The following is a 56,664-nucleotide window of genomic DNA, read 5'->3' as shown; positions in this document are numbered from 1 at the left end:
TGCGCTGCGCCGACTGTCAGCGGGACGTCACCCGGGTACTGAACTCCCGCCGTTAATGATTGTTAGAGCTCCAACGCTGACGATCATCAACGGCGGGTGTTACAGGAAGGATCCGAGGTCGAGCCCGGTGCTGGCGAGGAAGCCGACCAGGAGCCCGGGGCGGTACTGCATGCGTCTGAGGCGGGTCTTCACCAGCGCGGTCAGCTCGGCGATGGTGTGCTTGGTCAGGTTGGCCAGCGACCGCTTCAGATGCGCCCAGACTCGCTCGACCGGGTTGAGCTCGGGGGCGTACGGCGGCAGTCGGAAGACCGTGAGCCACGGCCGGGCGGCGACCATCTGGACGATCGCGGCGGACACGTGCGTGTTCAGGTTGTCCCAGACGAGCACTATCGGCCCGCCCAGTTGCTGGTGGGCGGCGTCGATCAGGGCGGCGTAGTCGGCCTCGCTGAACCCCTTGCGCCGCCTGTCTCTGCGAGGTCGGAGCGTGCGGTAGATCAGCCGGGGCCGCTGTCTGGGCCCGATCGCCAGCAGCGCGGCCACCGACACTCGGGGGCTGATCGCCGCGGTCACCCGCACCACCGGCGTGCAACCCCGCCGGGCCCAGGTGCGACCCTTCGGCGGCCTCAGGCCCTGGCCGGATTCGTCCTCGAAGATCAGCCAGGCGCCCAGGTCCGCCGCGGCCTTTTTATCTGCGGCCAGGTCTCCTCTCGCCAGGCGGCGATCTGCTCCTCGTTCCGTTCTGCGGCGCGCCGAGCGGGCACCTGCACGCTCCAGCCGATCCGGTGCAGCAGCAGGTCGACCCCGGGCAGGGTGTAGTCCACGCCGAAGCGCTCGCGTACCACCGCGGCGATGCGGGCCAGCGTCCAGCACTGATCGGTCCACCCCCAGGCACCCGGGCCGGCCTCGAGAAGCGCCTGCAGCTCCTCAAGCTGAGCCGGGGTGAGCCGGCAGCGGGCCCCGCCCGGGCCCTTGGAGGCCAGCGCCGGGCGGCCGCCGTCGGCCAGCGCGCGGCGCCAGCGGTTGGCCGACATCCGGGTGACCCGGAAGCGGGCGGCCACCTCGGCGTCGGTGGCGCCCTCCTCGATCCACGCCGCGGCTTCCAGCCGTACCTGCTCTCGCCGGACGCAGTCCACGGCGGTCAGCCCGCCGCCCTGGGCGTACCTCATGGCTATGGCATAACGCGCGCCGCGCCGGCTGTCAGCAGGCCACGGAACTCCCGCCGTTAACGGTCTCTAGCTTCACACCGCGCTCCATCAGCGCGGTCGAACGAGCACGGATCTGCCAGCCGTGCGGCTCTGGACTCTCAACGCGAGGCTCTGGCTGGATGGGGGCATGACGGACCACTTCAGCGAGTCCACCACCCGCCAGATGCGAGCAATCGAGGAGAACTGGGATGCCCGGACACCGGTGCACCTCGCCAGTGACTTCTATGGGATCGGCAGCAAGGACGCGGATTGGTGGTTCGCCGAGTTCGAGTGGGGAGATCTGGGCGACCTGGCCGATCGCGACGTCCTGCACCTGCAGTGTCATCTGGGGAACGAGACCGCGGCCTTCGCCCAGCGCGGCGCTCGCGTGGTCGGCGTCGACTTGTCCGGCGAGGCGATCCGGCAGGCTCGCCGGATCGCCGAACTATCCGGGCACGACATCGAGTACGTGCACGCCAACGTCTACGACGCAGCAGACGCCCTCGCCGGCCGGCGGTTCGACGTGATCTACACCGGCAAGGGTGCCCTCCAGTACCTGCCAGACCTCGACCGCTGGGCCGCGGTGCTCACTCGGCTCCTCAAGCCCGGCGGACTGGTGTACATCATCGACTTTCACCCGGTGCACATGGCCCTCGGCCTGCTGCCGGTCGCTGACACCAGCACGGACCTGGTACTTCGCTTCGACTCCCTGCCCGGACGCGGCCCGCTAGAGCTGGACGAGGCCCACACCTACACGGACGGGCCGGCGCTGAGCGGGCCGACGGTCAGCTACGAGTGGCCACACGGCCTCGGCGAGCTGGTCACCGCTCTCGCCGGTGCCGGGCTCAACACCACCACGCTGCGGGAGATCGATCAGCTCCCGTGGCCACGCTGGAGTGCCATGGTGCCCACCGACCGAGGGTGGTGGCAGATGCCAGACGACATGCCGCGGACTCCGCTGATGTACGCGATTCGGGCGGTATCGCCCTGAGGCCTGTCGGGTCATCCCGACGAATGCCGACGCCTCCGTGTCGAAAAGCGGAGGCGACCGCGCGACCGGTCACCTTCGGCGGGCGAGGAGGAACAGCTGGGTCTCCGGTGCAACATCGGGGCTCGACGATCGGTAGGAGCGCACGTCTTCGATCTCGACGGTGAAACCGGCGTCGATGATGACGCGACGCAATTCCTCGCGCGGCCAGCCGGTCACTCGGACCGGCACGCCGAGGAAGGGCACCGGCTGGTCGTCGATGTCGCCTTCCACCATGCTCATGGCCACCCACCCCGCCGGCACCAGCACCTCACGGATCCGGGCCAGGACCTGGACGATCTCCTGCCGCGGCAACATCAGCAACGAGAAGAACGCCACGACCGCGTCACACGGGCCCCAGCGCGCGTCGATGTCCACAGCGTCCCGCTGCTCGAACGTCGCTTCCGGCACGTTACGGCGAGCAAGCTCGAGCATGCGCGATGAGATGTCGATGCCGGTCACTGCGCATCCCCCGTCCACCAGCTGGCGGGCGGTCGGCACACCTGTGCCGCAGCCGACGTCGAGGACCCGGGCACCGGTGGGCAGTCGGTCGAGAAGCAGCTCACCGGCTCGGATCTGGCCGTCCTTGTGGGGGAACAGCTCGTCATAGCGAGCGCCGACCGCATCGAATCCGGCCGCCTGCTCCCGCTGACGATGCGCCCAATCACTGAGCGGCTCTGGCTGCTCACTCATCAGTCCAGTATGGCCGAGTCCCGCGCTCCTCGGATGCGACCGTTCGCACTCCACCCACTCAAGTCATCGCCGTATCGCTGCGGCCGACGCCTCACCACCGGGATGGCACGACTGCACCGCAGCCCGAGCTAATGCTGCCTTGCAGTGCTCTCTGATGTCATGGCCGACATGGCGGTCCTAGCTGTCGTGACCAGACAGGTTGTTCACGCGGCGAGGCGGCTGACCGGCGGTTGACCTCCGAGGGCGGAGTGGCTGCGGGCAGTGTTGTAGTGCTCCAGCCAGCTGTCTAGGGCGGCGGTGCGCTCGTCATTGCTGGTCCAGGCGGTGGCGTAGGCCCACTCCGTCTGCAGGGTGCGGTTGAACCGCTCTTCTGGCTGGAGAGCCTGGTGTCGACCACAACGAGCCAGCCCATCAACAGCACATCGGCAACTGACCCACAAGACTACGGCCGGGGGATTGCCCAGTATCGACACCAGCTAGTGCGGTGGCCGTCGTCCCTGGGCGGGGGACTGCTGCTGTTCCACCGCCGCTGAGCACGTGCGGCGCGGACGCGATCATGAGCGAGCACGCCCGGATGGTGACCGAGCTCGGCGACCGTTGCCCCTACTACGTCCTCGTCTTGAGCGGTTCAACGGGGTTTCGGTACATCGTCAGGGCCGATACCGTGCGTCGGGCCGCCGCGCTAGGGATGGCGAGGGCGCCAGCCTTGGTGATGGGGGACGCATGGCCGCCACCGGTGACGACTCGTGCGGGAGCTGAGCCGCCGGGCACTGCTCGGCTGGATGGGGGCGTCCGCGCTCGCCGCCACCGGCTGCAGTGCCGCAGCCCGCTCGTTCACGGCCTCGGTGTCGGCGTCGACGACGTCCCCGCCCGCCACCCCATCGACCATCCCGCCTCCTGACCCCGCGCCGGTCCCAACACCCGATGTGCGGCTGATCGGCGACGGGTCCACGGCCGACACCGGCCCGCAGCCTCACCAGCCGGTTCCGCGGCGGCTGGTGCCCGGCGAGCGTCCGCCCCAGTTCGTGGTCTTCTCCTGGGACGGTGCGGCCAACCTGTCCACTGGCCTGTTCCCCCGGTTCCGGACGCTGGCGCGGGAGCTCGGCGCGTCGATGACCTTCTTCCTCAGCGGTGTGTACGCGCTGCCGGCCGACCAGCGGATGCAGTACGCCCCGCCGCGACATCCGGTGGGCTCCTCCGACATCGGCTTCCTGTCGACCCAGGAGGTGCTGGACACCATGGGGGAGGTCCGCTTGGCCTGGTTGGACGGGCACGAGATCGGCACCCACTTCAACGGTCACTTCTGCGGTGAGTCCGGCGTCCGGCTCTGGTCCCCGGAGGACTGGGCCAGCGAGATCGCCCAGGCGAAGCGGTTCGTGCAGACGTGGAAGACCACCACCGGCCGAGGCGACCTGTCGCCGCTGCCCTTCGACTACGACGTCGAGTTGATCGGGGGCCGCACCCCGTGCCTGGAAGGCCAGGACGGGTTGCTGCCGACCGCGGCCGCGCTGGGGTGGAAGTACGACGCCAGTTCACCCGGGGGGCGGCAGGTGTGGCCCGGGAAGAAGCTCGGCCTGTGGGACTTCCCGCTGCCGTCGGTGCCCTTCCCGACGTCCGACCCGGGCGTGAGCGCCAGCGCGCTCGCCATGGACTACAACTTCATGTATCGGCAAACCCAGGGAAACGTGACCGGCGACCCGGCGATGTACGCCACCTGGCGCCAGCAGGCCCGCGACGCCTATCTGGCCGGCTTCGAGCGGGCCTACGCCACCAACCGTGCGCCGTTCTTCGTCGGCAACCACTTCGAACAGTGGAACGGCGGGATCTACATGGACGCGGTGGAGGACGCGCTGCGGGCCATCGCCGGCCGGCCCGAGGTGCACCTGGTGTCCTTCCGTCAGCTGGTGGCCTGGTTGGACGCGCAGGACCCCGCCGTCCTCGACCGGCTCCAGACCCTGCCGGTGGGCACACCCCCGGCCACCGGCTGGGAGTCCTTCCTCGCCTGACCCCGTCCGATCTCGTGCGGAGCGGGCGAGGTATGCACGACGTTGTCGACCACCACCACCTGCCGGGGCCGCAGCGAGGGCAGCAGCACCTGCTGCAGATAGGCGGCGAACACCGCGGCGGTCGTGCCGCCTTCCACCGTCATCGCCGGGCTCATCCCCGACAGCGCCAGCCCGGTGATCAACGTGGTCACCGCACCGCGGTTACGCGGCACCGCGCCGCGAGCCCGAACCCCGCGCGCGGCCCTCGCGCGGCGGCGGGTCATCGAGGCGTGGGTGCTGCACTCATCGATGAACACCAGCCGGGCCGGGTCGGTGGTGGCCACCTCGCTGTGCCACTGGGCGCGCGCGGTCTCGTCGCGCTCGGTGGCGCTCAGGCTGTTGACTTCAGCGGCCGGCCCGGCCGCCGCCGCCGTCCGCGCGGCGTCAGCGCCTGATCGGGATCGTCGGCCGGCAGGACGGCGATCGCCCGCGACATCGTCGCCGCCGACACCACCAGAAGGATTCAAGATCGCGAGCTATCACACCTTATGCACTCCGGGTCTCCGAACTCGTGGTGACGAGTTGCTGCAGGGTCGTCTGCGGACTCTGTGCCATGGGAACGAGCGGAACCCCCGAGCACCAGGCCCGCCGCCGAGCTCGTGAGCAGCAACGGCGGCAGCACGTCGCCCAGACACCGACCGGGCCCACCGACGCAGACCGGGCCGGCGCTTCGGCGGCAGGGCGCGAACGGCGCACCGCCGCGACGACCTGCGGATGGTGTGCTGGGCCGATCACGCCGCGCGGCCGGGGACCGATCCCCAAGTGGTGCTCGGCCACCTGCCGGCACCGAGCCTGGGAGCAGACCCGCGCCGCGGCCTCCGGTCGAACCGCGGTGCAGGTGGTCGAACGGCGGATCGAGATCCGCGTCCCCCTGGAGCCGACCCGGCGGGACTGGCCGACGTTGCTCGGCGAGCTGACCCGGCAGCTGGACGACGGCCGCATCTACGACCGCGACCTGCCCGGCCTCAGTCGGGCACTGCAGCCTGTGCTGGAGGCCTACCGCTGGCGGGCCCGCCGGACCGGCGCCCGCGACGTACGTTGAGCCGCGAACCTCCAGTCCTCCTCCAGTACCAGGAGACGACGCGCTGGAGCACGGGCCCGGAGAGCCGGTGTACCGAGCCGCCGACCGATCGCACCGGCGTCGTCCGGGTCGTCGACGCACACCGACGTCACCCCAGCGCCTTCTCGCTCAACGAACCGCCCAGATCTGACGCGCTTCTCGTCACAACGGATTCGCTCGGCCTGGATGCACCAGGTGTGTCGGCTCGTGGTCTTGTTGCGCAGTTCGGCGGACGGGATCGGGAGGCAGCAGCACGAGGCTCAGCAGAAGCCCTCGCTCGGCTGGCGACCGTGGTGAGCGACGCGGCCCGGACAGCGAGTCAGCCTGCGGCGCTGCGGTCCCATCCAGGCGCCCGCACGGCCGCGCCCGTAGACGCCGGTCGCAGGCGAGGAGCCGAGCGACCGAGGCGAGGTGCCCCGTCATCGCCGGTGAGCGGGCACGACCTGCACGCGGTCTGGAGCGTCGATTCAGCTCCGCCCCTGCCGCAACTGGCTCAGGCGAAGCAGGCGGACCCGCTCCCCGAGCTCGTCCGGACGCTCGGCGACGGGTGTGTCCGCTGCCCAGGCCACCACGGTCTCGCCGGCAGGCTCGACCCCGTGCTGGAGATCAGCAGCCGATGGCGCCACGACCGCGCCCGAGCAGGCGCCGATCCTCCTGCCATGGACCGGGGTGACGTCCCACCGTCCTGCGGGGTGACACCGCTCGGTCACCTGTCACGCCACGTCACCCCAGGGCCGTCCCGCTGCCGTCGCCCACGTCGGCGGCCGCACGGAGCTCACAGCCCTTGGCGCAGGAGGAGAACCGGAGAAGTACAGGAGATTGCCGCGGCACTGTCACCAATCGGACCAAAACGGCGCCTTCTCCGGTAGGCGTGCCGCGCCGAACGACGGCGTGTCCGGACAGACGCCGCACCAGGAGGACGACATGGCAGACCCACAGCGCTTGCAGGACGGCCCGACCAGCGAGCCGTTGCTACTGACGCCAGAAGAGGCGGCGCAAGTGCTCCGCATCGGCCGCACCACGATCTACGCCCTGATGAAGGCTGGCGACCTGCGCCCGGTGCACATCGGCCGCAGCTGCCGGATCTCCCGGGCCGAGCTTGAGCGCTACGTCCGTCGGCTGAGAACTCCTCCCCCGAGTGTTCTGGCTCGACCGCGCCGACCCCGGCGAACCAGCACGAACCAACGCGGCTTGTTCGAGCTCACCTCCGATTCGGTGGAACGAGCCTGACCTGTGGATTCCCAGCACCTGAGATCAGCGCGCACCGCGACACTCGACGCCGATCTGGACCAGCGACGCAGGGAGCGATCGATGAGGGACGCCGAGGAACGAGACAGCACGACTCCGCGGCGTCGGACGGCAGGGAATAAGAAGCGCGCCAGCGGCGAGTCCTCCATCTACCGGGACGAGGACGGTCGGTGGCACGGCTTCGTGTCGATGGGCAAGAAGGAGAACGGGCGGCGCGATCGACGCCACGTCTCGGGCGCCAAGCGCGCCGATGTGGTGGCCAAGGTCCGCGCCATCGAGGCCAAACGGGACGCCGGTGTGGTCGACGCAGCCGGCCGTGCACCCACGGTTGGTGAGTGGTTGGACCACTGGCTGGACAACATCGCGGCCCGGAAGGTCCGCGCGCGGACTCTGGAGAGCTATCGCAGCACCGTGCGGCTGCACCTCCGCCCAGGCATCGGGCACCACCGGCTCGACCGGCTGCAACCGGAACACCTGGAACGCCTCTACGGCGCGCTCTCTGACAAGGGGTTGAGCCCGGCCTCGATCCTCCGCGCCCACCGGGTGCTCTCCCGCGCTCTACGCGTCGCCTCGCAGCGCGCCAAGGTCGCCCGCAACGTCGCCACCCTCGTCGATCCGCCCACGGTCAAGCGGCCGGAGACCGCCCTGCCGCTGAGCGCGCAGGAGGCCAGGAAGGTGATGGCCGCCGCGCAGACGCACCGCAACGCCGCCCGGTGGACCGTGGCGCTGGCCGTCGGGCTGCGTCAGTCCGAAGCGCTCGCCCTGCGGTGGAGCGACGTCGACCTGGACAACGGCACGCTCAGCGTTCGGCGCGGCCTGCACCGGGTCAGCGGGCAAGGCCTGGTCTATGAGGAGCCCAAGGCCGACCGCAGCCGCCGGAACCTGGCGCTGCCGGCACAACTCGTCGATGCGTTGAAGGCGCAGAGGGCGGCCCAGCTCGAGGAGCGCATCGCCGCCGGTCCCCTCTGGGAGGATCACGACCTGGTCTTCGCCCAGCCCAACGGCCGGCCGATCGAGCGCAAGTCGGACTGGCGTGCCTGGAAGGCCCTCCTGCGCCAGGCGGGCGTGCGCGAGGTCCGACTGCACGACGGGCGGCACACCGCAGCGACCCTGCTGCTGTCCGAGGGCGTGCACCCCCGAGTCGTCATGGAGGTGCTCGGCCACGCACAGATGCGAACCACCACGGACACCTACAGCCACGTAATGCCCGCCCTCGGCCGCGACGCGGCAGACCGCATGGGAAGCGCCCTGTGGGACTGATCTGGAACCGGAAGTGCTCCAGTGGCCACCACGCTGGCACCAGAGACGACTCAGGCCGCTCCCCCAAAGGGGGAACGGCCTGGTCACACGGGTGGAGCTGAGGGGACTCGAACCCCTGACCCCCACACTGCCAGTGTGGTGCGCTACCAGCTGCGCCACAGCCCCGTGCCTCGGCCCGGTCTCGCTCGAGCCAGGGAGAACTGTACATCGCCGGCCGGCCGCCACTGCGGCGGGGTGGCCGCGCGTCGCGCCGCCGGGGACCGTGCTCAGATCTCGACGCCGCGCTCGGCGAGCCAGTCCACCGGGTCGATCCGCTGGCCGTTCATCCCGCCCTGGTGCACCTCGAAGTGCAGGTGCGGACCGGTCGACTGCCCCCGGTTGCCCAGCAGCGCGATCGTCTCGCCGGCCTCCACGTACTGCCCCGGCTCCACCAGGATCTCGTCCATGTGGCCGTAGACGGTCACGTCGCCGTTCTCGTGGAGGACGTAGACGGCCAGGCCGAAGCCGCTGGCCGCACCCGCGCGAAGCACCACGCCGTCGGCCGCCGCCATCTCCGGCGTCCGCATGGGCGCAGCCAGGTCGATGCCGTAGTGGAACGTGCCCCACCGCCCGCCGAAGCCGCTGGTGAACCGGGCACCGTCGACGGGCAGGACCGTCTTGGGCCGCGCCGCCTCCGCGGCGGCCTCGGCGGCGGCGGCCTCCGCCGCGGCCCGCGCGGCGCGGGACGCGGCCACCTCCTGCAGGCGCGCCTGCGCCTCCGCCTCGGTGATGGAGGCCATCGGCATCACCTCGACGGCCTCGTCGTCGGTGAGCAGCTGGTCCTGGGAGGTCAGCGCCGAGGCGGGCTCCGCCGCGGCGTCCGGGGCGCCGTGCAGGCCGAAGGCGCCGGCGCCGAGGGCGCCGGCGACGAGCGCGGCGAGCAGCAGGTGCGGACGGCGGTCACGGGCACGTCCCCGACGGGCGGCGCGCGGAGCGGCCGTGCCGGCCTCGGCGGGGACGTCGGCCACCGCGCTCCGGGAGACCTCGACGTCGGCGACCTGGTCGACCGGCGCCTCGTCGACCGCCAGCTCGTCGACCGGCAGGACCGCGGTCGCCAGGGCGGCGACGGTGACAGGGGACGGGACGGCGACCCGGGACGGGACGGCGACCGGAGCCGGGACGCCGAAGTCCTCACGGGCCGCTCGCGGGGTGGGCAGGACGACGGACGGGCCGGCGAGGTCGGGGCGGACCGGGGGGAAGCCGCGCAGCGGGGAGACCCGGCGGGCGTCGGCGCGGCGGTGGGCGCCGGTCCGGGGACCGGGCACGGCCCCGTGCGATCCGCTCGCGGGCCGGACCAACAGGTCCGCGTCACTCCGGTGCACGCCCATGCATCAGCCCGTCTCGTGGGAAGCGGACTCAGGTGAGCCCCGATTCGGTCGCACGCATCCAAACATCCCGTAACGGCTTCGTGACCATCCGTGCGGCGTGTCGGAGGTGGACACGCCGCTGTGGCATCCCTCACGCCACGCCGGGGTGCGTTTGCCGCGATCACGGACGGGGCAGATCCGTTCTCCCGGCGTGAAAAAGCGCGCGCCGGTCCGACGAGCGCCACCGCGCGGCCTGGACGGCTGCGGGAACGGATCGCCGTCGGTCCGCCGCGGACGACCCGCCGGGGACGTCGCAGGTACACCGGCCGTTGCACCTCCCGGGTGCAGACGACGACACCGGCGTGGTCCCATGATCATCTCAGTGCGGCCCCGGGCGCGCCCCACCCCGTGGGAGCGGCGCACCCAGGCCGCACCGGCACGAGCACGGCCCGCGCAGGGCCCCGAGCAGGAAGGACCCGATGCCTCGATGGCACTGCCCGAGCGCCCCCCGCGGGACGACCCGCGGTCCGGCACGGTCGCTGCGGCACCGGCGGCGGCTCCCGTCGTCGGCATCCGGCCGCTGACGGCCGCGACGCTCGAGCAGCACGGGACCCGGCTCACCGTCCCCACCTACGACCGCTCGGCGCTCGTGCCGGCCGTCGTGCACCTGAGCGTCGGCGGCTTCTCGCGCGCCCACCAGCTCACCTACTTCGACGAGGTCGCCGAGCGGCGGATCTCCGACCAGTGGGGCGTCGTCGGCGTCGGCCTGCGGGCCCGTCTCATGCAGGAGGCGCTCGCGCCCCAGGACAACCTCTACACCGTCGTCGAGCGCAGCCCCGACGGCGAGCGCGCCCGCGTCGTCGGCGTCCTCACCGACTACCTGTTCGCGCCCGACGCCCCCGGCGCCGTCCTCGACCGGCTGGCCGACCCGCGCACCCGCATCGTGACGATGACCATCACCGGCGCGGGCTACCTGCTCGACCCCACCACCGGGGCCTTCACCCCCGACGACGACGTCGAGCACGACCTCGCCTCCCCCGGCGCCCCGCGCACCGTCTTCGGTCTCCTCGTCGAGGCGCTCGACCGCCGCCGGCGGGCGGGCACCGCCCCCTTCACGGTCCTGTCCTGCGACAACCTGCACCGCAACGGCGACGCCACCCGCACCGCCGTCGTGGGGTTCGCCGCCCTGCGCGACGAGGTGCTCGCCCGCTGGATCGCCGACCGGGTGGCCTTCCCGAGCAGCATGGTCGACCGGATCACGCCGCAGACCACGCCGGAGGAGCGGGCCGCCGTGGCCGCCCGGCACGGCATCGACGACCGCTGGCCGGTGATCACCGAGCCGTTCTCCCAGTGGGTGATCGAGGACGTCTTCTGCAACGGCCGGCCGCCGCTGGACCGGGTCGGCGTCCGGTTCGTCCGCGACGTCACCGAGCACGAGCTGATGAAGACCCGGCTGCTCAACGCCAGCCACTCGGCGCTGGGCTACCTCGGCGTCCTCGCCGGCTACGAGCGCATCGACGAGCTGATGGGCGACCCGGTCTTCGCGCGCTACGTCACCGCCCTCATGGACGACGAGGTCACCCCGCTGATCCCGTGCCCGGAGGGCGTCGACCTCGCCGAGTACAAGGCGGTGCTCTTGCAGCGCTTCGCCAACCCGGCCATCGCCGACCGGCTCTCCCGGCTCTGCCGCCGCGGCTCGACCAAGCTGCCGCACCACCTGCTGCCCTCGCTGCGCGAGGCGCTGGCACAGGGCCGCCCGCACGCGCTGCTCACCCTCGCCGTCGCCGGGTGGGTGCGCTGGCTGCAGCGGACCGACGACGCCGGCCACCCGCTGCCGGTGGAGGACGACTGCGGGCCGCACCTGCAGGCACTCGCACGTGCCGGCGGCACCGACCCGCGGCCGCTGCTGGCCGACGAGCCGGTGTTCGGCGACCTCGGCCGCGTGCCCGGCTTCGCCGACGAGCTCGCCGCCGTGCTGTGCCGGTTCGAGCGGGACGGCGTGCGGGCGACCGTCGCCTCCGCCACCTCCGCCACCTCCGCCGCCACCGCCGCGGACGCCCGGTGAGCGCTCTCCGCACGGCCGCGACGGCCCTCCCCCGGGACGTCGTCGCCGGCCTCACCACCCTGCTCTGCGACGCCGACGGCAACCTCTTCCCCTCCGAGGAGCCGGCCTTCGTCGCCTCCGCGGAGGTGACCAACCGCTTCCTCGGCGAGCTCGGCGACGAGCGCCGGTTCACCCCGGAGGAGCTGCGCCTGGCCACCACCGGCATGAACTTCCGGACGACGTCGCGGCGGCTGGCCGCCGAGGCGGGCCGGCCCGAGGTCGACGTCGAGCCGTGGGTGGCCGAGGAGCGCCGCGCGGTCACGGCGTACCTCGGGGAGCACCTGCGCCCGCACGAGCCGACGACGTCCGCCCTCACCGCGCTGGCTGCGCACCTCCGGCTGGCCGCGGTGAGCTCCAGCGCGCTGGGCCGCCTGGCCGCCTGCTTCACCGCCACCGGGCTCGACGAGCTCATCCCGCCGGCGGCCCGTTTCAGCGCCGAGGACTCCCTCCCGACGCCCACCAGCAAGCCCGACCCGGCCGTCTACCTGCACGCCTGCGCACAGCTGGGCATCGCCCCGGCGGCCGGCCTGGCGGTCGAGGACTCCGTGCCCGGTGCCCTGTCGGCGGTGCGGGCGGGCTGCCCTACGGTGGGCAACCTGCTCTTCGTCCAGCCGGCCGAGCGCGCCGACCGGGAGGCCGCACTGCGGGAGGCCGGCGTGCTGGTCGTCGTCACGTCCTGGCAGGAGCTCGCCGACCTGCTGCTGCCCGTCCTCGCCGGCCGGGACGTGACCGCCACTCCGGGAGGAGCCCCATGAGGATCGTCTACAGCAGCTTCCGCGGGCTGTTCTCCGACAGCCCCCGCGCCGTCTACGAGGCACTCGTGGCCCGCGGCGACGACGTCACCCACACCTGGCTGACCTCGAGCGTCGCCGAGGACGCCTTCCCGGCCGGCGTCGAGACGATCCCCTTCGGCAGCCCGGAGAGCATCGCCGCGCTCGAGTCCGCCGACGTCGTGCTGTCCAACGACCACGTGCCCCTGGACTGGGAGAAGCGGCCGGACACCCTCTACCTGCAGACCTGGCACGGCACGCCGCTCAAGCGGATCCACAACGACGTCCTCTGGGCGCCGGAGGGCCGGCTGGCCTACCTGGAGCACGACATCGCCCGCTGGGACGCGCTGCTGTCGCCGAACCCGGTCAGCACGCCGCGGTTCCGGCAGGCCTTCGGCTTCACCGGCCCGGTGCACGAGACCGGCTACCCCCGCAACGACCTGCTCTCCAGCCCGCGGCGCGACGAGGTGCGCGCGCAGGTGCGGGCACAGCTGGGCATCGGCGAGGGGACCCGCGTCGTCCTCTACACGCCCACCTGGCGCGACGACCTGGTCTTCGAGGGCACCGGCGCGAAGGACTTCGACTTCCCCGTCGACCTCGCCGACTTCAGCGCCCGGCTGGGCGGGGACCACGTGCTGCTGCTGCGGCTGCACAGCATGGTCTCCGACCGGCTCGAGCCGATCGAGGGCATGCCGGTGCGGGACGTGTCCGCCTACCCGGACATCCGCGACCTGTACCTGGCGGCGGACCTGCTGGTCACCGACTACTCGTCGACGATGTTCGACTTCGCCATCACCGGCAAGCCGATCCTGCTCTTCACCTACGACCTGGCCGAGTACCGCGACCGGCTGCGCGGCTTCTACTTCGACCTGGAGGAGGTGGCGCCGGGGCCGCTGCTGGCGACCAGCCGCGAGCTCGTCGACGCCGTCGCCGACCTCGACCGGGTCACCGCCGCGCACGCCGAGCGCTACGCGCGGTTCCGGGAGACCTTCACCGCCCTCGAGGACGGGCACGCCACCGAGCGCGTCCTCGACCTGTTCTTCCCGCCCGGCGGATCCCCCGCCGGCGCAGCTCCGACGACCCGAGGAGGGGACCACAGTGCGCATCGCTGACCTCGCGAAGACCGCCCAACTGCACGGCAGGATGCTCGCTGCGCGGCCAGGCGCCCGCCCGCGGCCGGTCCCCGTCCAGGTGGTCATCCTGGCCGCCGGGATGGGCACCCGCCTGGGCCGGCCGCTGCCCAAGCCGCTGACCCCGCTGGTCGACGGGCGGAGCATCCTGCACCGCCAGCTCGACACGCTCGAGCAGGTGCTCGGCCCGGCCGTCGACGTCACCGCGGTCGTCGGCTTCCAGTGCGAGCTGCTCATGCAGGCCGCGCCGGACCTGCGCTTCGCCTACAACCCGCACTTCGCGCGGACCAACACGTCCAAGAGCCTGCTGCGCGGGCTGCGGACCACCCGCGAGGGCGGGGCGCTGTGGCTCAACGGCGACGTCGTGTTCGACGCCGCCGTCCTGGAGGCCGTGCTGCCCGCGCTGCAGGCCGACGAGAGCTTCGTGTGCGTCGACACCTCCACCGTCGCCGAGGAGGAGGTCAAGTACACCCTCGACGCGGACGGCTTCATCGCCGGGCTGTCGAAGACGGTGACCGGCGGGCTCGGCGAGGCGGTGGGCATCAACTACGTGTCCGCGGCGGACAAGGCCACCCTCGTCGAGCACCTGGACGCCGTCGGCGACCAGGACTACTTCGAGCGCGGCATGGAGACGGCGATCGCCGAGGCGGGCCTGCGGTTCCGGCCGCTGGACATCTCCCGGTTCGCCGCCGTGGAGGTCGACTTCGAGGCCGACCTCGACCGGGCCAACGCGATGCTGTCCAGCGCGCGCCTGCACCTGCACCCGGTGCCCAGCAGTAGCGACTAGCTGGAACGGCCCCGCTGCAGGGGCCCGCCGCGAGCGGAGCGAGTGGTGGGGGGCAGCGGGGTCCTTCGTCAGCCGACCGGCTGGGGCTCCGGTGCCGGGCGACCGGAGCCGGTGCGCTCGGGGTCGCGGAACCGGCGCGCGGCGGCCAGCCCGGCGGCGACCAGCCCGGCGCCGCCGGCCACCAGCACGCCGACGGCGACCCGGGCCAGCACGTCGGGGCCGTTGCTCACCACGTTCGCGCTCCACAGCACGTCGACGTCGGGCAGGCCCTGCACCAGCAGCAGCCACCCCAGGACGACGGCGCACAGCCCGGCCACCACGCCGCGGCCACGGCGGGCGGCCGCCGCCCCCAGCACGGCCACCAGCGCCGCGGTGACCGCCGGCAGCAGGGCCGAGACCACCGCGGCGGCGTGCGAGGACACCGTCACCGGCGGCTCCGGCGTGGCGGCCGCGTGCCACAGCGCCGCGGCCCCGCCCAGGGCCAGCGCCGCGACCAGCGGCCGCGGCGTCCGGGCCAGCAGCCCGGTGGCGGCGACGACGGCGGCCAGCGCCAGGTGCAGCGTCCAGGTCAGCGCCGGTGCCGGCGGCGGGCTCCAGGTGAGCTCGCCCCGCACGGTCACCGCCGTCGTCCCGTGCGCCATCGGGACGGTCCACTCCGACACGGTGTGCGACCGCGTCGGGTCGGCCGCGACGACGGGGGGCAGCTGCCCCTCGCTCATCCAGTGCGTGCGGTGGTCGTGCCACAGGTACTGCGGCTCGGTGGACACCTGCACCCACTCCGGCTCGGCCGCGGGGTCGGCCTCCGGCGGCAGGGTCACCCGGCCGTAACGGTCGAGGTTGATGTAGGTGGCCGGGCTGTGCGCGTTGCGCCAGACGCCGTCCGGGCCGATCCGCAGGTAGGGCTCGTCGGAGTAACCCGGCACCGTCACCTCGGTGCCGGTGGTGTTGACCACCTCGAGCTCGTCGCCGAACTGCAGCACCCGGACGTCCACGCCGGCCACCGCCGGCTGCACCGAGGTCACCCGGCCGTCGAAGTCGCTGCCGGCGGCGCCCCCGCCGACGTGTGCCGCGGCCGGCCCGGCCAGGGCCAGCCAGGCCAGCACCCCCAGGACGACGACGACCAGGCGGCCGGCCGCCGACGGGCGCACCACGGCTAGGCCGCGGAGGCGACCGCGTCCAGGTCGCCGGCGATGTCGCGGGAGGTGTTGCCGGCGTCGAAGGCGACGTGCGCCTGGTCGTCGGCGCCGTACAGCAGCAGCAGCGAGCTGTGCAGCCGGCCGGCGTCCTCCGCCAGCGGCACCCCGGCCGACAGCTGCGCCTGGTCGATCACGTCCTGCGCGCCGGTCAGCCCGACGAAGCGGGTGGGCAGGTCGGCGTCGAAGCGGGCCAGGTACTCGGCGAGCACCTCGGGGGTGTCGGCCGCCGGGTCGGTGGTGACGAACACCACCTGCACCTGCTCGGCCAGCGCCGGGTCGACGTCGCGCAGGGCGAGGGCGACGTCGGCCATGGTCGTGGGGCAGATGTCCGGGCAGTTCGTGTAGCCGAAGAACAGCAGCGTCGGCCGCCCCGCCGTCGCGGACGCGAAGTCGTAGGCCGCGCCCGAGGTGTCGGTGAGGGTGAACGACGGCCGCTGGTAGGGGTCGCGCAGGTCGATGCCGGCGTACTCGTCGCCCGGGCCCTCCAGCGAGGCGGCCGCGCCGCCGGAGTGGTCGTGGCCCTCGTCGGCCGAGGCCGTGTCGCCGTCGGCCCCGCAGGCGCTGACCGCGAGGCCGACGGCGAGGAGCAGCGCGGCGAGCCGGCCGCGAGCGGGAGGGATCACGAGGACACGGTACGTCGGCCCGCGCGGTAGCCGAGGACGACGCCCGCGAGCCCGACGGCCAGCGCGAGGATGGCCAGGAACAGCGCCAGGCCGGCCGGCTGGCCGCTCACCTCGTCGCCGTGCGCGTGCTCCTCGGCGGCCGCGGTGCCGGTGGCCGCCGCCGTGTCGCCGTCCGCGGCCGTCAGCGACAGGACCGGCGCGGGGCTCTCCGGCTCGGCCTCGCCGTCGACGGTCGGCTCGATCCAGGCCGACTCGGTGCCGTCGCTGTAGGTCTGCACCACCGGGTAGCTCAGGGACTCCGCGTCCGGGAAGGGGCCGCCCGACAGGGAGAACTCCTGGAACTGGCCGGGCGCGACGCCGCCGCCCGGGTCGGCGCGGAACTCCACCACGGAGACGTAGTCGCTGATCTCCTGCCCGTGCACGCTCACCGGCTCGTGGAGCTGCGCGGCGGTCGTCGAGATGCTCCAGCCGGGCACCGGCTGGGCCCGCAGGGAGGCCATGGCGGCGTCCGCGGGGACCGAGATGCGCACGGCCACGGTGCTGGCGGTGTCGCTCTCGTTGGGCACCCGGAAGGTGAGCTTCCCGTAACCGCCGGCGGCCGCGTCGTCCGAGGAGACCGTCACGTGGGCCGACGCGCCGGTCGCGACCACGACGGACGCGACCAGGGCGGCCAGCACGGCGGCCAGGACGACGCCGGCACGGGCCAGCGGTCGCAGGGTGGGGTGGGACACGGTTCTCCTTCTCCTCGCTCCGACGAGCATCAGCGCACCGGGAAGTCGGTGCTGGCGGTGGTGGCGGTGAACTCGTCGAGCCGGACGCTGACCGCCACGGTCCAGGTGCCGGCCCCCGGGATCGACATCCCGTCGGCCACCCAGTGGCCGGGGCCGGCGGGTTCGAGGTCGACCTCGAGCGGGCCGATCTCCTGCTCGGGCTCGGTGAGCGTGACGCGCAGGTCGGCCGGCTGGGCGAGCCGACCGGCGTCGTCGAACAGGTACAGGTGCAGGGTGTTGGCGCCGGGGCGGGCCGGGTCGACCGACAGCTGCACGCTGCCGGACTCCCCCGCCGCCGACCGCAGCGGCAGCGTGACGTCGACCGGCTCGGCGAGCGTGGCGCGGGCCGGCGGGGTGCCGACCAGGACCGCCGACAGCGCGAGCACGACCGCGGCGACGCCGGCCTCGACCAGCACCGAGCGGCGCAGCGGACCGACGTCCTCGACCGCGCCGCGTGCCTGCGCGGCCGCCCGCACCCGGGCGGCGGCGACGGTGCCCTCGTCGGCCCGCTCGTCGGCGCCGGGGGCCGGTGCGGCGAACGCGTGCGCGGTCACCCGCCGCCGCCCGCCCGGCCGGGGCCGGGCGACGCCGAGGTGCTGCTGCACCCACACCCGCGAGACCCCGGCGGCGGCGAGGAGCAGCAGCACCAGCGCGAGCTTGGCGAGCAGCACCCAGCCGTAGGTCGTGGACACCAGCGCCGTCGGCGAGCCGACCTCGCGCACCGACTGGACGACGCCGGTGACCACCAGCGCGGCCACCGAGCCCGACGCGAGCCGCGACCACCGCGGCAGCGCGCCGGCCAGCTCGCCGGCCTGGGCGCCGGGCCGGACCAGCCCGGCCAGCAGCGCGGCCAGCCCGCCGAGCCACAGCACCATCGCCGCCACGTGCACGGCCGTGACCGCGGTGGCGAACACCGGCAGCGGCCCGGCGACCGGGTGTCCCACCGCGGCGGTGGCGAGGACGACGCCGCCGGCGAGCACCGCCGGACCGGCCGACTCCTGTGCCGTCGGGGCGCTGCCGCGGCGCCACAGCGGGACCAGCAGCGCGGCCAGCAGCAGCGCCAGCGCCCCGCGGCCCAGCGTGGTCAGGCCGAAGGCCGACGACCCGGTGGTGGCCACCAGCGCCGGGTCGAGCAGCGAGCCGAGCCCGGCCCCGGCCGCGTAGGGCCCCTGCAGCAGGGAGGTCAGCACCGCGCCGACGGCGACGGCGGCCAGGCCGGCGGTGGTCAGCCGGCGCATCCGGGGCGAGGCCCATCCCGCCGGCCAGCACAGCACGAGGAACGCCGGGACGCCGAGGCCGACGGCCAGCCCGGCGAAGCCGAGGGTCCGGGCGGCCGGCAGCGCCGCGGCCACCAGCGGGTCGACGTCGGGGTCGGCGGCCACCGAGCCGGCGTCGGCCAGCGCGCCGTCGCCGACGACGAAGGCGTAGGCCCCGCTGATCGGGTGTGAGTCGGCCGAGACGATCCGGTAGGTGACGACGTAGCTGGCGTCGGGCAGGTCGTCGCGCAACGGGACGGTGACCGTGTCGCCGTCCACCGAGGGCGCGCCGGTGTCGGCCCGCTCACCGTCCTCACCGAGCACCCGCGCGTAGCCGGCACCGAGGGACACGCCCTCGGTGAAGCGCAGGGTCACCGCGTCGGGTGCCGCGTCGAGGCGGGCACCCTCCCCCGGGTCGGTGGACACCAGCTCGGCGTGCGCGGCGGCCGGGCCGGCGGTGGCGACACCGAGGCCGAGCCAGCCGGCGAGCAGCACGAGCAGCAGCAGCGGCGGGCGCCGCCGCGGGGCGGGTGCACTCACGCGGGCACCCGCTCCCGGCCCAGCACCCCGGCCGGTCGGCGGCGCGGCCGCTGCCGCCAGGCGACGGCGGCGATCAGGACCACCCCGGCCAGCAGCAGCAGGTGCGTGGCGGCCCGGTCGGCGTGCACGTGCCCGGCCTGCAGGTCGCGCACCGTGGTGACGGCGAGCAGCACGGTGAACGTCGCGAGGAACGGCAGGGCACCGGCGGCCAGCCGCGGCAGCGCCGCGACGGCGACGAACGCCGCGGCGACGGCGAGGTTCCAGGCACCGGCCTCGTGCGCCATGTGCACCGGCGCACTCATCGCCGCGCTGCCGCCCGCCAGCGCCGGCCAGGCCAGTCCCGCCTGCGCCACGCCCGCGGCCAGCAGGGCCAGCCGCAGCGCCGAGTGCACCAGCCGGGTGCGGGCGGCCGCGGCCGCGCCGGGCAGCGACCGGGGCAGGGCGCCGAGGACCGCGGCGGTGAGATCGGGCACAGCGGGCGCGGGGGCCAGCCGGGCGCGGCGGGTGACCTGCCCGGCCGCCCGCGCCCAGCCTGCGCAGTCGGGGCACACGGCCAGGTGGCGGTCGAGGTCGGCGGCGGGCATGCCGAGCGGCTCGCCGTCGAGACGTGCCGAGGCGGCCTCGCGGAACGGTGCACACTGCATGCAGCAGTAGTCGTCGCCGAGGGCCGTCCGGTTCCCGGCTCGGCGGGGATTCCGCACGGAGGAGGGACGTGGACGAGCTGGAGCGGGCCGCGGCGGCCGCCGTGGACGGCGACCCGCTGGCCGCCGCCACCCTCGTCCGGGCCACCCAGTCCGACGTCTGGCGGCTGTGCGCGGCGCTCGGCGACCGGGACTCGGCCGACGACCTCACCCAGGAGACCTACGCGCGCGCGTTCGCCTCCCTGCACCGCTTCGAGGGCCGCTCCTCGCTGCGCACGTGGCTGCTGGCGATCGCCCGCCGGGTCTGCGCCGACGCCGTCCGGTCGCGCCGCCGGCGCCGGCTGACCCTCGTCCGCGACGACGCCGACCTCGAGGCGCTCGGCCCCGCCGACGGCGCCGACCGGGTGGGCGAGGGGGCCGCCGTCACCGACCTGCTGGCCCGGCTGCACCCCGAGCGCCGCGAGGCCTTCGTGCTCACCCAGCTGCTCGGGCTGTCCTACGCCGAGGCGGCGGAGATCGCCGGGTGCCCGGTCGGGACGATCCGCTCGCGGGTCGCGCGGGCCCGCGCCGACCTCGTCTCGGCGCTGGACGGGGCCGGCGCGCAGGACGCGACGGGAGCCGACGCAGCGCGCGCGTGACGGCGAGGTGAACGGACCGTGGACGGGTACCTATGCTGCCCGACGGCCGTTCCACCGCCTCCCGCGGCAGGCGACCGCACCCACCCGCCGATCGGGAGCCCCGCGTGCCCTTCAGCCTGACCCCCAAGGACTCCAGCTTCTACCCGCTGTTCACCGCCTCGGCGGAGAACCTGGTGACGGCCACCGACGTCCTGAGCGAGTTCATCCACGACCACGCGCGGCGCGAGGAGCTGGCGGCGCGGCTGCGCGAGCTCGAGCACATCGGCGACCAGTCGACGCACGCGGTCTTCCGCCAGCTGAACTCCAGCTTCGTGACGCCGTTCGACCGGGAGGACATCTACCGGCTGGCCAGTGACCTCGACGACGTCATGGACTTCGTCGAGGCCGCCGCCGACCTGGTGGTCCTCACCGGCCTGGGCACCCTGCCGGCGGAGATGAGCCAGCAGACGGCGCTGCTGCAGCGGGCCGCGCAGACCACCGCCGAGGCGATGCCGCGGCTGCGCACGCTGAAGGACCTCTCCGAGTACTGGATCGAGGTCAACCGCATCGAGAACGAGGCCGACAAGCTCTACCGGCGGCTGCTCTCGCGGCTCTACAGCGGGGAGTTCGACGCGCTGGAGATCCTCAAGCTCAAGGAGGTGGCCGACCAGCTCGAGGAGGCCGCCGACGCCTTCGAGCACGTGGCCAACGTCGTCGAGACCATCGCGGTCAAGGAGTCCTGACCCGGTGGACGCGGCCTTCCTCGCGCTGGTCGTCATCGTCGTCGTCGCGCTGGCCTTCGACTACACCAACGGCTTCCACGACGCGGCGAACGCCATCGCGGTCGCCGTCTCCACCAAGGCCCTGACCCCGCGGGTCGCGCTGGCCCTGGCGGCGGTGATGAACCTGGTCGGCGCGGTGCTGTCCACCGAGGTGGCCAAGACCGTCGGCGCCGGGATCATCGACCCCCCGGAGGGCGGCGGCGGGCTGGAGATCGTCTTCGCCGCTCTGATCGGGGCGATCACCTGGAACATGATCACCTGGTACTTCGGGCTGCCCTCGTCGTCGTCGCACGCGCTGATCGGCGGTCTGGTCGGCGCGGCGCTGGCCGCGGCCCACTCGGTGCAGTGGATGGGGATCCTCGACAAGGTCGTCATCCCGATGGTGCTCTCGCCGCTGGTCGGCTTCGGGCTGGGCTACCTGTTCATGCTGGCGATCCTCTGGGGTTTCCGGCGGGCCAACGTCACCCGCGCCAACCGCGGCTTCCGCTACGCCCAGATCGTCAGCTCGGCCACCATGGCGCTGGGCCACGGCCTGCAGGACGCCCAGAAGACGATGGGCATCATCACGCTGGCGCTGTTCACCGCAGGCGAGATCGACACCTTCGAGGTGCCGCTGTGGGTCGTGCTGGCCGCGGCCGGCGCCATCAGCGCGGGCACCTACGCCGGCGGGTTCCGCATCATGCGCACCATGGGCCGGCGGATCATCCAGCTCACCCCGGCCGGTGGCTTCGCCGCGCAGACCGTCGCCTCCGGCGTCATGGTCACCACCGCGACGGTGTTCGCCGTCCCGGTCTCCACCACGCACATCACGACGACGTCGATCATGGGCGTCGGGTCCACCCGGCGGCTCTCGGCCGTGCGCTGGGGCGTGGCCGGCAACATCGTCGTCGCCTGGGTCGTGACGCTCCCCGCGGCCGGCGCGGTGGCGGCGCTGGCGTACGTCCTCACCGACCTCGTCGTCGGCTGAGCCGCGCCGCACGGGCACCCGGCGACTCGCCGGACACGGGTCGGCAAATGTCGATCGATCTGGTAGACATAGCACCCGTGGCGGTGACGCGGGTGCTCCTGGTGGGGCGGATCCACGTCGACCTGCTGCGCGTCTGCGCCGCCGCCTGTCCGGGCTGCTGACCCCGCGCCCCTTGGGTCCCGCGCTCCGTGCGCGCCCCGTCCCCCGCTCGTCCCCGCCGGAAGCCGCGCCTGCGCGCGCCCGGCGCCTCTCCTCGGAGTCAGCCCCGTGAAGACCCTCATCGTGCTCGCGCTCGCCGGCCTGGGCGCCCAGCTCGTGGACGGCAGCCTGGGCATGGCCTACGGCGTCACCTCCACGACGCTGCTGCTGGCCTTCGGCACCAACCCCGCCGCGGCCTCGGCCACCGTCCACTTCGCCGAGATCGGCACCAGCCTGATGTCCGGCGTGGCGCACTGGCGGTTCGGCAACGTCGACTGGAAGGTCGTCGCCAAGGTCGGCTTCCCCGGCGCCATCGGCGCGTTCATCGGCGCCCACGTGCTGTCGAGCCTCTCGACCGAGGTCGCCGCCCCGGTGATGTCGCTGATCCTCCTGTCGCTCGGCGTCTACCTGGTGGTCCGCTTCACCCTGCGCGGCATCGACCGCCGCAACCTGGGCAAGCCGGCGCGCAAGCGTTTCCTCGCCCCGCTCGGCCTGGTGGCCGGCTTCGTCGACGCCACCGGTGGCGGCGGCTGGGGACCGGTCGGCACGCCGGCGCTGCTGGCCAGCGGCCGGATGGAGCCGCGGAAGGTCATCGGCTCCATCGACACCTCCGAGTTCCTCGTCGCCCTCGCCGCCAGCCTGGGCTTCCTCATCGCCCTCGGGTCCCAGGGGATCAACTTCCTGTGGGCGCTGGGTCTGCTCGCCGGCGGCCTGGTCGCCGCCCCCATCGCGGCCTGGCTGGTGCACCACGTCCCGCCGCGCATGCTCGGTTCGCTGGTCGGCGGGATGATCATCCTCACGAACAGCCGCACGCTGCTGCGCAGCGACTGGATCGACGCCTCCGACCCGGTCCGCTACGCCGTCTACGCGGTGATCTACGCCGTCTGGGCCGCCGCCGTCGTCCACTCCTACCGCCAGTACCGCAAGGACCGCGCGCAGGAGTCCGCCGACGCCCTGGCCGCCGAGGCCGCCCGCCTGGTCGAGGACGAGGCGGGCCGGCACCCGGTCCCGCCGGCCGACGCCGCGGACGCCGCCGACCTCCAGCGCAGCATCGGGGCCGGCCGCCCCGCCGATCCGCGCGACTAGCAGGAGGACCCGTCCTCCCCGCGACGGGGACCGGGCGAGGCCCCGCTCGGCGACTGCCGGGCGGGGCCCGGCCGTCTCAGCGGCCGGACAGCAGCGCCGCCTCGAGCTCGGGAGGCAGGCCCGGCTCGGACAGGCCGTGCGGCGGGGGCAGCCGGTGCGGCGTCGCCTGCAGCCAGGCCCAGGTGTCGGCCAGCGTCTCGCGCAGCGGCCGGCTGGGCAGGCCGAGCTCGCGGGCGCGCGCGGTGGCGACGTCCCAGGCGGTGCGGGCCGTCTCGCGGGGCAGCCACAGCGGCAGGTGCAGCCACGGCTGCACGCCGGCGGCCAGCAGGTCCTCCTCGGGCACCGGTACGAGTTCCGCGCCGCCGCCGGTGACCTCGCGGCACAGCGTCAGCAGGTCGCCGTAGGTGGTCATGCCGGCCGGGCCGGTGGCGTTCACCGCGCCGGTCTCCCCCCGTTCGGCCATCGCGACCAGCCAGCCGGCGAGGTCGCGGACGTCGACCAGCGCCATGGGCTGGTCGAGCGCGTCGGGGACGACGACCCGCCCGCCCCGGGCGATCCGCTCCAGCCACCACCCGATCCGGTGGACGAGGTCGTGCGGTCCGGCGATCAGGCCCGCGCGGGCGGTGAGGAAGCGGCCCGGGAAGGCGGTCCCGAGCACCCGTTCGGCCTCGGCCTTCGTCGACCCGTACTCGTCCCCCGCGCTCTCCCCGACCGGTTCGTCCTCGCTCCGGACCGGCCCGGGTGGCCAGCCGGTGTAGGCGTTGAGGCTGCTGACGAACACGTAGGACCGCACGCCCGCGTCCCCGCCGAGGGCCGCGGCGGCGTGGACGGCCGCCGCGCGGGTCTGGCAGGAGGTGTCGACGACGAGGTCCGGCGTCCGGCCCTGCAGGGCGCGCGGGAGGGCGCCGGGGTCGTCGCGGTCCCCGGTCAGGGCGCGGACGCCGGCCGGCGGCGGGCCGCTGACCCCGCGGGTGAACGTCGCCACGTCGTGGCCGCGCTCGAGCGCCGCCGTCGCCACGTACCGGCCGAGGAAGTGGGTGCCGCCGAGGACCAGGAGTCGCATGGCACCCACCCCAGCCGAGCCGCGCCCCCGCCGTCCAGCCGGTTCGCCGAGGGCGCAGGCGCCTCAGACGGCCCGGGTCACCGGGAGGTCGGGCACTTGGGGCAGCGGCTGGGACCGCGCGGCGGCCATCACCATCTGCGGGGAGCGGGGCAGCCCACGCCGGGTGCACAGCCGCAGCGCGCGGACACCGGTGATGACGTCGGTCTCCGGCGGGACGACGAGCAGGTTCGCGAGCCGGCTGCCGCCGGCCCAGCTCAGGCAGACCACGCCGGGGTCCATGCTGCTGAACCCGCCGGTCCGGACGACCCGGTCGTCGACGACGAGCTTGCGCGGGGCCGGCTGCCACGGGCCGAGCGGGTAGGTGAAGCGCTCGATGCGCAGGCCGCGCCGGTCCAGCGCCGCCACCAGCTCGGGCACCTCGACGGCCAGGTCCCGGCTGCGCGGGTACCAGGCCCCGTCGAAGGCGTTCTCCCCCGACCCGGCGTCGGCCCGCAGGCTCACACGGACGTCGATGCCACCGCGGAAGCCCTCGGGGCCCCGCACCACCCGGGTCGTCGTCATCAGTGTCCGCCTCCTGCTCGCCACCGCGGGCCCGCGTCCGGGTCCGCACGACGACCGTAGGTCGGCGTCCCGGCGCGCCCCCGCGCGTACCGGCCGGGCCTGTCGGCGCCCTCCGGCCCGTCATCACCAGCGGTCACGATCCGGTCACGACGTTCCGGGTGGACGTCCGCGGAGGTGCACAGCGGCCCCCGCCCGGCGTACCGGGCGGGGGCCGCTGCGGCCGGCTCAGGGCTTGGGCTTGCGGTTCTTCGCCTTGCCGCGCTCGGTCTGGTCGAGCACCACCTTGCGGATGCGGACCGAGGCCGGGGTGACCTCCACGCACTCGTCCTCGGCGCAGAACTCCAGGGCCTGCTCCAGGTTCAGGATGCGCGGCGGGATCAGCCGCTCCAGCTCCTCGGAGGTGGACTTGCGCATGTTGGTGAGCTTCTTCTCCTTGGTGATGTTCACGTCCATGTCGTCCGGACGGGAGTTCTCACCGACGATCATGCCCTCGTAGACGTCCGTGCCCGGCTGGACCATGAGCTGGCCGCGCTCCTGCAGCGAGAACATCGAGTACGTCGTGGCCACGCCCTGGCGGTCGGCGACCAGCGAGCCCGTCGGCCGGGCGCGCATGTCCCCCAGCCACGGCTCGTAGCCCTCCAGGTTGTGGTTCAGGACGCCGGTGCCGCGGGTCTCGGTGAGGAACTCGGTGCGGAACCCGATCAGGCCGCGCGAGGGGACGATGTACTCCATCCGCGCCCAGCCGGTGTCGTGGTGCACCAGGTTCTCCAGCCGCCCGCGCCGGGTGGCCAGCGCCTGGGTCAGCGTGCCGACGTACTCACCGGGCGTGTCGATGGTGACCCGCTCGACGGGCTCGTGGAGCTTGCCGTCGATGACCTTGGTGACGACGGTCGGGCGGCCGACGGTGAGCTCGAACTCCTCGCGGCGCAACTGCTCGACGAGGATGGCCAGCGCCAGCTCCCCGCGGCCCTGCATCTCCCAGGTGTCGGGACGCTCGGTGGGCAGCATGCGCACCGAGACGTTGCCGACCAGCTCCTGGTCGAGGCGGTTCTTGATCAGCCGCGCGGTGAGCTTCTTGCCGGACCGGCCCGACAGCGGCGCGGTGTTGATGCCGATGGTGATCGAGATCGACGGCTCGTCGACGGTCAGCGGCGGCAGCGGCCGCGGGTCGTTCGGGTCGGCGAGGGTGTCGCCGATCATGACGTCCTCGATGCCGGCGATGGCCACGAGCTCGCCGGGGCCGGCGCTCTCGGCCGGGGTGCGGGTGAGGCCCTCGGTGACCAGCAGCTCGGTGATCTTGACGTGCTTGATGGTGCCGTCGGTGCGGCACCAGGCGACCGTCTGGCCGCTCTTCATCGTCCCGGAGTGGATGCGCAGCAGCGCCAGCCGGCCGAGGTAGGGCGAGGCGTCGAGGTTGGTGACCTGCGCGCGCAGCGGCTCCTCGGCGTCGTAGACCGGCGCCGGGATGGTGTCGAGCAGGGTCTTCACCAGCGGCGCGAGGTCGGGGCTGTCGGGGCTGGTGCCGTCGGCCGGCCGGGTGAGCGAGGCCTGCCCGGTCTTGCCGTTGCTGTAGACGATCGGGAAGTCGAGGTTGTCGACGTCCATGCCGGAGTCCTCGAGCAGCTCCATGAACAGCTCGTAGGTCTCGTCGACGACCTCGCCGATGCGGGCGTCGCTGCGATCGGTCTTGTTGACCACGAGGATCACCGGCATCCCCTTGCCCAGCGCCTTGCGCAGGACGAAGCGGGTCTGCGGCAGCGGGCCCTCGGAGGCGTCGACGAGCAGGACGACGCCGTCGACCATCGACAGGCCGCGCTCGACCTCGCCGCCGAAGTCGGCGTGGCCGGGGGTGTCGACGATGTTGACGACGACGGGGTTGCCGTTCTCGTCGGCCAGGTGGATCGCGGTGTTCTTGGCCAGGATGGTGATGCCGCGCTCGCGCTCGAGGTCCATCGAGTCCATGACGCGGTCCTGCGTGGAGTCGTTGTCCGTCCCCTCGCCCTTGGCGCGCCCGAGGGCGCCCGCCTGGCGGAGGAGGGCGTCGACCAAGGTGGTCTTCCCGTGGTCGACGTGGGCGATGATGGCCACGTTGCGCAGGTCGTCGCGGGTGGGCATGCGGAAGGGCACCTCGGGGGAGTCAGGGGACGCCGCGGCAGTGCGCGCACGCGGCATCACGAGTAACGGCCGCCGGCCCGGCGACCTTCCCATGTTAGTGGAAGGACCCCCTGCCGCCCTCCGCGCGCGAGCTCGCGGCGGGACCCTGCAGGGGGCCGACCGGCGATCCGTGAGCAGGCTCACCGACCCGGACGCGGGTGAGGCGCTCCTCCAGCTCGGCGGACGACCGGTCGGCGGTCCCCAGGCGGCGGTGCGCCCGCGCCGCCGGAGAGGTCGGCCACGGGGAGCCGGACAGCCACGCCGGGTCGGCGCGCGTCGTCACACCGTCAGCCTGGCGAGGACCGCTCGGACGCGTCACCCTGCGCCGGACGCGTCAGCGGGTGAGCTGCCCCGGCTGCGGGCGGTCGGCCACCGCGTAGGTGACCCCCGCCGCCGCGAGCGTCACCAGCCCCACCGCCAGCCACGACGCCATCCCGACACCGAGCGCCAGGACGTGCGCCAGGACGAAGGCGCCGACGTAGAGGGCGCCCAGCCCCAGCGCGACCGCCCACCCGCGGCGCTGCACCCACAGGTACGCGGCGCCCAGCCCGCCGGCGAGGAACACCGCGCCACCCAGCGCGCGGATCCCGGTGCCCTGCGCGACGCCGAAGCCGGCCGCCAGCCCGACGGCGACGAGGACGGCGGAGGACAGCCGGGTGCGGGCGCGGGTCAGCACGGACGTCGTCATGGCCCCGAGTCTCCCCCGGCCGCGGAGCGGCGCCCACCGGCCCCCGGCCCGCCCGTCGTCGAGGCCGGCCACGGGTGCACGTCAGCAGGTCGCGGCGAACTCCCGCACCCGTGCGACGAAGCGCTCGGGTGCCACGAGGTGCGGGTGGTGGCCCAGGGGACGGCCGCGGTCGTCGGTCCAGACCTCGATGGTCGCGGTGGGCATCCGGCTCGCGAACCACGCCGCGTACCCCGGCTCCGGCTCGAGGCCGTGGAGGGCGAGGGCCGGCACGGTGACACCCGCGGCGATCTCCTCGGCGAGCGCGGTCAGGGACTCCGGCGTCCCCTCGAGGTACGGCCTCCAGGTGGCCATGACCACCTCCTGCCGGATCCGGCGGCGCCGGGCCAGGGCGGCTGCCGTCTCGTCGTCCATGGCTCCCCGGCTCCACTCGAACATCCCCGCCACGACGGCGTCGAAGCCCATCCGCCCGATCAGCGACACGGCCGTCCGCACGCTCGGCTGCACGCGGGCGAGCGTCAACGGCAGGTCCACGACGACCAGCCCGCGGGTGGCGTGCCGCCCGGCGTGGACGAGGGAGACCAGTCCCCCGAGGCTGTGGCCGACGACCAGCGGGAGGCCCGGCAGCCCCGTCGCGGCGAAGGCCGCCTGGACGTCGTCGGCCATGTCGGCCAGCTCGTAGCCGTCCGCCTCGGGTGAGTCGCCGTGGCCGCGCAGGTCGACCCGGACGACGGTGGCGGACCGGGCCAGCGGCGGGACCAGCGGACCCCAGAAGGACCGGTCCTCGGCGAGGCCGTGCACGAGGACCAGGGGTGGACCGGAACCCTCGACGTCCGTGGCCAGCGGGACCGTCCGCGCGGTGCTCACCCCTGGAGATCCTGACGGTGCGCCCCCGGACACGCGAGGGGCCCGGACGCGCACAGCGTCCGGGCCCCTCGGCGACGTGGGGGGTGGTCCTCCGTCAGGCGGTGCGGAGCACGGCCTCGATCTCGAGCTCGACGTCGATCTTGTCGCCGACGACGACGCCGCCGCCGTCCATCGGCAGGTCGATGTCGACGCCGTAGGCCTTGCGGGAGATGGAGGTCTTGGCGCTGAAGCCGGCGCGCGTGCCGCCGTAGGCGTCGGGGCCGAAGCCGTTGACCTCGAGCTCCAGGGTGACCGGCTCGGTGGTGCCCTTGATGGTCAGGTCACCCTCGAGGGTCCAGTCGCCGCCGTCGAGGCTCACCACGCGGGTCGACCGGAAGGTCATCACGGTGTGGTTGCCGACGTCGAAGAAGTCCGCCGAGCGGATGTGCGCGTCGCGCTGCTCCTGACGGGTGTCGATCGAGTCCATGTCGACCGTGGCGGTCACGGTGGACTGCGCCGGGTCCTCGGCGGTGACGATCTCGCCGGAGAACCGGGTGAAGTAGCCGCGCACCTTGCTGACCATCATGTGGCGGACGGAGAAGCCGACGGTGGAGTGGGCGGCGTCGATGTCCCAGGTGCCGGCGAGGTAGCCGGGGATCTGGACGGCGGTGCTGCTGGTCATGACAGGGACCTCTCGATGGTTGAGCGTTTGACCTTCTACGCCCGCAGCGTAGTTGAGAGCTCATCTATTCCGCCAGTAGGATGGGCCCATGACGACAGAGGTGTCGCGCGCCGGCGGGACGGGGTCGCCCGACGGCGGGACGCGCTGGCTCGACGCCGGTGAGCAGCGCGCCTGGCGGGCGTGGCTCTACAGCAGCCAGCTGCTCAACGACCGGCTCGACCGCGAGCTGATGCGGGCCACCGGCATTCCGCACGCCTACTACGAGATCCTCGTGCAGCTGTCGGAGACGCCGGGCCGCCAGATGCGGATGAGCGAGCTCGCCGACCGCTGCCTGTCCTCCCGCAGCCGCCTCTCGCACGCGGTGTCCCGCCTCGAGGAGCGTGGCTGGGTGCGCCGCCAGGAGTGCGCCGAGGACGGCCGCGGCCTGCTCGCCGTGCTCACCGACGAGGGCTTCACAGCACTGGAGGCCGCCGCCCCGATCCACGTCGAGGGCGTGCGCACGCACCTGTTCGACCAGCTCTCCCCCGAGCAGGTCGCCGCGATGCGCGACATCGGCGAGACGTTGCTGCGCCACCTCGACCCGGACTGAGGGAGGACCGCTCCGACCGGCGGGTCCTCCCGGAGGTGGACGACGACCGGCGCCGCGCTCCCTGGGGTCGCCCGCCGTCGGCCCGACCACGACCACCGGCGTCCAGGCCGCCTTCCCCGGCCGGTCGGCGTCCCACCTGCAGGCCGACGCCGTCGCCGCCGACCCCGTGCTGCGCTGGCGGCAGGTGACCGACGTCGCCCTCCCCTCCCTGAGCGCCGACCAGGTGCGTGCCACGCTCGAGCACACGCGGCGGTGATCGCGGCCGACACGAGCGTGCTGGTCGCCGCCTTCGCCTCGTGGCACGAGGCGCACGAGCCCGCCCGGGCAGCACTGTCCGGCGCCCGGCCCGTGGCGCACCGCGTGCTCGAGACCTACTCGGTGCTCACCCGGCTCCCTCCGCCGCACCGGGTCCTCCCCGAGCTGGCGGCCGAGTTCCTGCAGCGACTCGCACGGTCCGCACCGCTGACCCTGCCGGCCGGCGAGGTCGGCCGGCTACCGCGCGTGCTGGCCGACCGCGGGGTCTCCGGCGGCGCGGCCTACGACGCGCTGATCGCGGCCACCGCGCTGCACCACGGCGCCGAACTGGTCTCACTCGACGCCCGTGCAGCGACCACGTACCGGGCGCTGGGTGCAGCCCACCGGCTGGTGTCCTGAGAGGCGTCAGCCGGTGACGTCGTCGGGGGGCTGCGGCCAGCGCGGCACCCCGGCGACGGCGCCGTCGCCCAGCGGGGTGGTGAAGTCCGCGTCCCGCTTGGCGAGGAAGGCGGCCACGCCCTCCGCGGCGTCCGGGCCGTGGGCCAGCTCGGCCAGCGCCCGGGACTCCACCCGGTGGGCGTCCCACGGCGAGGGCGCGCCGAGCATCGACCACAGCATCTGCCGGGCGGCGGCGACGGCGACCCCGGAGGTGTTGTCGGCGATCTCGCGGGCCAGGCCGAGGGCGGTGGGCAGCAGGTCGGCGTCGGGCACCACCCGTGACACCAGCCGCCCGCGCAGAGCCTCGGCCGCGTCGAACACCCGCCCGGTGGCCACCCACTCCACGGCCTGGCTGATGCCGACCACCCGCGGCAGGAACCAAGACGAGGCGGCCTCCGGGACGATGCCGCGGCGGGCGAAGACGAAGCCGAAGCGGGCCGACTCCGCGGCGATCCGCACGTCCATCGGCAGCGTCATCGTCGCGCCGATGCCCACCGCCGGGCCGTTGACCGCGGCGATCACCGGCTTGCGCAGCGCGGCGAACGGCAGCGACGCCACCCCGCCCCAGTCGCGCGGGACGCCGTCCACCGAGCCCCGGCCGGGCACCTCGGCGACGTCGCCGCGGGAGCGGTCGCCCAGCCCGCCGGAGCCGGTGCCGAGGTCGGCACCGGCGCAGAAGGCCCGCCCGGCCCCGGTGACGACGACGACCCGCACCGCCTCGTCGGCGTCGGCGGTGGCCGCGGCCCGTGCGAGCTCGGCGGCCATCACGGGGGTGAAGGCGTTGAGCCGCTCGGGCCGCGACAGCGTGATCGTGGCGACCCGGTCGGCCACCTCGTAGCGCAGCTGGGTGGGGTTCACCCCAGGGCGCCCGCGACGGCGAGGCGGGCGACGGCGTCGAGGTGCTCGGCGGCGTCACCGAGCAGCAGCCGGTCGACCTTGGCGCGGCGCCAGTACAGGTGCGCGTCGTGCTCCCAGGTGAAGCCGATCCCGCCGTGCACCTGCACCACCGTCTCCGCGGCCCGCTCGAACACCTCCGCGGCGTAGGCCTTGGCGGCCGAGGCGGCCAGCGGCAGCTCGGCGGGCGCGGAGTCGGCGGCCCAGGCGGCCCACCACACCAGCGAGCGCAGCTGGTCCACACCCACCCACGCGTCGACCAGCATGTGCTTGACCGCCTGGTAGGAGCCGATCACCCGGCCGAACGCCTCGCGCTGCTGGGCGTAGTCGACGCCCATGAGCACCGCCCGGTCGGCGGCGCCGAGGTCCTCCGCGGCCATGACCACGGCCCCGACCTGCCGGGCCCGCGCCCACAGCTGCGCGGCGTCCTCGGCCAGCACCCGGCGCGAGGTCATCCGCACCCGGGCCAGCCCGCGGGTGGCGTCCAGCGGTGCACCCGGCACGACCTCGCCCTCCCCGACGACGAGGACGCCGTCGTCCAGGCCGAGGAAGAGCGTGGCGTCGGCGGCGTCGACCGAGGGCGCCGAGCCGCTGACCGGCCCGTCCAGCACGGCGAGCGCGGCCGACCCGTCGGCCAGCTGCGCGGCGAGGTCGGGCGCGCCCTCGAGCAGCACCGCCGCCCGCGCCGCGGTCACCAGCGAGGGCCCGGCGAGGACCGCACCGCCCTGCTCGGCGACGACGGCGAGGTCGAGCACGCTGCCGCCGGCGCCCCCGGCCGACTCCGGGACGGTGATGCCGAGGAAGCCGATGTCGGCCAGCGCCTTGCGCCCGGGCGCCGGGGCGGCGGTGCCCTCCAGGGCGGCGCGGGCCGCGGCGGGCGACGCCGAGCCGGTGAAGAAGGCGCGGGCGCCGGCGGCGGCGTCGCGCTGGTCGTCGGACAGGTCGAAGTTCACCGTCGTCCTCCGGAGGAGAAGGGAGCGCTCTTGTCGGTGCGCGGCTCCGGCGGCAGGCCGAGCACCCGCTCGCCGAGGATGTTGCGCAGCACCTGGTCGGTGCCGCCGGCGATCGCGACGCCGGGCACGTAGGCCGCCGCCTTCTGCCAGGTCTCGTCGCCGTCGCCGGTGGCGCCGAACACGGCGTCGTCGCCGAGCAGCCGGACGCCGGCGTCGGAGACCAGCCGTGCCGCGGCCGTGCCGCCGAGCTTGCCGGCGCTGGCCTCCGGACCGGGCACGCCGCCCTGGCTCAGCGTGGTGAACCGGCGGTAGCCGGTGTACCGGGTGGCCAGCGACGCGACCAGCGCCCGGCCCACCGCCTGGCGGGCGAGGACCTGCTGCTCGGCGCCGAGGGCGGGCAGCCGGTCGCGGGCGTGCGCGGCCAGCGCCTCCGCGGACTGGCCGATGTCGCTGCCGGCGCCGCCGATGGCCACGCGCTCGTTCATCAGGGTGGTCAGCGCGACCCGCCAGCCCTCGCCGGGCTCGCCGAGCCGCTCGGAGTCGGGGATGCGGACGTCGTCGAAGAAGACCTCGTTGAACCCGGCGTCGCCGCTCATCTGGCGCAGCGGCCGGACGGTGACGCCGGGGGCGTGCATGTCGACGACGAACATCGTCAGCCCGGCGTGCTTGGGCCGCTCCGGGTCGGTGCGGGTGAGCAGGATGCCGAAGTCGGCGACGTGGGCGAGCGTCGTCCAGACCTTCTGGCCGTTGACCACCCAGTTCTCGCCGTCGCGGACGGCCGAGGTCCGGAGCGCGGCGAGGTCGGACCCGGACGCCGGCTCGCTGAACAGCTGGCACCACACGTCGTCGGCGCGCAGCAGGCGGGCGAGGTAGCGCTGCCGCTGGTCGTCGCTGCCGTGCGCGATGACGGTGGGCCCGCACATGCCGATGCCGATGTGGTTGATCAGCGTGGGCACGCGGGCGCGGGCCAGCTCCTGGGCCACGATCGCCTGCTGCACCAGCGTGCCGCCCTGCCCGCCGTACTCCTGCGGCCAGGTGACGCCGACCAGCCCCGCCTCGGCCAGCACCCGCTCGGTGGCCCGCAGCTCGGCCTCGTACCGGCGGGCGTCGGCGGACTGCCCCGGCCGCACGTGCAGCAGCTCGGCGTCGCGCTCCTCCAGCGTGGCCCGGACGCGCGCGCGGTAGGCGGCCTCCTCGGCGGTGTCGTCGAAGTCCACGGGCAGCACCTCTCGTCGTCGGCGGGACGGCGGCAGCGTGACAGCGGTCACCCCGAACGGTCAACGGTGACTGTCGGACGACGCGGGTCGCGCCTACCCTGCGCCGGGTGACCGCTGCTCCCGCCCCTCCCGCCGGACCGCCGGGGCGCTCGGCCCGGTCGGAGGGCAGCCGGGCACTCATCCTCGACGCCGCCGTCGCGTGCCTGGTCGAGGACGGCTACGCGGGCGCCTCGACCCTCGCCGTCCAGGCCCGGGCCGGGGTGTCGCGGGGGCGGCTGCTGCACCACTTCCCCTCGCGCGCCGAGCTGCTGGTCGCCGCCGCCGGGCACCTGTCGACGACGCTGCTGGCCGAGGTCGAGCACCGCGCGGCGGCGCTGATGGCCGACCAGCCGCCCGGGCCCGAACGGGTCGACCGCGCCGTCGACCTGATGTGGGCGACCTTCCAGGAGCCACCGTTCTGGGCGGCGATGGAGCTGTGGACGGCGGCCCGCACCGACCCCGGCCTGCGCACGGCGCTGCAGGCCGAGGAGCGCCGGCTGCGCGCGGCCATCCGCCGCGTGGCCGACGGCATCTGGGGGCCGGAGGTCGCCGCCGCGCCGCTGTACGCCGAGCTGTGCGAGCTGTTGTCCACCAGCATGCGCGGCGTGGCCTGCGTGTACGCCTTCGCCGACCGCCCGGCGGCCACCGACCCGCACCTGGCGCTGTGGAAGCGGCTCGCCGCCCGGATGCTGTTCGCGCGCCCGGAGGGCTGACGCCGCGGCCGCCGCCGGGCCAGCATGTGCGGGCATGGCGAGCGGCACCGGCGACACCTCCACGGGCTACGTGCTGGGCTCGACCGACCGGGAGATGGCCCGGCTGGCCGCCATCTCCCGGCTCTACCGACCGCTGACCGAGGCCTGGCTCGACAGCGCCGGCCTGCGCCGCGGGATGACCGTGGTCGACCTCGGGTGCGGGCCCGGCGACGTCGCCCTCGCCGTCGCCGGCCGGGTGGGGCCCACCGGGCGGGTGCTCGGCCTCGACGAGGCGGTGCGGCCGCTCGAGCTCGCCCGCCGCCGCGCGGACGAGCAGGGGCTCGCGCAGGTCAGCTTCGAACGGGCCGACGTGACCCGCTGGGAGCCGGACGGGCCCGTGGACGCCGTCGTCGGCCGGTGCATCCTGCTGCACCTGCCCGACCCGGTCGGGCTGGTGCGGCGGCTGGCCGGCGCGCTCGGTCCGGGCGCCGTCGTGGCGTTCGCCGACGTCGTCCTGGTCACCCGCGCCGCCCAGCCACCGCTGCCGCTGCTCGACGCCCACGCCCGCTGGTTCGTCGAGACGCTCCGCCGCTCGGGCCGGCCGGTGGACATGGGCCTGCGGCTGGCCGGGGTGTTCCGCGCCGCCGGGCTGCCCGAGCCGGTGCTCACCACGGACTCGCCCCTGGAGCGGGGCGGCGAGGCGGTCGGCTGGTCGATCGTCGCCGGTGACGTGACCAGCCTGCTGCCGGTGCTGGAGCGCACCGGCGTGACCACGGCGGAGGAGGTCGGGCCCGCCACCTTCGAGCAGCGGCTGCGCGCGCAGGCGGCCGAGCACGACGCCGTCCTGGTCAACCCGCTGGTGGTGGGGGCCGCGACCCGGGTGCCGTGACGGTCAGGGTTGACCGCCGCTTCGCGCGCCCAGCAGCATGACGCGCGTCACACCCCGATCGAGGAGGACCCCGTGCCCGTCCCGACCCTCGCCGGCCGCGGCATGACCGCGTCGGACCAGCTCGCCCGCTGGGCCCGCCGGACGCCGGACGCCGTCGCCCTGCGCTTCGACGGCACCGGGCGCACCTACGCCGAGCTCGACGAGCGGGTGACCCGGCTGGCCCGCGCCCTGGCCGCCCGCGGCGTCGGCACCGGTGACCGGGTCGCCGTCCTCGCGCTCAACGCCCTCGAGACGTGGGAGACCTACCTGGCCGGCGTGCGGCTCGGCGCGGTCGTCGTCCCGGTCAACTTCCGGCTGGTGGCCGACGAGGTGGCCTACGTGCTCACCGACAGCGGCGCGGTCGCGCTGGTGGTCGACGCCGCACTGGCCGAGGTGGCCGCCAAGGCCCGCGCGCAGGCCCCCGGCGTCACCACGGTGCTGGCCATCGGCGAGGAGTTCGAGGCGGCGCTGGCCGAGGCCGGCGCCGAGCCGCTCGACGTCGAGGTCGACGAGTCCGCGCCGGCGTTCATCATGTACACCTCGGGCACGACCGGCCGACCCAAGGGCGCCGTGCTCACCCACCACAACCTGCTCGTGCACGTCTTCAGCCAGGTCACCCACCTCGGCGTGGACCCCTCCGACCGGGTGGCCGCGCCGGGGGCGCCGCTGTTCCACATCGCGGGCCTGGCCGGTGGCCTGCCGCCGCTGCTGCTCGGTGGCACCCACGTCATCCTGCGCTCGGGCGGCTTCGACCCCGTCGCCACGCTCGACCTCATCGAGCGGGAGCGGGTGAGCAACATCTTCCTGGTGCCGGCGATGTGGGCCGCGGTGGTGGCCGTCCCCGGGATCGCCGACCGCGACCTGACCTGCCTCAAGCGGATCTCGTGGGGCGCGGCCCCGGCGTCGACGACGCTGCTGCGCACGATGATCGACACCTTCTCCCAGGCCGAGGTCGTCACCGCGTTCGGGCAGACGGAGTGCAGCCCGGTCACCTGCCTGCTGCGCGGCGAGGACTCGATCCGCAAGATCGGCTCGGTCGGCACGCCGATGCTCAACGTCGAGGTGCGCGTGGTCGACGACGCGATGCAGGACGTCCCGCAGGGCGAGGTGGGCGAGATCGTCTACCGCAGCCCGATGGTGATGCGGGAGTACTGGGGCAAGCCCGAGGCGACCGCGGAGGCCTTCGCCGGCGGCTGGTTCCACTCCGGGGACCTGGTGCGGCAGGACGAGGACGGCTACCTCTACGTCGTCGACCGCAAGAAGGACATGATCATCACCGGCGGCGAGAACGTGTACTGCGCCGAGGTGGAGGACGTGCTGGCCGCGCACCCGAAGGTCGCCGAGGTCGCGCTGATCGGCGTCCCGGACACCCGCTTCGGCGAGGCGCCGCTGGCCGTCGTCGCCCCGCGGGACCCGGCCGACCCGCCGACGCCGGAGGAGCTCACCGCGTGGTGCCGCGAGCGGCTGGCGCGCTACAAGAACCCGCGGGAGTACTCGGTGGTCCCCGCGCTGCCGCGCAACCCCAGCGGCAAGGTGCTCAAGACCCGCCTGCGCGAGGAGCACTCGGCCGGCTCCCTGGTGGCCGAGCCGGTGGTCTGAGCGAGTGACCGCGGGCCGGCGACCGCACCGGGTCCGCGGTGCGAGCGCCGGCACCTGCCCTGAGCGACGCTAGACGGAACAGCCCTCGGGGCCGCAGACCTCGCCGCCGCTGACCACCGGGATGAGCGGCGTCCGCTCGGACCAGGCCCGCTCGAGCACCTGGAGCAGCGCGTCGGCCGGCTGGGCGCCGTCGACGGCGTACCTCCGGTCGACGACGAAGAACGGCACGCCGCTGATGCCCAGCGCCTGCGCCTCGGCCTCGTCGGCCCGGACCGCGCCGGCGTACCGCTGGTCCGCCAGTGCCACGCGCACCTCGCCGGCGTCCAGTCCGGCCTCGGCGGCCAGCCGGACGAGGGTGTCGCGGTCGCCGACCGCCTGACCCTCGCTGGAGTACGCGGTCAGCAGCCGCTCCTCCACCGCGTCCTGCACCCCGCGCTCGCCGGCATCCGGAGACCCCGGTCACCACCCCGCGACGATCACGGAGCCCTGACCACGTCCGCGGCAGGACCAGTGGTCCGGGCTCCGTGATCGTCGGGCGGGTCCTCAGTCGGTGAACAGCTCCCGGGAGACGACGCCGGTGTCCGGGTTGTCGGTGAACAGCCCGTCGATGCCGGTCTCCCAGAAGGCCAGCTGCTCGTCGATGGCCCGGCCGTAGTCGTCCTCCGCCGCGCCCTCGCGCAGGTCGACCGGCAGGAAGGTGTTCTCGTTGCGGAACGTGTACGGGTGCACCAGCAGGTCCGCCGCGTGCGCGTCGTCCACGAAGGCCGTCGGCTCGCCCAGCGTGCCGTCGGCCTCGCGCGGGATGACCAGGTTCTTGTCCGGGCCCACCCCGTCGGCGTACTCGCCGATGCCGGCCAGCCCCTCGGCGGTGGCCAGGTCGGCGTAGGTCCGCGGGTCACCCGCCGCGACCAGGTCGGCGGGCGCGCCGGTGGCGGACACCAGCTGCACCAGCGGCACGTCGGCGACCGCGTCGAGCTCGCGCAGGTTCGCGGTCTCGAACGACTGGACGAAGACCGGCGAGTGGTCACGGTCGAGCCCGGCCTCGGCGAGCGCGGCCAGCAGCGGCTCCTCCAGCGACAGCCCGATGCCGTCGAAGTAGGTCGGGTGCTTGGTCTCGACGTACACGCCGATCTCCCGGTCCAGCTCGCGGCTGAGGTCCTCGCGCAGGTCGAGCACCTCCTCGAGCGTGGGCACCTGGTAGAGACCGTCGTAGAGGGTGTTCTCCTCGCGGACGTCGGGCAGCCGCTCGACGGCCCGGAGCGTGCGCAGCTCGGCGAGCGTGAAGTCCTCGGTGAACCAGCCGGTCAGCTCGACCCCGTCGATCGTCCTCGTGGTGCGCCGGTCGGCGAACTCGGGGTGCTCGGCGACGTCCGTCGTCTCGGAGATCTCGTTCTCGTGTCGCGCGACCAGCACGCCGTCCGACGTGCTCACCACGTCGGGCTCGACGTAGTCCGCTCCCATCCGGGCGGCCAGCTCGTAGGAGGCCAGCGTGTGCTCGGGCCGGTAGCCCGAGGCGCCGCGGTGCCCGATGACCAGCAGCTCCTCCGCGCCGGTCCCGTCCACCTCCGGCGGTGGGGCGGCCGTGGCCGGGCCGGTCAGGAACAGCGGGACGGCGAGGACCGCGGCGCTCAGCGCGGCGGTCCGGCGGTGGGCACGTGACATGGGTGCACTCCCCCGGGCTCGGACGGCGACGGTCGTCGCCGGCCCGGACGATCCCAGCCCGGCGACGCGGCCGCGAGCGGGACCGTCGACCGGACGGCCGGTGGTCCCCTCCGGCGGCCGCTCAGCCGGTCCAGGCGGCGGCCACGTGCCCGGCCACCGACGCCGCCTGCGCCCGCCCTGCCTCGGCCGAGGGACGGCGGGCGACCGGGTCGAGCACGTTGCGGCCGATCGCCCGGCGGCTCGCCTCGTCCGGCGACACGACGGCGACCCGCGCCACCATGCCGCTGACCTGCGCGTCGACGCTGGCCATCGGGCCCACGCCCCGCGCGATCGGCGCCAGGACGACGACCCGCTCGTACCCGGCGGCCAGGTCGGCGTTGGCCGCCGAGCGCATGCCGCCGTCGACGTAGCGCCGTCCGTCGATCGTCACCGGCGGGTACACCCCCGGGACGGCGCAGCTGGCCGCCACCGCCGTCACCAGCGGCACCCCGGAGGCGCGGTCGAGGGCGCGGAACTCACCGGTGTCGGCGTCGACGGCGGTGACCGTCAGCGCCCGCGCGGGCCACTCGCGCGACACCAGCCGGGAGCCGATGACGTCGAGCCGCTCCTGCTCCGACGGCGTCAGCCCGGCGGCCTCGGCCCGCAGCGCGAGCGCGCCCACCCGCCGGCGGAAGGCGGCGTCGTCGCCCCGGCTGCGCAGCAGCGCCCAGCCGTAGGAGGCCAGGTCCGACCGACGCATCCGGGCGGCCCGCTCGGCGGCCGGGGGCTCGAGCTGGCGGCCGTACAGCGTCTCCAGGTCGGCACCGCTGGTGACCTGCGCGCCCACGACGCTGCCGGCCGACGTGCCGACGACGAGGTCGGCGTCGGTGAGGTCGACGCCGCGCTCGGCCAGGCCGGCCAGCAGGCCGACCTCCCAGGCGATGCCGGTGATGCCGCCGCCGCCGAGGACGAGGGCCCTGCGCTGGTCGCTCACCCGGCCATCCTGACAGCCGCGCCGCAGCGGCCTGCACGTGCTCGACAGCGGCCTGTGAGCTGGGCCACGCTGTCCGGACGGAACCGGACGGAAGGACGCGCATGACCGCCACGCAGGCCGCACCCCCGCCCACGGACGGCCCGGCGGCCGCCGGCTGGCCGCCCGGGCTGCCGCGCTCGCTGGACTACCCCCTGGTCCCGGTGGGGTCGATCCTGCGGGCGGCGGTGCGCCGCTGGGGCACGCGGACGGCGTTCGTCGACCACGACGTCGAGCTGACGTTCGAGGAGCTGGGCCGGCGGGCCGCCGCGGTCGCCAACTGGCTGGCCGACGCCGGCATCGGCCGCGGCGACGTCGTCGCGGTGCACATCCCCAACTGCCGCCAGTACCCGGCCGTCTACTACGGCGTGGTGATGGCCGGCGCGGTCTTCTCCCCCACCAACCCGCTGCTGCCCGCGGCCGACCTCGCCGCCCAGCTCACCGACGCCGGCGCGACGGTGCTCGTGACCTGGGACCAGGTGCTGCCGTTCGTCCGCCCCGCGCTGGCGGCCACGCCGGTGCAGACCGTGGTCGTCACCGGCGAGGCGCACACCCTCGACTTCTCGGCCCGCCTCGACGGCCTGGAGGCCACCGACGTCGACCTCGCCGACCTGCTGGCCGCCGACCCGGAGGACCGCCGGCTCGACGCCGCCGTCGACCCGGCCGCCGACCTCGCGCACCTGGCCTACACCGGCGGCACCACCGGCGTGAGCAAGGGCGTGGAGCTGCCGCACCGCAACGTCGTCACCAACGTGCTGCAGTCGGCGTGCTGGACGTCGGGATCGCTCCCGGAGCTCGACGAGGCCGGCGACGTGACCCTCCGGCAGGTGCTCGGCGAGGACGAGTACCCGACCCGGCTCGGGGAGGCGCGGCTGATCAACCTGACGCCGTGGTTCCACGCGATGGGGGCGATCGGCTACCTCAACGGCATGGTCATGGGCGGCACAACGACCGTCATCCACATGCGGTTCGACCCGGTGAGGTACGTCGAGGACGCCGTCCGGTACCGGGTGACCAGCATCGGCGGCGCCCCGCCGGTGTTCGTCGCGCTGCTGCAGGTGCCGGGCATCGAGGAGGCCGACCTCTCCGGCGTCCGAGGGGTCTCCAGCGGCGCGGCTCCCCTGCCGGTGCCGCTGATCGAGCGGCTGCAGGCGCTGCTGCCGAACGCCGTCATCGGCGAGGGCTACGGGCTGACCGAGGTGACCATGCAGGCCACCGGCAACCCCACGTTCCGCTCGGGCACCCGCAGGGCCGGCACGGTCGGCGTGCCGGTGTTCGACACCGAGATCACCATCCGCCCGCTCGGCGGCGGCGACCCGCTGCCGGTCGGTGAGCGCGGCGAGGTGTGCATCCGCGGGCCGCAGGTGATGCGCGGCTACGCGCACCGGCCCGAGGCGACGGCCGAGAGCATCGACCCCGACGGCTGGTTCCACACCGGCGACGTCGGCGTCCTCGACGAGGACGGCTACCTGTCGATCGTCGACCGCACCAAGGACATGCTGCTCTACAAGGGCTACAACGTGTTCCCGCGCGAGTTGGAGGAGGTCCTCTTCGGCGTCCCGGGGGTGGCCGGCGCGGCGGTGGTCGGCCGGCCCGACGAGGCGGCCGGGGAGCTGCCGGTGGCCTACGTCGTCCGCCGGGACGACGACGCGGGCCGGGCGCTGACCGCCGAGTCGGTCATGGCCGCGGTCAACGACCGGGTCACGCACTACAAGCGGCTGCGCGACGTCGTCTTCATCGACGCGATCCCGGTGTCGGCGGCGGGCAAGGTGCTCAAGCGGGAGCTGGCCGCGCGGGAGCGGGAGGCCGCCGGGGCCTGACCTCCCGGCGACCCGAGCGGGTGGCGTCCCGCCCACCCTGGGGTGGGGACGCCACCCGCTCGCTATCGTCCGCGTCGTGATCGGCGGACACGGCGCGGAGGACCCGCACACCGGGGTGCAGATCGCCCACGTCGAGCAGTCACCGGTGCGCCAGGTGCTGTGGCGGGTGGCGCTGGCGGCGTTCTTCCTGGCGCTGACGGTCTTCATCGTCTGGCTGGACCGCGACGCCTACCGCGACGGCGACGAGGTCGGCATCGACCTGCTCGACGCCTTCTACTACTCCACGGTCACCCTCTCGACCACCGGGTACGGCGACATCACGCCGCTCACCGAGGGCGCGCGGCTGGTGAACATCCTGTTCATCACGCCGCTGCGCGTCATGTTCCTGATCGTGCTCATCGGGACGACGCTCGAGGCGCTGACCGCGCGCTCGCGCGAGGAGTTCCGCATCCGACGCTGGAGGTCCCGCGTGCGTCAGCACGTCATCGTGTGCGGCTACGGCACCAAGGGGCGCAGCGCCGTCCGGTCGCTGCGGGCCACCGGCACCCCGATGGAGAGCATCGTCATCGTCGACGCCGAGCCGCGGGCCATCGACGAGGCGAACTCCATCGGCCTGAACGGCATCGTGGGCGACGCCGGCCGCACCGACGTGTTGCGCCGGGCGCACGTGGAGCGGGCGCGGGCGGTGATCGTGGCGGCCAACCGCGACGACGCGTCGGTGCTCATCACGCTCACCGTGCGCCAGCTCAACCCCAGCGTGCCGATCACCACCAGCGTCCGCGAGGAGGAGAACGCGCAGCTGCTGCGCCAGTCCGGCGCCGACACGGTGATCACCACCTCGGCGACGTCGGGCCGGCTGCTGGGCCTGTCCACCGACAGCCCGCGGGTGGTCTCCGTCGTCGAGGACCTGCTCACCGGTGGGCAGGGGCTGGACCTCTCCCAGCGCGTCGTCAACTCCGGCGAGGTCGGGCTGGGCCCGCGCGACCTGCGCGACATCGTCCTCTCGGTGACCCGCGGAGGGCGCACGCTGCGCTTCGACGACCCGCTGATCGGCACGCTGCAGAACGAGGACGTGCTCGTGGTGGTGCGCTCGCACGGGCCCGACGGCAGCCACTCGCTCGCGCGCGCGTAGCCGGGTCCCGCGGTCAGACGCGCAGCTCCAGCTCCGCCAGGGCGTCGGCCAGCCGGCCGTCCTGGAGCACGAGGTCGACGGCGGTGGTGTGCCAGCCGGCCACCAGCAGCAGCGGCCAGGGCTGCTCGTCGTCGGCCGAGGCGGTCGCTGCGACCAGGCCGGCCTGCGCCACGGCGCGGCACGCGATGGGGTTCATGGGTCTCTCCTGTCGTCCGTGCAGCAGGGATCGGCACGGACGGCGCAGGACTGGAGCGCTGGGACACACCTCACCCCTCGGAGGGGGCTCGCGCTGCGCCGGGTGGACGGCCGGCGGCTGACCGCCCACGAGCACCACTCGGTCCCGGCGTCCTGACGGTGTGCGCCCAGGGCGCAGTCTCGCGGTGGGATGCGCCCCGAGCGCACATCGTCGGGCCGGCCGACGGTCAGGGAGTGGCGTCAGCCCCGCGCGGCGCGGACGGCCTCGACCAGCGGGGTGACCGGGCGGCCCAGCAGCGCGGCGAGGTCGGCGTCGCCGGTGTCGAGCTCACCGCGGGCGATCGAGGTGTCGACGGCGGCGACGAACCCGGCGGTGCCGGCGTCGAGGCCCGCGGCCTCGAGGGCGGCGGCGAACTCGTCGGCCGGGAGGTCGCGGTACCGGACGGTCGCGCCGGTGACCTCGCTGATCGCGGCGGCGAGGTCGGCCAGCGTGACACCGGGGCCGCCGAGCTCGCGGACGACGCTGCCGTCGTCGTCGGCCAGCAGCGCGGCGGCGGCCGCGACGGCGTAGTCGGCGCGCGGAGCGATCGAGACGCGGCCCTCGCCCGCGGCACCCAGGACCTCCCCGGTGGCCAGGTGGGTGTCGAGCTGGGCGGTGTAGTTCTCGGCGTACCAGCTGTTGCGCAGCACGGTGGCCGGGACGCCGACCTCGCGCAGCACCTCCTCGGTGGCGCGGTGCTCACCGGCCAGCGGGTTGGTGGAGGTGTCGGCGTGCGCGATGCTCGTGTAGACGACCCGCTGCACGCCGGCCGCGGCCGCCGCCTCGATCACAGCGCGGTGCTGGGCCACCCGCTGACCGGCCTCGCTGCCGGAGACCAGCAGCAGCCGGTCGACGCCGGCGAGGGCGGCGGGCAGGGTGTCCGGCCGGGAGTAGTCGCCCTCGCGCACCTGCACGCCGCGGGCGGCCAGGTCCGCGGCGGCCCCGGGACGGCGGGCGACGGCGACGACGTCGCCGGCGGGGACGCCACGGTCGAGCAGCTCCTCGACGGCGCGGTGGCCCAGGTGGCCGGTCGCCCCGGTGACGGCATAGGTGGTCATGCGGGTGCTCCTCGGCTCGGTCGCGCGTCTGCGGACGGCGCCAACCCGACGGGGCCGCCGGCCATTCCCTCCGTGCCCCACCCGGGAGCGGGGAGGGCGGCCCCACGGTGGAGCCGCCTTCCCCCAGTGCTCACACCCGGGTGTCGAGCAGCTCCCCGAGGTTGCGGTCGACCTCGGCCAGGTAGGTCTGCTCGAAGCCGAAGAGCCCGAAGTGGCCGGCGATGCTCGGCAGCACCCGCAGCTTGCTGTCCCCGACCAGGGCCTGCTCGGCCGCGCAGTCGCGCACGGGGAAGAACATGTCCTCGTCGATCGGCATGACGAAGGTCTTCGCGGTGATCCGGCCCAGCGCCGCGGCCAGGTCGCCGCCGGTGTGGCGGGCGACGTCGCCGCGCTGCCACTTCCACCCCTGGCAGAGCAGGGCGTTGGGGTCCATGGCGCTGAAGACGGCCTGCACGAACCGCTCCTGGAACTCCTCGAACGTCGACCAGGTGACGTCGGGCAGCTCGACCCCGCGCCAGAACTCCGTCTTCCAGAACTCCGTGGACAGGCCGACCACCGCCCAGATGTCGGCGTGCCGGCGCAGGCCACCGGCGACCTCGGTGTGCGAGCGGTACTCCCCGCCGTTCCACCCCGGGTCGGAGGTGATGGCCTCCATGAGGGTGCGGGTGAACAGGAAGTCGTGCGGGGTGTTCTGCGCGGTCCCGGCGATGGGGGCGGCGCGCAGCACCTGGTCGGGGAAACGGACCGCCCACTCGTAGACCTGCTGCGCGCCCATCGAGCCGCCGACGACGAGCGCCCACCGCTCGATGCCGAACAGCCCGGCGGCGAGCTGCTGCTGCGCCCGGACGTCGTCGCCGATGCGGACGTGCGGGAAGCGCGACATGGCGATCTCGCCGTCGGCGTTGTGCGGTGAGGTGGACAGCCCGTTGCCGATCTGGTTGACCACCACGATGAACCAGCGGCCCGGGTCCAGCGCCCGGCCCGGGCCGATGTAGACCTGCTCCCAGGTGGCGTGCGTGCCGCTGAACCAGGTGGGGATGAGGATCGCGTTGTCCCTGGCCGCGTTCAGCTCCCCGTAGGTGGCGTAGGCGAGCTGCAGGTCGGGGATCCGGCCGCCCTCCTCGAGGTCGAAGCCGCCCAGCGAGTGCAGCTGGTAGGCGCCCTGCACCTCGGGCGTGTAGAAGGCGTTCTCGATCACGGCGGCTCCCTCTCCTCGGGTGGGGTGACGGCCGTCACTCTGTCGGACCCGGCCGCCCCTCGGCAGCTCGGGGACGGCGAGCAGGTCGCGGCCCGGGCGGGGCGGTCCTCGCTCATCGGCCGGACGACCGGTTGACCGTCCTCCGTGAGCCACGCCACAGTGCCGGACACCTGAACCGCACTCCTGGCTGCGAGGGCACCGATGACCGACACGACGCAGGACCCGGCACCGACGGCACGGCGGGAGGGTCGGCTGGCCGATCCCTCGGTCGAGCTGCGCACCGATCCCCGGCTGCACCCGCGCCTGCGGGCGGCACTCGCCGCCTTCGGGCTCGACGGTCACGCGGCTGCCGCGCCGATCGGCCGCGGCGCGCCAGCGGAGCAGGTCGCGGAGTTCGTCGGCCAGTCGCACGCGGCCTTCGAGGGGCTGTACGCGGCCCTGCCGTGGGAGTGGCCGGACGAGACCCGCGCCGACGTCACCCACCGGACCGAGACGGTGCACGCCCCCGAGGGCCACGACATCCCACTGCACGTCTTCCGTCCCGCCGGCGTCGAGGGACCGCTGCCGTGCACGGTCTACGTCCACGGCGGGGGGATGACGATCCTCGACGCGGACAACCGCGTGCACCGGCAGTGGAGCGAGGACCTCGCCGCGACCGGGATGGTCGTGGTCACGGTCGGTTTCCGGAACGCCTGGACCGACCAGCGGCTCAACCCCTTCCCGGCCGGGCTGGAGGACTGCAGCACCGCCCTGGACTGGATCCACGGACACCGCGCCGAGCTGGGCATCACGAAGCTCGTCCTGCAGGGCGAGTCCGGCGGCGCGAACCTCGTGCTGGCGACCGCCCTGAAGGCCAAGCGAGAGGGGTGGCTGGACCGCATCGACGGCGTCTACGCGATGGTCCCCTACATCAGCGGCGGCTACGGGTGGGACCGCGACCGCAAGCTGCGGGAGCTGCCGTCGCTGGTGGAGAACGACGGGCACTACCTCGACTGCGGGATGATGGACGTGCTCGTCGCGGTCTACGACCCGACCGGCGAGAACGCCGAGAACCCGCTGTGCTGGCCCTACTTCGCCACCGAGGCCGACGTCGAGGGCATGCCGCCGCACGTCGTCACGGTCAACGAGCTCGACCCGCTCCGGGACGAGGGCATCGCCTACTTCCGCACGCTCCAGCGGGCCGGCGTCCCGGTCGTCGGACGCGTGAACCTCGGCCTGACCCACGCGGCGGACATGAGCTTCCGCCAGGCCGTCGTCGAGGCCTACAAGGCGGTGGTGCGCGACATCCACGGCTTCGCCGCCGACCTCTGACACCCGGGACCCGGACTCAGGCCGACAGGTCGGCGACGTCGGCCGCAGCCGAGCGCCCCGTGGCCAGGTGGACCGCGGAGCGGAGCAGCGCGACCCGGTCCGCGGACGGGGACGGGGCCTGCCACGCCACGAACCCGTCAGGGCGGACGAGGACCGCCCCCCGCACCCCGACGCCGTACCGGAGGGCCAGCGAGCCGTCGGGATCGGGCAGGTCCGGCCCGAGGCGGAGCACCGCGAGCGGCAGGTCACCCGACCCCAGCCGGTCCGCGGCCGCGCACCAGTCGCCGCCCCCGGGGCCGGTGAGCAGCGTCAGCCGGCCGTCGAACAGGTCGAGGGTCGAGACCCGTCGACCGGTCCTGTCCAGCCAGGCGTGCGGCGCCCGGCGCCCGGGAGCGGCACGCTCGCCGGCGGTCGCCGGCGGCTCTGCGTGCTCGGTGGGCGCGATGGCCGCGGAGACGTAGGTGACGCCGAAGTCCTCGAGACCCGACGCCTCGTGGGCTCCCTCGCGCGGCTGCAGCGACCGCAGCGCGTTGGCCAGACCCACCGGGCGCCGCTCCTGCTCGTACGTGTCGAGCAGTGCCTCGTCGGCCCATCCGCGCAGCACCCAGGCGAGCTTCCACGCCAGGCCGTGCGCCGCCGCGATGCCCGTGTTCATGCCGGTGGCCCGCCGCGGTGACGTGCGGGTGGCCGCATCACCCACGAGGAAGACCGGGCCGCTGCGGAACCGGGTGGCGATCTCGGCACCGAAGGTCCACTCGAACGCACCCTGCAGCTCGACGTCGAGGTCCGGGATGCCGGCGGAGGCGCGGATGCGGGCGACCACCTGCTCGGCCGTGGGGTCGGCGGGGTCGTCGTCCCCGGGTTCCCAGCCGTAGCCCCACCGGTGCCGGCCCGACGCCACGAACAGCCCCTCCGCCCCAGGGGTCGTGACCCAGTGCAGGGCGAACGGCGGATCGGGGACCACCCCGTCGAGGTCGGCGGCGAACAGGTACGTCAGCTGGCGCCCCTCCGAACCCAGGTGCTCCACCTCGATGCCGAGGGCGCCGCGGACGGTGCTGCGCGGACCGTCCGCGCCGACGAGGTACCGGGCACGGACGTCGTACTCCGGCGCGGGTCCGGACCGCCGGCGCAGCCTCGCGCGCACGCCGTCGCCGTCGACCTCGAAGCCCACCAGCTCCGTGCCGAACCGCACCTGCCCTCCCCGGTCCCTCACGTGCTCGAGGAGCACCGGCTCGAGGTGGTCCTGCGGGACGAACGCGAACGGCGAGGGGCTCATGGTGGAGACGTACTGGGCGGCGGGCGCGCCCAGCGACTCCACCGCCACCACCGGAGCGGCCAGCACCGGGGAGATCCCCAGGTCCAGCCGGACGTCCTGCCCGGCCGCGGAGACGCGCTCGTCCAGGCCCCAGGACCGGAGGATCTCCATGGTCCGCGGCCGGACGCCGGCCGCCTTCGGGAAGATCGACGTGCCCGGGTGCCGCTCGGCGACCAGGACCCGGGTGCCGGCACGGGCCAGGCCGGCAGCCGTGGTGAGGCCGGCGGGGCCGGCACCGACGACGAGGACGTCGTACGTCTCGGGTTGTGGCGTCATGACGGGGCTTCCTCGGTCCGGGAACGGGTGTCCGCCCCCACGGTCGCGCCCGCGGCCGGGCGGGGGATCCGTACCGCCTACGGAGTTAGCGCCGCGACCCGGCTCCGGAGCTGACCGCGGTGGGAGGCGCCGAGCTTGGCCAACAGGCTGGCCACGTGGGTCTCCACCGTGCGCGGCGAGAGGAAGAGCCGGCCGGCGATCTCCGCGTTGGTCGATCCGGTGCACACGAGGGTGAGGACGTCCATCTCGCGGCTGGTGACGCCCGCGGCGCGGAGGGCGCCCGGCACGGGCGTCGTACCGCGACCGCGCCTCGTCGGGGCGCCGGCCCGCGCCAGCAGGTCGCGGCAGGTGCGGGCCAGCCGGGGGTCGCCGGCGCGCTCGTGCTCCGCGAGGTCGCGGCGCAGCAGCGGCACCGGGTCGCCCCAGCCGTCGGCGACCGCGGCCTCGAGGACGAGGAGGCGGAGCAGCCGGTGCAGCCAGGGCACCGGAGCGAGCTCGGCCTCCCCCCGTGCGAACAGGGCCAGGGCGTCGTCGGGCCGGCCGCCGCGCCCCGCGGCGACGGCGTCGGCGTAGTGCAGCGCTCCGCGGTTGGCCGGGCGCAGCGCCGCCGGCAGTCCCCGCAGGACGTCGCGCGCCGCGGCGCCCCGGTCGTCGACCACCGTGCGCAGCAGCGCCCACAGCCCGAACTGGTGCAGCGGGGCGGCCACCCGGTGCGCCACGAGCCCGCTCACGCCCGCGTCGAGCGTCGCGTTGGCGCCGGGGAGGTCGTGCGCCAGCAGCAGCGGCAGGGTGCGGACGGCGGCCGCGAGGGGTCCGGCATCCGGCCAGGCGGCGGACACCGGGATCCGGGCCAGGGCCGCCTCCGTGCCGGCGGGGTCTCCTGACGCGGCCCGGGCGAGCGCGACGCCGAACGCGCTGGCGGCCTGCACCTCCGGCAGGTGCAGCCACGCCCCCCGGTCGAGGAGCACCCGCGCCGGCGCCTCCACGGCGCGCGGACCCTGCTGCACGACGGTCGCGTCGAAGAGGATCACCTCGGCCGCGCTGGCCTGGCCGAGCAGTCCCGCCGCCGCGGCCAGCTCCCTGGCCTGCGGCAGGGCCTCGGAGGTCTCGCGCTCGAGCAGCTCCACGGTCCCCAGCCCGATCAGGGCCGTGACCTGCTGCGGGACCAGCCGGTGCTCGGCGGCCACCTGCGCCGCCCGGGCGAAGGCGGCCCGCGCCGCCGGGGGGCTGCGCAACCGTGCCACCCGGCCGGCGACGTCCAGCGCCTCGCACAGCACGGCCGGCACCGCCGCCCGCTCCGCGCGGGTCACGGCCGCGGCGGCCAGCGGGCCCGCGCGCGCCACGTCGCCGGCGCCGAACGCGGCGTCGGCGGTCAGCAGCAACGAGCGCGGGTCGTCGGGGCGCCCGGCCCGCTCGACGTGGGCCTCGGCGTCGCTCCAGCGCCGGGCGGCCACCGCCGTGCGGGCCATCCGGAGGCACAGCTCCGCGTGCAGGTCGCCCGTGGCGGAGGGCAGCGCCTGCACGCCGGCGCTCAGCGCGTCGTCGACGCGACCGGTGGCCGTCAGCACGGTGACCCGCTCGACCGCGACCGCCGCGGGCAGGGCGCCGGTGCGTGCCGCCTGGTCGAGCAGCTGCTCGGCGCGCCGGAGCGCACCGGTGCCGCGGTCCTGCCGCGCGAGCTCCAGGAAGAGGGTCGCGGCCCGCTCCCGCTCGCCGCCCGCGGCGAGCAGCTCGGCGGCGCGGGCGGCGTCGTCGTGCCGGCCGCGGGCCAGCAGCGCCTCGGCGGCCCTCCTCGCCAGGGCGGCGCGCTCCGGCGGGAGGAGGCCCGTGACGACGGCCTCGCGCATCAGCGCGTGCCGCCAGCGCAGCCGGCCGTCGTCCTCGCGCAGCAGGTGGGCGTCCGCCGCGGCCCGGGCGGCGGCGAGCACGACGTCCTCCGGCTGCCCGACCACCGCCGGGAGCAGCTCCCAGTCCGGGTCCGTCCCCGCCACGGCGGCGGCGCGCAGGCACCGCTGCGCGAGCGGGTCGAGGGAGGAGAGCCGGCGGCGCACCAGCGCGGCCGTCGTCCGGGGGACGGGGCTCGACGTCGAGGTGGTGGCCGTGCGCACCGCCTCGTCGACCAGCTCCTCGGCCAGCAGGGGCAGCCCGTCGGCCCGCGCGACGAGGGCGGCGAGCTCGTCCGCACGCAGGCGACCCGCGGCCCGCGCACCGGCGAGGGCCGTGAGCTCCGCCGGACCCAGCCGGGACAGGGTCAGGGTGTGCACGCCGGGGCCGGCGGCGAGCCGGTCCACCGCCGCGGACCCCGGCTCGTCGTCGCGCGCGGACGCCGCCACGAGCACCGGTCGACCACTCAGGCGGTCGGCGAGGTACTCCAGCACCGCGAGCGTGTCGGCGTCGGCCCAGTGCAGGTCCTCCAGGACGAGGAGGCACGGCCCGCCGACGAGTGCGTCCAGCACGCGGACGACGGCCTCGCCCAGGACGAGCACCGGGTCGGTGCTGGGTTCCGGTGCGCTGACCGCGCCGGTGCTCCAGCCGGGCAGCAGGCGACCCAGCGCGGCCCCGTACGGTGCCGGGACCGTCCCCGGGTCGAGCTCGTCCGCGCCGCCGCGCAGCAGCGCCTCGGTCAGGGGCCGGTAGGCCCCGCCGGACTCCGTGGCCCGGCCGCACAGGACCGGCTGCCCGTGGCCGCGGGCCAGCCGGACCGCCTCGGTGAGCAGCCGGGACTTCCCGACCCCGGCCTCGCCGACGACGAGCAGGACCCCGCCGCTGCCCTCCCCGGCGCGGGTGACGGCGGACCGCACGGCGGCCACGGCCTCCGCCCGACCGACCAGGGGCGCCGCGTGCACCTCCACGTCATACGCCCCGCGCGGCGCCGTGTCACCGCCTGCCGGCCCGCCCGGTGGCGGAGCAGGAGGCCCACGACCTGCCCGGCTGTCGGACGGAGGGGTGGGGACCCGGGCTATGCTGCCGACGCACCGGCGGCGGCGAGGTGGGCCATGCGGGAGATCAGCACCGTACTGGACGGTCTGTCCTACCTGGAGTGCCCTCGCTGGCACGAGGACCGGATCTGGGTCTCGGACTTCTACACCCACCAGGTGCTCTCGGCCCGGGAGGACGGCAGCGACCTGCGGGTCGAGGCGGAGGTGCCGGGCCAGCCGTCCGGACTCGGGTGGCTGCCCGACGGCCGCCTGCTGGTCGTCTCCCAGCACGACAGCCGGCTGCTGCGCCGCGAGCCCGACGGGTCGCTGGCGACGCACGCGGACCTGTCGGCGCAGGTCACCGGCGAGCCCAACGACATGGTGGTCGACGAGCTGGGCCGGGCCTTCGTCGGCAACTTCGGCTTCGACCTCATGGCCGGCGCCCCGGTCGCACCGACCGTCCTGCTGCGCGTCGACCCCGACGGGGTGGTCACCCAGGTGGCCGACGACATGTGGTTCCCGAACGGCAGCGTGATCACCGACGACGGCGTCCTGCTGGTGGACGAGACGTTCGGCAACCGGATCACCGCGTTCGACATCGGTGCCGACGGCGCGTTGGGGAACCGGCGGGTGTGGGCGTCGTTCGGTGGGCTGCCGACCGACCGCGACGTGCAGGCGGCACTGGGGCAGCTGGCAGTCGCCCCGGACGGTTGCGGCATGGACGCCGAGGGCGCGCTGTGGGTCGCCGACGCGCTCGCCGGTCGGGTGCTCCGCATCCGGCAGGGCGGCGAGGTCCTGGAGGAACTGCCCGTCGGCACCGGCGTGTTCGCCTGCGTGCTCGGCGGTTCCGACGGCCGCACGCTGTTCCTCTGCACCGCGCCGGACTTCGACCGCACCGCCCGGAGCGCCGCGCGCGAGGCGCAGCTGCGCTCCTGCCGGGTCGACGTGCCCCACGCCGGGCGCCCCTAGCCGGCAGGCCTCTCCCACCCCCGGCACGTCCGCGACACCGCCGTCATGAGAGGGAGTCAGGGCATGGAGGTCTCGGTCGCCTTCCCGACCGCGCTGGACTCGCACGAGGCCGTCGCGCTCGCGGAGGAACTCGGCTACGCCCGCGCATGGCTGTACGACACCCCGCAGAACAGTCCCGACGTGTGGATGGCGCTGGCTCTCGCCGCCCAACGCACCACGCGCATCGGCCTCGGGCCCGGCGTCCTGGTCCCGTCGCTGCGGCACCCCATGGTGAACGCAGCCGCGACGGCCGCGCTGGTGGCCTTGGCGCCCGGCCGGGTGCAGGTGGCCTTCGGGACGGGGTTCTCCGGTCGCCGGGCCATGGGCTACGGGGCCATCAGGTGGTCGTTCATGGCCGAGTACATCCGGGCCTACCGCGGGCTGCTGCGCGGCGAGGTCGTCGAGTGGGAGGGCGCCAGGATGCAGATGCTCCACCCGGCCGGCCACGCCCCCCGCCGACCGATCGACGTACCCGTCCTGGTCAGCGCCCTCGGGCCGAAGGGCGCCGAGGTCGCCCGGGAGCTGGCCGACGGCCTGTACGCGACCCTGCAGCTCCCCGACTTCGCCCGGGAGTTCCCGACGGTCTCGTACCTGGCCTGGGGCACCGTCCTCGACGACGGGGAGGACCCGACCTCCGAACGGGCCCGCCTGGCGGGCGGTCCCGGCACCGCACTCGCGTGGCACGGCGCGTACGAGTTCGGTGGTCAGGCCGCCGTGGCCGGGCTGGCGGGCGGGGAGGCCTGGAACGAGGTGGTGAACCGGACACCGGAGGAACTCCGGCACATCGCCGTGCACACGGGTCACTGCGTCGAGCTCAACGAGGCCGACCAGGCGGCGTGGGACGCGGGGGGCGCCACGTTGCTCGGGTCGACCACGCTCAGCGGGACGTCGGAACAGGTCCGCGACAAGCTCGGGGAACTGGCGGACGCCGGCGTCACCGAGATCGTCTACCAGCCGTGTGGACCCGACGTCCGCCGGGAGCTCGAGAGGTTCCTCGAGGCCGCCGGCAGCACGACGACCGCCACCGGGAGCTGACCGGCCGGTGTGGCGGCCGGTGCACCACCGACCGCCGGCCCCGGACGTCCCGGTGCGCACCGCTGAGTTGCGCGGGCGTTTCCTCTCCTCCCCCGTCGCCCGGCTGTCGACCGTCCGCCCGGACGGCGCTGCCCACCTCGTCCCCGTCGTGTTCGCGGCGTCCGGCGACACCGTCTGGCTGGCCGTCGACACCAAACCCAAGCGGACGACGCGGCTGCAGCGGTTGACCAACCTGCGCCACGAGCCCCGGTGCGCCCTGCTGGTCGACCACTACGAGGAGGACTGGAGCCGGCTGTGGTGGGTGCGTGCCGACGGCGTCGGCGTCGTCGTCGCCGATCCGGGCGCCGGTCACCCCGGTCTGGCCGCACTCGTCGAACGGCATCCCCAGTACCGCGCCCAGCCGCCGACCGGGCCGCTGGTCGTCGTCCGCGTGGAACGCTGGAGCGGCTGGTCGAGCACCTGAGCGGAGGCGAGGAGAGCCGGCCGTCCCGGTCTCGAGCAACCGGCGGCGACGACCCGAGCCGTCCACCACGGCCTCTGTTCGGCCGGCCGGCCGTGCCCTATGGTCTGGCCATGTCCCGTCAGCGGCTCACCACGACGCCGGATCGTCTCCGGCGCTAGCTGCTGCACCACGAGCAACCACCCAGCCCCGGAGCACCGCTCCGGGGCTGGGTCGTCCCGGGTCCGGGCTCCGGTGGCACGACCACGGAGGAGCCACCGTGACCAGGCACGTGCAGGGACGCCCGGCGTCCGACCACCGGGACCTCAACGCCGACATGTCCGTCTTCGCGACCGATCCGATGATCGGCGCCGGGCTGCCGCTGTGGCTGCCCGCGGGCGCCGTCATCCGGCAGGAACTCGAGCAGCTCGCGCGGGAGATCGCCCGGCACGACGGCTGCCTGCCGGTCTACTCCCCGGTGCTGGGCAAGCGCGCCCTCTACGAGCGGTCCGGGCACTGGGACAAGTTCAGCGAGGACATGTTCCCGCCCGTGCGCCTCGGCGGGGACCAACTGGTGCTGCGCCCGGCCAACTGTCCGCACCACGCGATGGTCTACGCCGCGGAACCGCGCTCCTACCGGCAGCTGCCCGTCCGGCTCAACGAGCTGGCGTCCATGTTCCGGGCCGAACGGTCCGGGGTCGTGAGCGGCCTGAGCCGGGTCCGGCAGATCTCGCTGGACGACACCCACGTGTTCTGCCGCCCCGACCAGACCACCGCAGAGGTCGCCTCGGCGCTGCGCTCGGCGCTGCGGGCCCAGGAGCTGCTCGGCCTCCCGGTCGACCACGTCCGGCTGTCCCGCCGCGACGCCGGCGACGGCTACCTGGGGTCGGCCGACCAGTGGCAGGACGCGGAGCAGGCGCTGCGCGGGGCAGCCGCGGAGGTGCTCGACGCGGACGGACCCCCGCTGGTGGAAGCCGTCGGCGAGGCCGCCTTCTACGGTCCCAAGCTGGACCTGCAGATGCGGGACCAGCGCGGTCACGAGGAGACCATCGCCACCGTCCAGCTGGACTTCAACCAGCCCGAACGGTTCGACCTGACCTACGACGCCGCGGACGGGACCCGCCACCGCGTCGTGATGATCCACCGGGGCACCGTCGGCGCGATGGAGCGCGTCGTCGCCGCGCTCCTCGAGCGCTACGCGGGCCGGCTGCCGCTGTGGCTGGCGCCCGTCCAGGTCTGCGTCCTGCCGATCAGTGCGGCCCAGGACGACTACGCCCGCGCGCTGGTGGACGACCTGTGCGCCGCCGGGCTGCGAGCGCGCCTGGACACCGACGGCTCCCTGGGCGCGCGCATCCGGGCCAGCCGGCGGCGCCGGGACGCCGTCATCGCGGTCACCGGACCCGCCGAGGCCGGCGCCGAGCTGGTCCACGTCACCGACCCGGCCGGCGACTTCAGCGGGCCGGTCGCGCGGACCGGCTTCGTGGCGACCGTCCGCGACGCCCACGGCAGCCGCGCTCGCCGGGTCGACTGGCCCGCTCCCGACGGGGACCACCACCCGGCGGGCCGACCGTGAGGGATCCCGGGACGCACGTGGGGCCCGGTCGTCCGACCGGGCCCCACGTGACCGAGCTGCAGGTCCTCCCCGACTTGGGTCTCGGGAGGAGATCCCAGGTCGGGGAGGACCCCAGGGGTGGAGGTGGCGGGAATCGAACCCGCGTCCTGCGACGCATCACCAGGGCTTCTCCGAGCGCAGTCCGCTGCGTCTCTGCTCGGCCCCATCGATCTCACGAACGAGTCGATGTGACGGGCCCAGTCACTGTTTGGTGTCCCGCGTGCGCCCGCGACCGGCGCACACGGTCAGTCATCTAGCTGATGCCAGGATCCGGGCCGATGACGAACCCGGGCTGACAGAGTCGCCTCGCTACTTAGGCAGCGAGGGCGAACTCGCGCTGACTGGAGTCGGCGCTTGTGTTGTTTCCGACGCGTGGTTAACGAGCTCATCGTCGGCTTCCTCGGCTCGCTTCCCCTGGTCACCCGACCGCAGTCGAGACCGTTCACCCCCTGTGCAGTTGTGCACCCATCCTAACCGGGACCACCAGGGGGTTGTTCCGGCGGCGCCCCGGCACCCTGCGAGGGGGTCCTCCATCAGATCCAGTCGCGGCGCTTGAAGACGGCGTACAGCGTCAGGCTCACGCCCAGCATCAGCACCAGCGCGAACGGGTAGCCGAGGTGCCACGACAGCTCGGGCATGTCCTCGAAGTTCATCCCGTAGACCGTGCCCACCAGCGTCGGCGCGAAGAGGATGGCCGCCCACGCGGAGATCTTCTTGACCTCCTCGCCCTGCGCGATCGAGGCCTCGGTCAGCTCGCGGATCTCCTCGTTCTGCCGCTGCGCCACCAGCGTGGCGTTGACGGTGAGGATGTCGCGCAGCTGCTGCCGGAAGCCCTCCACCCGCTCGTTGACCTGGACGACGTGGTCGGCGACGTCACGCAGGTAGCTGCGCAGCTCCTCGTCGACGCCGTACTTGTCGAACCCGGCGGTGATCGCGGCGAGGATGCCGGTCAGCGGCCGCGCGGCCCGCTGGAACTCCAGCACCTCCTGCGAGAGCTCGTAGATGCGCCGCGAGACGCCGGGGTCGCCGCGGAAGACCTGGGTCTCGATCTGCTCGATGTCGTTGGCCAGCCCGAGGACCACCGGCGTGTACCCGTCGACGACGGCGTCGAGGATCGCGTACAGCACCGCCTCGCTGCCCTTGGCCAGCAGCGCCGGCTCGCTCTCCAGCCGCCGCCGCACGCGGGCCAGGTCGGGCGACTCGCTGTGCCGCACGGTGATCGCGAACTGCCGGCCGAGGAACAGGTGCAGCTCGCCGAACTCCACCTGCTCGGCGGCGTCGAGGTACCGCGCGGCCTTGAGGACGACGAACAGGGTGTCGCCGTAGCGCTCGAACTTCGGCCGCTGGTGGGCCTGGATGGCGTCCTCGACGGCCAGCTCGGGCAGCTCGTACTGCTCGGCCAGCTCCCCCAGCTCGGCCGGCTCGGGCCGGTAGAGTCCGAGCCAGACCATCCGGTCGTCGAAGCCCTCGGTCAGCCAGTCGTGGCTCTCGGCGGTCGACGCCGGGGTGGCGATGCGCCGGCCCCCGGCGTAGACGGCGTTGTCGACCACCATCTGCGACCGCTCCGGAGCCGGTTCGGCCGGCGGCGCGGGGACGACGACCCGGCGGGGCGCCGCCGGACGGGAACGGAGCCCGAGGGTGGACAGGGCAGTGAGGGGCGCGAGGCGACGGTCGGCCATGACGGGCTCCCGGGGACGCTGGACGGCGAGGA

52 protein-coding genes, 1 tRNA gene, 1 other RNA gene and 2 pseudogenes are annotated in these 56,664 nt (G+C 74.6%); 25 read left to right on the top strand and 31 right to left on the bottom strand.

Annotated elements, in window-relative coordinates:
• Positions 1–99 precede the first annotated feature (99 nt).
• Positions 100–627 (bottom strand): transposase, encoded by a 528-nt coding sequence (locus JOD57_RS17995; RefSeq protein WP_239572670.1) that lies wholly within the window; start codon positions 625–627, stop codon positions 100–102.
• Positions 628–653: 26 nt separating this feature from the next.
• A complete protein-coding gene (locus JOD57_RS17990; RefSeq protein ID WP_204693281.1) occupies positions 654–1,166 on the bottom strand; it encodes a winged helix-turn-helix domain-containing protein in 513 nt (170 codons plus the stop codon).
• Positions 1,167–1,332: 166 nt separating this feature from the next.
• Here JOD57_RS17990 and JOD57_RS17985 point away from each other — a divergent pair, with 166 nt between their 5' ends.
• Positions 1,333–2,175, top strand: coding sequence for a class I SAM-dependent methyltransferase (locus tag JOD57_RS17985; RefSeq protein ID WP_204693280.1), 843 nt, complete (start codon positions 1,333–1,335; stop codon positions 2,173–2,175).
• A gap of 69 nt (positions 2,176–2,244) precedes the next feature.
• Here the strand turns inward: JOD57_RS17985 and JOD57_RS17980 are convergent, their stop codons facing one another.
• Both JOD57_RS17980 and JOD57_RS17975 read right to left on the bottom strand, forming a co-directional pair.
• Positions 2,245–2,904, bottom strand: coding sequence for a class I SAM-dependent DNA methyltransferase (locus JOD57_RS17980; RefSeq protein ID WP_204693279.1), 660 nt, complete (start codon positions 2,902–2,904; stop codon positions 2,245–2,247).
• A gap of 203 nt (positions 2,905–3,107) precedes the next feature.
• Positions 3,108–3,272 (bottom strand): annotated as a pseudogene (locus tag JOD57_RS17975) (integrase core domain-containing protein); the annotation flags it as partial.
• Between the two features lie 378 nt (positions 3,273–3,650).
• Here JOD57_RS17975 and JOD57_RS17970 point away from each other — a divergent pair.
• Positions 3,651–4,910, top strand: coding sequence for a polysaccharide deacetylase family protein (locus JOD57_RS17970; RefSeq protein ID WP_204693278.1), 1,260 nt, complete (start codon positions 3,651–3,653; stop codon positions 4,908–4,910).
• On the opposite strand, the gene JOD57_RS17965 is transcribed toward JOD57_RS17970, so the two are convergent.
• Positions 4,802–5,416, bottom strand: coding sequence for a transposase (locus JOD57_RS17965; protein ID WP_204693277.1), 615 nt, complete (start codon positions 5,414–5,416; stop codon positions 4,802–4,804). The two genes, JOD57_RS17970 and JOD57_RS17965, sit on opposite strands and share 109 nt — an antisense overlap.
• Before the next feature lie 365 nt (positions 5,417–5,781).
• Here JOD57_RS17965 and JOD57_RS17960 point away from each other — a divergent pair, with 365 nt between their 5' ends.
• From JOD57_RS17960 to JOD57_RS17950, 3 genes are all read left to right on the top strand, one after another.
• A complete protein-coding gene (locus tag JOD57_RS17960; protein ID WP_239573225.1) occupies positions 5,782–5,991 on the top strand; it encodes a hypothetical protein in 210 nt (69 codons plus the stop codon).
• 942 nt (positions 5,992–6,933) lie between these two features.
• Positions 6,934–7,239, top strand: coding sequence for a helix-turn-helix domain-containing protein (locus JOD57_RS17955; RefSeq protein WP_204693276.1), 306 nt, complete (start codon positions 6,934–6,936; stop codon positions 7,237–7,239).
• A gap of 81 nt (positions 7,240–7,320) precedes the next feature.
• A complete protein-coding gene (locus JOD57_RS17950; protein WP_204693275.1) occupies positions 7,321–8,517 on the top strand; it encodes a tyrosine-type recombinase/integrase in 1,197 nt (398 codons plus the stop codon).
• 92 nt (positions 8,518–8,609) lie between these two features.
• Here the strand turns inward: JOD57_RS17950 and JOD57_RS17945 are convergent.
• Together JOD57_RS17945 and JOD57_RS17940 are read right to left on the bottom strand one after the other, a co-directional pair.
• A tRNA-Ala gene (locus tag JOD57_RS17945) sits at positions 8,610–8,682 on the bottom strand.
• A gap of 101 nt (positions 8,683–8,783) precedes the next feature.
• Positions 8,784–9,821 (bottom strand): M23 family metallopeptidase, encoded by a 1,038-nt coding sequence (locus JOD57_RS17940; protein WP_307824773.1) that lies wholly within the window; start codon positions 9,819–9,821, stop codon positions 8,784–8,786.
• Positions 9,822–10,350: 529 nt separating this feature from the next.
• On the opposite strand from JOD57_RS17940, the gene JOD57_RS17935 reads away from it, so the two are divergent.
• From JOD57_RS17935 to JOD57_RS17920, 4 genes are read left to right on the top strand one after another with little or no spacing between them, the layout of a single operon-like run.
• Positions 10,351–11,928, top strand: coding sequence for a mannitol dehydrogenase family protein (locus JOD57_RS17935; RefSeq protein ID WP_204693273.1), 1,578 nt, complete (start codon positions 10,351–10,353; stop codon positions 11,926–11,928).
• A complete protein-coding gene (locus JOD57_RS17930; RefSeq protein WP_204693272.1) occupies positions 11,925–12,722 on the top strand; it encodes an HAD family hydrolase in 798 nt (265 codons plus the stop codon). Before JOD57_RS17935 ends, JOD57_RS17930 begins: the two co-directional genes overlap by 4 nt.
• Positions 12,719–13,849: a CDP-glycerol glycerophosphotransferase family protein gene (locus JOD57_RS17925; RefSeq protein WP_204693271.1), complete on the top strand. Its 1,131-nt coding sequence runs from the start codon at positions 12,719–12,721 to the stop codon at positions 13,847–13,849. Before JOD57_RS17930 ends, JOD57_RS17925 begins: the two co-directional genes overlap by 4 nt.
• Complete coding sequence (locus JOD57_RS17920; RefSeq protein WP_307824772.1) at positions 13,836–14,654, top strand: phosphocholine cytidylyltransferase family protein; 819 nt, start codon at positions 13,836–13,838, stop codon at positions 14,652–14,654. The genes JOD57_RS17925 and JOD57_RS17920 overlap by 14 nt, the downstream gene beginning before the upstream one ends.
• Positions 14,655–14,722: 68 nt before the next feature.
• On the opposite strand, the gene JOD57_RS17915 is transcribed toward JOD57_RS17920, so the two are convergent.
• The 5 genes from JOD57_RS17915 to JOD57_RS17895 are packed head-to-tail and all read right to left on the bottom strand — an operon-like array spanning position 14,723 to position 19,683.
• A complete protein-coding gene (locus tag JOD57_RS17915) occupies positions 14,723–15,805 on the bottom strand; it encodes a hypothetical protein (protein ID WP_307824771.1) in 1,083 nt (360 codons plus the stop codon).
• A gap of 2 nt (positions 15,806–15,807) precedes the next feature.
• On the bottom strand, positions 15,808–16,473 hold the full coding sequence (locus JOD57_RS17910) for an SCO family protein (RefSeq protein WP_204693270.1): 666 nt from the start codon (positions 16,471–16,473) through the stop codon (positions 15,808–15,810).
• Complete coding sequence (locus JOD57_RS17905) at positions 16,470–17,204, bottom strand: YcnI family copper-binding membrane protein (protein WP_307824770.1); 735 nt, start codon at positions 17,202–17,204, stop codon at positions 16,470–16,472. The genes JOD57_RS17910 and JOD57_RS17905 overlap by 4 nt, the downstream gene beginning before the upstream one ends.
• Before the next feature lie 29 nt (positions 17,205–17,233).
• Positions 17,234–19,039, bottom strand: coding sequence for a copper resistance CopC/CopD family protein (locus JOD57_RS17900; RefSeq protein WP_204693268.1), 1,806 nt, complete (start codon positions 19,037–19,039; stop codon positions 17,234–17,236).
• Positions 19,036–19,683 carry a zf-HC2 domain-containing protein gene (locus JOD57_RS17895; protein WP_204693267.1) on the bottom strand — a complete coding sequence of 216 codons (648 nt, stop codon included), beginning with the start codon at positions 19,681–19,683 and terminating at the stop codon, positions 19,036–19,038. The genes JOD57_RS17900 and JOD57_RS17895 overlap by 4 nt, the downstream gene beginning before the upstream one ends.
• A gap of 68 nt (positions 19,684–19,751) precedes the next feature.
• On the opposite strand from JOD57_RS17895, the gene JOD57_RS17890 reads away from it, so the two are divergent.
• The 4 genes from JOD57_RS17890 to JOD57_RS17875 all read left to right on the top strand — a co-directional run bounded on the left by JOD57_RS17890 (position 19,752) and on the right by JOD57_RS17875 (position 23,330).
• Entirely contained in the window at positions 19,752–20,318 is a 567-nt protein-coding gene (locus JOD57_RS17890; protein ID WP_204693266.1) for a sigma-70 family RNA polymerase sigma factor, read from the top strand.
• 104 nt (positions 20,319–20,422) lie between these two features.
• Positions 20,423–21,040: a DUF47 domain-containing protein gene (locus JOD57_RS17885; RefSeq protein ID WP_204693265.1), complete on the top strand. Its 618-nt coding sequence runs from the start codon at positions 20,423–20,425 to the stop codon at positions 21,038–21,040.
• A 4-nt stretch (positions 21,041–21,044) separates the two neighbouring features.
• Complete coding sequence (locus JOD57_RS17880) at positions 21,045–22,046, top strand: inorganic phosphate transporter (protein WP_204693264.1); 1,002 nt, start codon at positions 21,045–21,047, stop codon at positions 22,044–22,046.
• Between the two features lie 267 nt (positions 22,047–22,313).
• Entirely contained in the window at positions 22,314–23,330 is a 1,017-nt protein-coding gene (locus JOD57_RS17875) for a sulfite exporter TauE/SafE family protein (RefSeq protein WP_204693263.1), read from the top strand.
• A gap of 76 nt (positions 23,331–23,406) precedes the next feature.
• Here the strand turns inward: JOD57_RS17875 and JOD57_RS17870 are convergent, their stop codons facing one another.
• The 6 genes from JOD57_RS17870 to JOD57_RS17845 form a co-directional block, all read right to left on the bottom strand.
• Entirely contained in the window at positions 23,407–24,393 is a 987-nt protein-coding gene (locus JOD57_RS17870) for an NAD-dependent epimerase/dehydratase family protein (RefSeq protein ID WP_204693262.1), read from the bottom strand.
• A 63-nt stretch (positions 24,394–24,456) separates the two neighbouring features.
• Complete coding sequence (locus JOD57_RS17865) at positions 24,457–24,954, bottom strand: DUF5994 family protein (protein ID WP_204693261.1); 498 nt, start codon at positions 24,952–24,954, stop codon at positions 24,457–24,459.
• A gap of 225 nt (positions 24,955–25,179) precedes the next feature.
• The gene (gene typA, locus JOD57_RS17860; RefSeq protein ID WP_204693260.1) at positions 25,180–27,069 is read right to left on the bottom strand and encodes a translational GTPase TypA; all 1,890 of its coding nucleotides are present in this window, start codon (positions 27,067–27,069) and stop codon (positions 25,180–25,182) included.
• A 373-nt stretch (positions 27,070–27,442) separates the two neighbouring features.
• On the bottom strand, positions 27,443–27,796 hold the full coding sequence (locus JOD57_RS17855) for a hypothetical protein (RefSeq protein ID WP_204693259.1): 354 nt from the start codon (positions 27,794–27,796) through the stop codon (positions 27,443–27,445).
• 81 nt (positions 27,797–27,877) lie between these two features.
• Positions 27,878–28,660, bottom strand: a complete 783-nt coding sequence (locus tag JOD57_RS17850) for an alpha/beta fold hydrolase (protein WP_204693258.1) — start codon at positions 28,658–28,660, stop codon at positions 27,878–27,880.
• Between the two features lie 94 nt (positions 28,661–28,754).
• A complete protein-coding gene (locus JOD57_RS17845; protein WP_204693257.1) occupies positions 28,755–29,321 on the bottom strand; it encodes a YceI family protein in 567 nt (188 codons plus the stop codon).
• A gap of 88 nt (positions 29,322–29,409) precedes the next feature.
• Between JOD57_RS17845 and JOD57_RS17840 the strand changes: the two genes are divergently transcribed.
• Both JOD57_RS17840 and JOD57_RS17835 read left to right on the top strand, forming a co-directional pair.
• The gene (locus tag JOD57_RS17840) at positions 29,410–29,910 is read left to right on the top strand and encodes a MarR family winged helix-turn-helix transcriptional regulator (protein WP_204693256.1); all 501 of its coding nucleotides are present in this window, start codon (positions 29,410–29,412) and stop codon (positions 29,908–29,910) included.
• Positions 29,911–30,162: 252 nt separating this feature from the next.
• Positions 30,163–30,564: a PIN domain-containing protein gene (locus JOD57_RS17835; RefSeq protein WP_204693255.1), complete on the top strand. Its 402-nt coding sequence runs from the start codon at positions 30,163–30,165 to the stop codon at positions 30,562–30,564.
• A gap of 6 nt (positions 30,565–30,570) precedes the next feature.
• On the opposite strand, the gene JOD57_RS17830 is transcribed toward JOD57_RS17835, so the two are convergent.
• Genes JOD57_RS17830 through JOD57_RS17820 form a run of 3 tightly spaced genes read right to left on the bottom strand, consistent with a single transcriptional unit; the run spans position 30,571 to position 33,718 of the window.
• A complete protein-coding gene (locus JOD57_RS17830; protein ID WP_204693254.1) occupies positions 30,571–31,461 on the bottom strand; it encodes an enoyl-CoA hydratase-related protein in 891 nt (296 codons plus the stop codon).
• Positions 31,458–32,450: an acyl-CoA dehydrogenase family protein gene (locus JOD57_RS17825; protein ID WP_204693253.1), complete on the bottom strand. Its 993-nt coding sequence runs from the start codon at positions 32,448–32,450 to the stop codon at positions 31,458–31,460. Before JOD57_RS17825 ends, JOD57_RS17830 begins: the two co-directional genes overlap by 4 nt.
• Positions 32,447–33,718: an acyl-CoA dehydrogenase family protein gene (locus JOD57_RS17820; protein WP_307824769.1), complete on the bottom strand. Its 1,272-nt coding sequence runs from the start codon at positions 33,716–33,718 to the stop codon at positions 32,447–32,449. The genes JOD57_RS17825 and JOD57_RS17820 overlap by 4 nt, the downstream gene beginning before the upstream one ends.
• A gap of 56 nt (positions 33,719–33,774) precedes the next feature.
• Here JOD57_RS17820 and JOD57_RS17815 point away from each other — a divergent pair, with 56 nt between their 5' ends.
• The 3 genes from JOD57_RS17815 to JOD57_RS17805 all read left to right on the top strand — a co-directional run bounded on the left by JOD57_RS17815 (position 33,775) and on the right by JOD57_RS17805 (position 36,925).
• Positions 33,775–34,419, top strand: coding sequence for a TetR/AcrR family transcriptional regulator (locus JOD57_RS17815; protein WP_204693252.1), 645 nt, complete (start codon positions 33,775–33,777; stop codon positions 34,417–34,419).
• A 34-nt stretch (positions 34,420–34,453) separates the two neighbouring features.
• Positions 34,454–35,287 carry a class I SAM-dependent methyltransferase gene (locus JOD57_RS17810; protein ID WP_204693251.1) on the top strand — a complete coding sequence of 278 codons (834 nt, stop codon included), beginning with the start codon at positions 34,454–34,456 and terminating at the stop codon, positions 35,285–35,287.
• 72 nt (positions 35,288–35,359) lie between these two features.
• A complete protein-coding gene (locus JOD57_RS17805; RefSeq protein ID WP_307824768.1) occupies positions 35,360–36,925 on the top strand; it encodes a long-chain-fatty-acid--CoA ligase in 1,566 nt (521 codons plus the stop codon).
• Positions 36,926–36,994: 69 nt separating this feature from the next.
• On the opposite strand, the pseudogene JOD57_RS17800 reads toward JOD57_RS17805, so the two are convergent.
• From JOD57_RS17800 to JOD57_RS17790, 3 genes and pseudogenes are all read right to left on the bottom strand, one after another.
• A pseudogene (locus JOD57_RS17800) lies at positions 36,995–37,357 on the bottom strand (DsbA family oxidoreductase); the annotation flags it as partial.
• A 111-nt stretch (positions 37,358–37,468) separates the two neighbouring features.
• Entirely contained in the window at positions 37,469–38,587 is a 1,119-nt protein-coding gene (locus JOD57_RS17795) for a glycerophosphodiester phosphodiesterase (protein WP_204693250.1), read from the bottom strand.
• Positions 38,588–38,708: 121 nt separating this feature from the next.
• Positions 38,709–39,560 (bottom strand): patatin-like phospholipase family protein, encoded by an 852-nt coding sequence (locus JOD57_RS17790; RefSeq protein WP_204693249.1) that lies wholly within the window; start codon positions 39,558–39,560, stop codon positions 38,709–38,711.
• Positions 39,561–39,661: 101 nt separating this feature from the next.
• Between JOD57_RS17790 and JOD57_RS17785 the strand changes: the two genes are divergently transcribed.
• Positions 39,662–41,416, top strand: coding sequence for a class I adenylate-forming enzyme family protein (locus JOD57_RS17785; RefSeq protein ID WP_204693248.1), 1,755 nt, complete (start codon positions 39,662–39,664; stop codon positions 41,414–41,416).
• A gap of 76 nt (positions 41,417–41,492) precedes the next feature.
• Positions 41,493–42,548: a potassium channel family protein gene (locus JOD57_RS17780; protein ID WP_204693247.1), complete on the top strand. Its 1,056-nt coding sequence runs from the start codon at positions 41,493–41,495 to the stop codon at positions 42,546–42,548.
• Between the two features lie 13 nt (positions 42,549–42,561).
• Here JOD57_RS17780 and JOD57_RS17775 read toward each other — a convergent pair whose 3' ends face one another.
• From JOD57_RS17775 to JOD57_RS17765, 3 genes are all read right to left on the bottom strand, one after another.
• On the bottom strand, positions 42,562–42,744 hold the full coding sequence (locus tag JOD57_RS17775) for a hypothetical protein (protein WP_204693246.1): 183 nt from the start codon (positions 42,742–42,744) through the stop codon (positions 42,562–42,564).
• Between the two features lie 239 nt (positions 42,745–42,983).
• Positions 42,984–43,841, bottom strand: a complete 858-nt coding sequence (locus JOD57_RS17770) for an NAD(P)H-binding protein (protein WP_204693245.1) — start codon at positions 43,839–43,841, stop codon at positions 42,984–42,986.
• A gap of 130 nt (positions 43,842–43,971) precedes the next feature.
• Complete coding sequence (locus tag JOD57_RS17765) at positions 43,972–45,039, bottom strand: alpha/beta fold hydrolase (RefSeq protein ID WP_204693244.1); 1,068 nt, start codon at positions 45,037–45,039, stop codon at positions 43,972–43,974.
• A 201-nt stretch (positions 45,040–45,240) separates the two neighbouring features.
• Here JOD57_RS17765 and JOD57_RS17760 point away from each other — a divergent pair, with 201 nt between their 5' ends.
• Entirely contained in the window at positions 45,241–46,350 is a 1,110-nt protein-coding gene (locus tag JOD57_RS17760) for an alpha/beta hydrolase fold domain-containing protein (RefSeq protein ID WP_204693243.1), read from the top strand.
• 16 nt (positions 46,351–46,366) lie between these two features.
• Here the strand turns inward: JOD57_RS17760 and JOD57_RS17755 are convergent, their stop codons facing one another.
• Positions 46,367–47,941 (bottom strand): FAD-dependent monooxygenase, encoded by a 1,575-nt coding sequence (locus tag JOD57_RS17755; RefSeq protein ID WP_204693242.1) that lies wholly within the window; start codon positions 47,939–47,941, stop codon positions 46,367–46,369.
• A 77-nt stretch (positions 47,942–48,018) separates the two neighbouring features.
• Positions 48,019–50,787 carry an ATP-binding protein gene (locus JOD57_RS17750; protein ID WP_307824767.1) on the bottom strand — a complete coding sequence of 923 codons (2,769 nt, stop codon included), beginning with the start codon at positions 50,785–50,787 and terminating at the stop codon, positions 48,019–48,021.
• Between the two features lie 150 nt (positions 50,788–50,937).
• On the opposite strand from JOD57_RS17750, the gene JOD57_RS17745 reads away from it, so the two are divergent.
• From JOD57_RS17745 to thrS, 4 genes are all read left to right on the top strand, one after another.
• Positions 50,938–51,828, top strand: coding sequence for an SMP-30/gluconolactonase/LRE family protein (locus tag JOD57_RS17745; RefSeq protein WP_204693238.1), 891 nt, complete (start codon positions 50,938–50,940; stop codon positions 51,826–51,828).
• 63 nt (positions 51,829–51,891) lie between these two features.
• Positions 51,892–52,902: an LLM class flavin-dependent oxidoreductase gene (locus JOD57_RS17740; protein ID WP_204693236.1), complete on the top strand. Its 1,011-nt coding sequence runs from the start codon at positions 51,892–51,894 to the stop codon at positions 52,900–52,902.
• A 52-nt stretch (positions 52,903–52,954) separates the two neighbouring features.
• Complete coding sequence (locus tag JOD57_RS17735; RefSeq protein ID WP_204693234.1) at positions 52,955–53,365, top strand: TIGR03668 family PPOX class F420-dependent oxidoreductase; 411 nt, start codon at positions 52,955–52,957, stop codon at positions 53,363–53,365.
• A gap of 256 nt (positions 53,366–53,621) precedes the next feature.
• The gene (thrS, locus tag JOD57_RS17730) at positions 53,622–54,914 is read left to right on the top strand and encodes a threonine--tRNA ligase (RefSeq protein WP_204693232.1); all 1,293 of its coding nucleotides are present in this window, start codon (positions 53,622–53,624) and stop codon (positions 54,912–54,914) included.
• Between the two features lie 115 nt (positions 54,915–55,029).
• On the opposite strand, the gene ssrA is transcribed toward thrS, so the two are convergent.
• Positions 55,030–55,403, bottom strand: a transfer-messenger RNA (tmRNA) gene (gene ssrA / locus JOD57_RS17725).
• Between the two features lie 83 nt (positions 55,404–55,486).
• Positions 55,487–56,632, bottom strand: coding sequence for a magnesium and cobalt transport protein CorA (locus JOD57_RS17720; RefSeq protein WP_204693231.1), 1,146 nt, complete (start codon positions 56,630–56,632; stop codon positions 55,487–55,489).
• Positions 56,633–56,664: the final 32 nt, after the last annotated feature.

Source organism: Geodermatophilus bullaregiensis, assembly GCF_016907675.1.
Taxonomy (GTDB): Bacteria; Actinomycetota; Actinomycetes; order Mycobacteriales; family Geodermatophilaceae; genus Geodermatophilus; species Geodermatophilus bullaregiensis.
This window is presented reverse-complemented; position numbering and strand designations above follow the sequence as displayed.

Excerpts from the sequence above, each read along its gene's own strand:
- JOD57_RS17990 (WP_204693281.1), bottom strand. The coding sequence starts at position 1,166 with ATGAGGTACGCCCAGGGCGGCGGGCTGACCGCCGTGGACTGCGTCCGG.
- JOD57_RS17985 (WP_204693280.1), top strand. The coding sequence starts at position 1,333 with ATGACGGACCACTTCAGCGAGTCCACCACCCGCCAGATGCGAGCAATC.
- JOD57_RS17980 (WP_204693279.1), bottom strand. The coding sequence starts at position 2,904 with ATGAGTGAGCAGCCAGAGCCGCTCAGTGATTGGGCGCATCGTCAGCGG.
- JOD57_RS17955 (WP_204693276.1), top strand. The coding sequence starts at position 6,934 with ATGGCAGACCCACAGCGCTTGCAGGACGGCCCGACCAGCGAGCCGTTG.
- JOD57_RS17950 (WP_204693275.1), top strand. The coding sequence starts at position 7,321 with ATGAGGGACGCCGAGGAACGAGACAGCACGACTCCGCGGCGTCGGACG.
- JOD57_RS17935 (WP_204693273.1), top strand. The coding sequence starts at position 10,351 with ATGGCACTGCCCGAGCGCCCCCCGCGGGACGACCCGCGGTCCGGCACG.
- JOD57_RS17925 (WP_204693271.1), top strand. The coding sequence starts at position 12,719 with ATGAGGATCGTCTACAGCAGCTTCCGCGGGCTGTTCTCCGACAGCCCC.
- JOD57_RS17895 (WP_204693267.1), bottom strand. The coding sequence starts at position 19,683 with ATGCAGTGTGCACCGTTCCGCGAGGCCGCCTCGGCACGTCTCGACGGC.
- JOD57_RS17870 (WP_204693262.1), bottom strand. The coding sequence starts at position 24,393 with ATGCGACTCCTGGTCCTCGGCGGCACCCACTTCCTCGGCCGGTACGTG.
- JOD57_RS17865 (WP_204693261.1), bottom strand. The coding sequence starts at position 24,954 with ATGACGACGACCCGGGTGGTGCGGGGCCCCGAGGGCTTCCGCGGTGGC.
- typA (WP_204693260.1), bottom strand. The coding sequence starts at position 27,069 with ATGCCCACCCGCGACGACCTGCGCAACGTGGCCATCATCGCCCACGTC.
- JOD57_RS17855 (WP_204693259.1), bottom strand. The coding sequence starts at position 27,796 with ATGACGACGTCCGTGCTGACCCGCGCCCGCACCCGGCTGTCCTCCGCC.
- JOD57_RS17845 (WP_204693257.1), bottom strand. The coding sequence starts at position 29,321 with ATGACCAGCAGCACCGCCGTCCAGATCCCCGGCTACCTCGCCGGCACC.
- JOD57_RS17840 (WP_204693256.1), top strand. The coding sequence starts at position 29,410 with ATGACGACAGAGGTGTCGCGCGCCGGCGGGACGGGGTCGCCCGACGGC.
- JOD57_RS17810 (WP_204693251.1), top strand. The coding sequence starts at position 34,454 with ATGGCGAGCGGCACCGGCGACACCTCCACGGGCTACGTGCTGGGCTCG.
- JOD57_RS17795 (WP_204693250.1), bottom strand. The coding sequence starts at position 38,587 with ATGTCACGTGCCCACCGCCGGACCGCCGCGCTGAGCGCCGCGGTCCTC.
- JOD57_RS17785 (WP_204693248.1), top strand. The coding sequence starts at position 39,662 with ATGACCGCCACGCAGGCCGCACCCCCGCCCACGGACGGCCCGGCGGCC.
- JOD57_RS17775 (WP_204693246.1), bottom strand. The coding sequence starts at position 42,744 with ATGAACCCCATCGCGTGCCGCGCCGTGGCGCAGGCCGGCCTGGTCGCA.
- JOD57_RS17770 (WP_204693245.1), bottom strand. The coding sequence starts at position 43,841 with ATGACCACCTATGCCGTCACCGGGGCGACCGGCCACCTGGGCCACCGC.
- JOD57_RS17760 (WP_204693243.1), top strand. The coding sequence starts at position 45,241 with ATGACCGACACGACGCAGGACCCGGCACCGACGGCACGGCGGGAGGGT.
- JOD57_RS17755 (WP_204693242.1), bottom strand. The coding sequence starts at position 47,941 with ATGACGCCACAACCCGAGACGTACGACGTCCTCGTCGTCGGTGCCGGC.
- JOD57_RS17745 (WP_204693238.1), top strand. The coding sequence starts at position 50,938 with ATGCGGGAGATCAGCACCGTACTGGACGGTCTGTCCTACCTGGAGTGC.
- JOD57_RS17740 (WP_204693236.1), top strand. The coding sequence starts at position 51,892 with ATGGAGGTCTCGGTCGCCTTCCCGACCGCGCTGGACTCGCACGAGGCC.
- JOD57_RS17720 (WP_204693231.1), bottom strand. The coding sequence starts at position 56,632 with ATGGCCGACCGTCGCCTCGCGCCCCTCACTGCCCTGTCCACCCTCGGG.